54 protein-coding genes and 1 pseudogene are annotated in these 57671 nt (G+C 56.0%); 32 read left to right on the top strand and 23 right to left on the bottom strand.

Features of this window, described 5'->3' with window-relative positions:
- The first annotated feature begins 49 nt into the window (after nt 1–49).
- Entirely contained in the window at nt 50–1249 is a 1200-nt protein-coding gene (locus ABRZ26_RS15345; RefSeq protein ID WP_319605013.1) for an MFS transporter, read from the top strand.
- A 17-nt stretch (nt 1250–1266) separates the two neighbouring features.
- Here ABRZ26_RS15345 and ABRZ26_RS15340 read toward each other — a convergent pair whose 3' ends face one another.
- Complete coding sequence (locus ABRZ26_RS15340) at nt 1267–2313, bottom strand: LacI family DNA-binding transcriptional regulator (protein ID WP_319605012.1); 1047 nt, start codon at nt 2311–2313, stop codon at nt 1267–1269.
- Nucleotides 2314–2613: 300 nt separating this feature from the next.
- On the opposite strand from ABRZ26_RS15340, the gene ABRZ26_RS15335 reads away from it, so the two are divergent.
- From ABRZ26_RS15335 to ABRZ26_RS15315, 5 genes are read left to right on the top strand one after another with little or no spacing between them, the layout of a single operon-like run.
- Entirely contained in the window at nt 2614–3567 is a 954-nt protein-coding gene (locus ABRZ26_RS15335; protein WP_319605011.1) for a methionine ABC transporter ATP-binding protein, read from the top strand.
- Nucleotides 3567–4229, top strand: coding sequence for a methionine ABC transporter permease (locus ABRZ26_RS15330; RefSeq protein ID WP_319605010.1), 663 nt, complete (start codon nt 3567–3569; stop codon nt 4227–4229). The genes ABRZ26_RS15335 and ABRZ26_RS15330 overlap by 1 nt, the downstream gene beginning before the upstream one ends.
- A gap of 25 nt (nt 4230–4254) precedes the next feature.
- Complete coding sequence (locus ABRZ26_RS15325; RefSeq protein ID WP_319605009.1) at nt 4255–5082, top strand: MetQ/NlpA family ABC transporter substrate-binding protein; 828 nt, start codon at nt 4255–4257, stop codon at nt 5080–5082.
- A gap of 24 nt (nt 5083–5106) precedes the next feature.
- The gene (locus ABRZ26_RS15320) at nt 5107–5472 is read left to right on the top strand and encodes a tautomerase family protein (RefSeq protein WP_319605008.1); all 366 of its coding nucleotides are present in this window, start codon (nt 5107–5109) and stop codon (nt 5470–5472) included.
- Nucleotides 5473–5482: 10 nt separating this feature from the next.
- A complete protein-coding gene (locus tag ABRZ26_RS15315) occupies nt 5483–6499 on the top strand; it encodes an aldo/keto reductase (RefSeq protein WP_319605007.1) in 1017 nt (338 codons plus the stop codon).
- Nucleotides 6500–6577: 78 nt separating this feature from the next.
- Here ABRZ26_RS15315 and gyrB read toward each other — a convergent pair whose 3' ends face one another.
- The 4 genes from gyrB to dnaA all read right to left on the bottom strand — a co-directional run bounded on the left by gyrB (nt 6578) and on the right by dnaA (nt 12768).
- Nucleotides 6578–8995 (bottom strand): DNA topoisomerase (ATP-hydrolyzing) subunit B, encoded by a 2418-nt coding sequence (gene gyrB / locus ABRZ26_RS15310; RefSeq protein WP_319605006.1) that lies wholly within the window; start codon nt 8993–8995, stop codon nt 6578–6580.
- 18 nt (nt 8996–9013) lie between these two features.
- Nucleotides 9014–10099, bottom strand: a complete 1086-nt coding sequence (gene recF, locus ABRZ26_RS15305; protein ID WP_319605005.1) for a DNA replication/repair protein RecF — start codon at nt 10097–10099, stop codon at nt 9014–9016.
- 163 nt (nt 10100–10262) lie between these two features.
- Nucleotides 10263–11363, bottom strand: coding sequence for a DNA polymerase III subunit beta (gene dnaN / locus ABRZ26_RS15300; protein WP_319605004.1), 1101 nt, complete (start codon nt 11361–11363; stop codon nt 10263–10265).
- A gap of 4 nt (nt 11364–11367) precedes the next feature.
- On the bottom strand, nt 11368–12768 hold the full coding sequence (dnaA, locus tag ABRZ26_RS15295; RefSeq protein ID WP_319605003.1) for a chromosomal replication initiator protein DnaA: 1401 nt from the start codon (nt 12766–12768) through the stop codon (nt 11368–11370).
- Nucleotides 12769–13402: 634 nt separating this feature from the next.
- On the opposite strand from dnaA, the gene rpmH reads away from it, so the two are divergent.
- From rpmH to mnmE, 5 genes are all read left to right on the top strand, one after another.
- Nucleotides 13403–13543, top strand: coding sequence for a 50S ribosomal protein L34 (gene rpmH / locus ABRZ26_RS15290; RefSeq protein WP_009115147.1), 141 nt, complete (start codon nt 13403–13405; stop codon nt 13541–13543).
- A gap of 18 nt (nt 13544–13561) precedes the next feature.
- Nucleotides 13562–13921 carry a ribonuclease P protein component gene (rnpA, locus tag ABRZ26_RS15285; protein WP_319605002.1) on the top strand — a complete coding sequence of 120 codons (360 nt, stop codon included), beginning with the start codon at nt 13562–13564 and terminating at the stop codon, nt 13919–13921.
- Nucleotides 13885–14142 (top strand): membrane protein insertion efficiency factor YidD, encoded by a 258-nt coding sequence (yidD, locus tag ABRZ26_RS15280; protein WP_009115145.1) that lies wholly within the window; start codon nt 13885–13887, stop codon nt 14140–14142. The genes rnpA and yidD overlap by 37 nt, the downstream gene beginning before the upstream one ends.
- 2 nt (nt 14143–14144) lie before the next feature.
- On the top strand, nt 14145–15779 hold the full coding sequence (gene yidC / locus ABRZ26_RS15275; RefSeq protein WP_319605001.1) for a membrane protein insertase YidC: 1635 nt from the start codon (nt 14145–14147) through the stop codon (nt 15777–15779).
- Nucleotides 15780–15856: 77 nt separating this feature from the next.
- Entirely contained in the window at nt 15857–17221 is a 1365-nt protein-coding gene (gene mnmE / locus ABRZ26_RS15270; protein WP_319605000.1) for a tRNA uridine-5-carboxymethylaminomethyl(34) synthesis GTPase MnmE, read from the top strand.
- A 130-nt stretch (nt 17222–17351) separates the two neighbouring features.
- On the opposite strand, the gene ABRZ26_RS15265 is transcribed toward mnmE, so the two are convergent.
- Nucleotides 17352–18131 carry an NAD(P)H-dependent oxidoreductase gene (locus ABRZ26_RS15265; protein WP_319604999.1) on the bottom strand — a complete coding sequence of 260 codons (780 nt, stop codon included), beginning with the start codon at nt 18129–18131 and terminating at the stop codon, nt 17352–17354.
- A gap of 85 nt (nt 18132–18216) precedes the next feature.
- On the opposite strand from ABRZ26_RS15265, the gene ABRZ26_RS15260 reads away from it, so the two are divergent.
- From ABRZ26_RS15260 to ABRZ26_RS15215, 10 genes are all read left to right on the top strand, one after another.
- Nucleotides 18217–18585, top strand: coding sequence for a winged helix-turn-helix transcriptional regulator (locus ABRZ26_RS15260; RefSeq protein WP_319604998.1), 369 nt, complete (start codon nt 18217–18219; stop codon nt 18583–18585).
- 316 nt (nt 18586–18901) lie between these two features.
- Nucleotides 18902–19429, top strand: coding sequence for a GNAT family N-acetyltransferase (locus tag ABRZ26_RS15255; protein ID WP_319604997.1), 528 nt, complete (start codon nt 18902–18904; stop codon nt 19427–19429).
- A 91-nt stretch (nt 19430–19520) separates the two neighbouring features.
- Nucleotides 19521–19733: a hypothetical protein gene (locus ABRZ26_RS15250; protein ID WP_319604996.1), complete on the top strand. Its 213-nt coding sequence runs from the start codon at nt 19521–19523 to the stop codon at nt 19731–19733.
- A gap of 801 nt (nt 19734–20534) precedes the next feature.
- Complete coding sequence (locus tag ABRZ26_RS15245; RefSeq protein WP_319604995.1) at nt 20535–21422, top strand: glycine betaine ABC transporter substrate-binding protein; 888 nt, start codon at nt 20535–20537, stop codon at nt 21420–21422.
- A 20-nt stretch (nt 21423–21442) separates the two neighbouring features.
- Nucleotides 21443–22990: an HAL/PAL/TAL family ammonia-lyase gene (locus ABRZ26_RS15240; RefSeq protein WP_319604994.1), complete on the top strand. Its 1548-nt coding sequence runs from the start codon at nt 21443–21445 to the stop codon at nt 22988–22990.
- Nucleotides 22990–23637 (top strand): ABC transporter permease, encoded by a 648-nt coding sequence (locus ABRZ26_RS15235; RefSeq protein ID WP_319605108.1) that lies wholly within the window; start codon nt 22990–22992, stop codon nt 23635–23637. Before ABRZ26_RS15240 ends, ABRZ26_RS15235 begins: the two co-directional genes overlap by 1 nt.
- A complete protein-coding gene (locus ABRZ26_RS15230; RefSeq protein ID WP_136164560.1) occupies nt 23634–24278 on the top strand; it encodes an ABC transporter permease in 645 nt (214 codons plus the stop codon). The genes ABRZ26_RS15235 and ABRZ26_RS15230 overlap by 4 nt, the downstream gene beginning before the upstream one ends.
- A 4-nt stretch (nt 24279–24282) precedes the next feature.
- The gene (locus tag ABRZ26_RS15225) at nt 24283–25236 is read left to right on the top strand and encodes an ABC transporter ATP-binding protein (protein ID WP_319604993.1); all 954 of its coding nucleotides are present in this window, start codon (nt 24283–24285) and stop codon (nt 25234–25236) included.
- Between the two features lie 21 nt (nt 25237–25257).
- Nucleotides 25258–26262 (top strand): ornithine cyclodeaminase family protein, encoded by a 1005-nt coding sequence (locus ABRZ26_RS15220; RefSeq protein ID WP_319604992.1) that lies wholly within the window; start codon nt 25258–25260, stop codon nt 26260–26262.
- 98 nt (nt 26263–26360) lie between these two features.
- Entirely contained in the window at nt 26361–27047 is a 687-nt protein-coding gene (locus ABRZ26_RS15215) for a phosphate/phosphite/phosphonate ABC transporter substrate-binding protein (RefSeq protein ID WP_319604991.1), read from the top strand.
- Here the strand turns inward: ABRZ26_RS15215 and ABRZ26_RS15210 are convergent.
- Both ABRZ26_RS15210 and ABRZ26_RS15205 read right to left on the bottom strand, forming a co-directional pair.
- Nucleotides 27032–27997 carry an FAD:protein FMN transferase gene (locus ABRZ26_RS15210; protein ID WP_319604990.1) on the bottom strand — a complete coding sequence of 322 codons (966 nt, stop codon included), beginning with the start codon at nt 27995–27997 and terminating at the stop codon, nt 27032–27034. The genes ABRZ26_RS15215 and ABRZ26_RS15210 overlap by 16 nt on opposite strands.
- A 72-nt stretch (nt 27998–28069) precedes the next feature.
- Nucleotides 28070–30847, bottom strand: coding sequence for a flavocytochrome c (locus ABRZ26_RS15205; protein WP_319604989.1), 2778 nt, complete (start codon nt 30845–30847; stop codon nt 28070–28072).
- A 688-nt stretch (nt 30848–31535) separates the two neighbouring features.
- Between ABRZ26_RS15205 and ABRZ26_RS15200 the strand changes: the two genes are divergently transcribed.
- Both ABRZ26_RS15200 and fumA read left to right on the top strand, forming a co-directional pair.
- Nucleotides 31536–33047, top strand: coding sequence for an anion permease (locus ABRZ26_RS15200; RefSeq protein WP_319604988.1), 1512 nt, complete (start codon nt 31536–31538; stop codon nt 33045–33047).
- Nucleotides 33048–33167: 120 nt separating this feature from the next.
- A complete protein-coding gene (gene fumA / locus ABRZ26_RS15195) occupies nt 33168–34814 on the top strand; it encodes a class I fumarate hydratase FumA (RefSeq protein ID WP_319604987.1) in 1647 nt (548 codons plus the stop codon).
- Between the two features lie 148 nt (nt 34815–34962).
- On the opposite strand, the gene ABRZ26_RS15190 is transcribed toward fumA, so the two are convergent.
- Nucleotides 34963–35877, bottom strand: a complete 915-nt coding sequence (locus ABRZ26_RS15190; RefSeq protein WP_319604985.1) for a delta(1)-pyrroline-2-carboxylate reductase family protein — start codon at nt 35875–35877, stop codon at nt 34963–34965.
- 61 nt (nt 35878–35938) lie between these two features.
- Nucleotides 35939–36709, bottom strand: a complete 771-nt coding sequence (locus ABRZ26_RS15185; protein ID WP_413556269.1) for a GntR family transcriptional regulator — start codon at nt 36707–36709, stop codon at nt 35939–35941.
- A gap of 240 nt (nt 36710–36949) precedes the next feature.
- On the opposite strand from ABRZ26_RS15185, the gene ABRZ26_RS15180 reads away from it, so the two are divergent.
- Genes ABRZ26_RS15180 through ABRZ26_RS15170 form a run of 3 tightly spaced genes read left to right on the top strand, consistent with a single transcriptional unit; the run spans nt 36950 to nt 39533 of the window.
- Nucleotides 36950–37729 carry an ABC transporter substrate-binding protein gene (locus ABRZ26_RS15180; RefSeq protein WP_319604983.1) on the top strand — a complete coding sequence of 260 codons (780 nt, stop codon included), beginning with the start codon at nt 36950–36952 and terminating at the stop codon, nt 37727–37729.
- 3 nt (nt 37730–37732) lie between these two features.
- Complete coding sequence (locus ABRZ26_RS15175; protein ID WP_319604982.1) at nt 37733–38710, top strand: SIS domain-containing protein; 978 nt, start codon at nt 37733–37735, stop codon at nt 38708–38710.
- 10 nt (nt 38711–38720) lie between these two features.
- Nucleotides 38721–39533, top strand: coding sequence for a PfkB family carbohydrate kinase (locus tag ABRZ26_RS15170; RefSeq protein WP_319605107.1), 813 nt, complete (start codon nt 38721–38723; stop codon nt 39531–39533).
- 65 nt (nt 39534–39598) lie between these two features.
- On the opposite strand, the gene ABRZ26_RS15165 is transcribed toward ABRZ26_RS15170, so the two are convergent.
- The 7 genes from ABRZ26_RS15165 to nac form a co-directional block, all read right to left on the bottom strand.
- Nucleotides 39599–40336 (bottom strand): amino acid ABC transporter ATP-binding protein, encoded by a 738-nt coding sequence (locus ABRZ26_RS15165; protein ID WP_319604981.1) that lies wholly within the window; start codon nt 40334–40336, stop codon nt 39599–39601.
- Nucleotides 40333–41103, bottom strand: coding sequence for an amino acid ABC transporter permease (locus ABRZ26_RS15160; RefSeq protein ID WP_319604980.1), 771 nt, complete (start codon nt 41101–41103; stop codon nt 40333–40335). Before ABRZ26_RS15160 ends, ABRZ26_RS15165 begins: the two co-directional genes overlap by 4 nt.
- Before the next feature lie 4 nt (nt 41104–41107).
- Nucleotides 41108–41803 carry an amino acid ABC transporter permease gene (locus ABRZ26_RS15155; protein ID WP_319604979.1) on the bottom strand — a complete coding sequence of 232 codons (696 nt, stop codon included), beginning with the start codon at nt 41801–41803 and terminating at the stop codon, nt 41108–41110.
- A gap of 32 nt (nt 41804–41835) precedes the next feature.
- Entirely contained in the window at nt 41836–42588 is a 753-nt protein-coding gene (locus tag ABRZ26_RS15150) for an SDR family oxidoreductase (RefSeq protein ID WP_319604978.1), read from the bottom strand.
- Nucleotides 42589–42734: 146 nt separating this feature from the next.
- Nucleotides 42735–43505, bottom strand: coding sequence for a LamB/YcsF family protein (locus ABRZ26_RS15145; RefSeq protein WP_319604977.1), 771 nt, complete (start codon nt 43503–43505; stop codon nt 42735–42737).
- A 2-nt stretch (nt 43506–43507) separates the two neighbouring features.
- Nucleotides 43508–43906: an acetyl-CoA carboxylase biotin carboxyl carrier protein gene (locus ABRZ26_RS15140; RefSeq protein WP_319604976.1), complete on the bottom strand. Its 399-nt coding sequence runs from the start codon at nt 43904–43906 to the stop codon at nt 43508–43510.
- Between the two features lie 269 nt (nt 43907–44175).
- Nucleotides 44176–45099: a nitrogen assimilation transcriptional regulator NAC gene (gene nac, locus ABRZ26_RS15135; RefSeq protein ID WP_319605106.1), complete on the bottom strand. Its 924-nt coding sequence runs from the start codon at nt 45097–45099 to the stop codon at nt 44176–44178.
- Between the two features lie 439 nt (nt 45100–45538).
- On the opposite strand from nac, the gene ABRZ26_RS15130 reads away from it, so the two are divergent.
- Complete coding sequence (locus ABRZ26_RS15130; RefSeq protein ID WP_319605105.1) at nt 45539–46741, top strand: pyridoxal phosphate-dependent aminotransferase; 1203 nt, start codon at nt 45539–45541, stop codon at nt 46739–46741.
- A 342-nt stretch (nt 46742–47083) separates the two neighbouring features.
- Here the strand turns inward: ABRZ26_RS15130 and ABRZ26_RS15125 are convergent, their stop codons facing one another.
- The 3 genes from ABRZ26_RS15125 to ABRZ26_RS15115 are packed head-to-tail and all read right to left on the bottom strand — an operon-like array spanning nt 47084 to nt 49617.
- A complete protein-coding gene (locus ABRZ26_RS15125) occupies nt 47084–48070 on the bottom strand; it encodes a 5-oxoprolinase subunit C family protein (RefSeq protein ID WP_319604975.1) in 987 nt (328 codons plus the stop codon).
- A complete protein-coding gene (gene pxpB, locus ABRZ26_RS15120; RefSeq protein WP_319605104.1) occupies nt 48067–48756 on the bottom strand; it encodes a 5-oxoprolinase subunit PxpB in 690 nt (229 codons plus the stop codon). Before pxpB ends, ABRZ26_RS15125 begins: the two co-directional genes overlap by 4 nt.
- 24 nt (nt 48757–48780) lie before the next feature.
- Nucleotides 48781–49617: a transporter substrate-binding domain-containing protein gene (locus tag ABRZ26_RS15115; protein ID WP_319605103.1), complete on the bottom strand. Its 837-nt coding sequence runs from the start codon at nt 49615–49617 to the stop codon at nt 48781–48783.
- A gap of 340 nt (nt 49618–49957) precedes the next feature.
- Between ABRZ26_RS15115 and ABRZ26_RS15110 the strand changes: the two genes are divergently transcribed.
- A complete protein-coding gene (locus ABRZ26_RS15110) occupies nt 49958–50872 on the top strand; it encodes a DMT family transporter (RefSeq protein WP_319604974.1) in 915 nt (304 codons plus the stop codon).
- A 64-nt stretch (nt 50873–50936) separates the two neighbouring features.
- Here the strand turns inward: ABRZ26_RS15110 and ABRZ26_RS15105 are convergent, their stop codons facing one another.
- Nucleotides 50937–51788, bottom strand: a complete 852-nt coding sequence (locus ABRZ26_RS15105; protein ID WP_319605102.1) for an SDR family oxidoreductase — start codon at nt 51786–51788, stop codon at nt 50937–50939.
- Nucleotides 51789–51914: 126 nt separating this feature from the next.
- Between ABRZ26_RS15105 and ABRZ26_RS15100 the strand changes: the two genes are divergently transcribed.
- The gene (locus tag ABRZ26_RS15100) at nt 51915–52274 is read left to right on the top strand and encodes a winged helix-turn-helix transcriptional regulator (RefSeq protein ID WP_319605101.1); all 360 of its coding nucleotides are present in this window, start codon (nt 51915–51917) and stop codon (nt 52272–52274) included.
- Between the two features lie 223 nt (nt 52275–52497).
- Nucleotides 52498–52923, top strand: coding sequence for an organic hydroperoxide resistance protein (locus ABRZ26_RS15095; protein ID WP_319604973.1), 426 nt, complete (start codon nt 52498–52500; stop codon nt 52921–52923).
- A gap of 113 nt (nt 52924–53036) precedes the next feature.
- Here the strand turns inward: ABRZ26_RS15095 and ABRZ26_RS15090 are convergent.
- Nucleotides 53037–53264, bottom strand: a pseudogene (locus tag ABRZ26_RS15090) (GNA1162 family protein); the annotation flags it as partial.
- A gap of 562 nt (nt 53265–53826) precedes the next feature.
- On the opposite strand from ABRZ26_RS15090, the gene ABRZ26_RS15085 reads away from it, so the two are divergent.
- Nucleotides 53827–54576: a 4'-phosphopantetheinyl transferase family protein gene (locus ABRZ26_RS15085; RefSeq protein ID WP_319604972.1), complete on the top strand. Its 750-nt coding sequence runs from the start codon at nt 53827–53829 to the stop codon at nt 54574–54576.
- 95 nt (nt 54577–54671) lie between these two features.
- Here ABRZ26_RS15085 and ABRZ26_RS15080 read toward each other — a convergent pair whose 3' ends face one another.
- Nucleotides 54672–56009 (bottom strand): NCS2 family permease, encoded by a 1338-nt coding sequence (locus ABRZ26_RS15080; RefSeq protein ID WP_319604971.1) that lies wholly within the window; start codon nt 56007–56009, stop codon nt 54672–54674.
- 526 nt (nt 56010–56535) lie between these two features.
- Here ABRZ26_RS15080 and ABRZ26_RS15075 point away from each other — a divergent pair.
- Nucleotides 56536–57087: a hypothetical protein gene (locus tag ABRZ26_RS15075; RefSeq protein ID WP_319604970.1), complete on the top strand. Its 552-nt coding sequence runs from the start codon at nt 56536–56538 to the stop codon at nt 57085–57087.
- Nucleotides 57088–57671 lie beyond the last annotated feature (584 nt).

The following is a 57671-nucleotide window of genomic DNA, read 5'->3' as shown; positions in this document are numbered from 1 at the left end:
CACGAGAAGACAGACTCGTCAATCCACCACCGCCTGCTGACGACAAACAATGAAACGAATCAAGCTGCCCCTGCTGGCTCAAATTTCCGTTGCCCACCTGGTGAGCCATTTTCACATGATGGTGCTGCCCGCCCTTATCCCGCTGCTCTCCGAACAGCGGGATATCAGCTTCGTCGAACTGGGTTTCGCGCTAAGCGTGTTCAACATTGTCTCCGCCTGCGTACAAACGCCCATCGGTTTTATGGTTGACCGCATTGGCGCCCGCCGTACCCTGACCGCCGGACTGACGCTCGGCAGTCTGTGCTTTTTGTCCCTGAGCTTTTCAAGCAGCTACGTCTGGCTGGTGGCGGCGATGGCGCTGGCCGGGGTGGCGAATGCGGTCTATCATCCCGCCGATTACGCGCTGTTGTCGCGTGGAATCGATGAAAAACGCATGGGACGGGCGTTCTCGATTCATACCTTCTCCGGCTTCTTCGGTACCGCCATCGCCCCTGGGATCTTGCTGGCGGTCGCCGCTTTCGCGGGGACCGACAGCGCATTTATCGTGGCCGGCGCGCTCGGGCTGCTGACGGTTCCCCTGCTGTTAACCGGGCGCGACCAACCGCTCCCGCGTCAGACCGGCGCACAGGCTGGCGCGCAATCAGGCAAACAACGCCGCGTCGCGGTTTTTACCCTGCCCATCATGGCGCTGTTGGCGCTATTCCTGCTGCTAAACCTGAGTACCTCGTCGATCCAAAACTTTTCGGTGACGGCGTTTGTGACGGGTTATGACCTGCCGTTGTCGCAGGCCAATATCGTGCTGACATCCTTTCTGTTTTCCAGCGCCTTCGGCGTACTGGCAGGCGGCGCGCTGGCGGACAAGACCCGGCGTCATGGGCTGGTGGCAACCGCGGCATTAGCGATAACCGCGGGATTAATCACCCTGGTCGCCCTCTACCCGCTGCCCGTTGCGGTATTGATTCCACTGCTGGCCGCCGCCGGCTTTCTGTCCGGCATGATTGCGCCTTCGCGCGACATGCTGGTGCGGGCGGCCTCTCCCGCCGGCGCCGAAGGGCGCGTGTTCGGCATTGTCTCCACCGGCTTTAATATCGGCGGCGCGGCAGGCCCGGTGCTGTTCGGTTGGTTACTGGACCACGGCCATCCGCAGGCCATTTTCTGGTCGGCGGTGATTTTTATGCTGATCACCGCGCTGATCACTCTGCGACAGGAACTGCGCAGCGGCAAGCAGCGGGCTATCTCGGCGGCATAACCCTCGTCTGACCGGTATCAGACTTTCATCTCCGGCAGCCCGGTAAAGCTCAGGGACGATTTTCTGACGATAAGTTCGGGGGGAATGATAATTTTCACCGGATCGCCGTGCAGGTTTTCGATTCTGCGCATCATTTGTCCGGCGGCCGCCACGCCCCAGCGATCGTGCGACACCGAAACCGTCGTCAGCCCCGGCTCCGCCGTTTCCGTCTCGCGCACGTTGTCAAAACCGACAATCGCCATATGCTCGCCGGGAATTCGCCCCATAAGCCGCAGGCCGATGGTCACGCCCAGCGCGATAACGTCGTTATGGCAGAAACAGGCCGTGGGAGGCCGCTCCAGCTCCAGCGCCTTGCGGATTGCCTGAATACCGCCTTCGCGATTCAGCGGCGACGGGATGATCAGCTGCGGATCAACGTCTAGTCCCAGCTCGCGCATCGCGCTACAGTAGCCTTGCAGACGCTCCCGGTAAGCCGTATTGCCAGGCGGCGTTCCGCCGATATAGGCAATCCGCCGATGTCCCTGTTCCGCCAGATGACGTATCGCCAGCTGCGAGCCGAGGCGATAGTCCGTGCCGACATAATCGGTTTCGATCCCTTCCACCTCCCGGCCGATAAGCAGCGCCGGTATGCGCAGGGTACGCAGTTTATCGAACAGGGAAGGCGGCGTGCCGAGCACCGGCGTCAGGAAAATACCGCACACGCGGTTCTCCAGCATGGTTTCCAGTACGCGGGTCTGCTTCTCCAGAGACTCGGAAGAGATGCCCAGCAGAAAAGTGTGCTGCCGCTCGTAAAGCATATCGCCGAGTTTGGTTATCATTTGATGATAAAAGGGATTTTCTATATCGGTAATGATAATGCCCAGCGAGGAAGAACTTTGCCGACGAAAACTGGCCGCCATCCTGTCGTACACATAGCCAAGCCTGGCGATCGACTCCATGACTTTTTTGTGCGTGCTGGGCTTGATGGCGTTGCTTCCCCGAACCACCAGCGACGCCGTCGCTCTGGAAACTCCCGCATCATTCGCCACATCCTGAAGCGTCACCCGATTGCCGCGCGCAGCCATGTCACCTTATCTCCCTTCGTTTTCATTGGAACCTGCCGGTTAAACTGAATATTTATCATTAGTTAATGAATAAATCGCATAAGAAAAGCCCTATTAATAACATTATCGACAATATAATATCCTGCTAATAATAAACACGCTAAATGCATCGCTGAATTTATTATTTTCTGGTCGCGGAGAGAAGCGACATTTTTTTCCGCAAAAATTAGATCGATATAATTTTTGCGGAAAGTTTATAACATAAATTTCCGGCTGCTAAAAAAATCATTTTTTTCATTAGGTTAACAAGAAAGGCTTGCCATGATTGAAATCAGGAATCTGTATAAGTCTTACCAGGACAAGCCCGTTCTTTGCGGCATCAACGTCACTATCGCCGATGGGGACATTTACGGCCTGGTTGGCGCCAGCGGCGCCGGAAAATCGACGTTACTGCGCTGCGTTAATGGATTGGAAAGTTTCGAGCGCGGTACGCTGCTGGTGAACGGAACCGATATCAGCCAATTGCGCGGCGGCGAGCTGCGCAAATTTCGCAGCGGCATTGGAATGATTTTTCAGCAATTTTCCCTGCTGGAACGAAAAACGGTTTATGAAAATATCCTGTTTCCCATGAAGTGCTTCCACTATAAAAAAGCGGACGCCGATGCGCGCGTTCATGAGTTGCTGCAACTGGTGGAGCTGACCGATAAGACTCACGCCCGCCCCGACCAGCTTTCCGGCGGGCAGAAACAGCGCGTCGCCATCGCCAGAGCGCTGGCGATGAATCCCGACATCCTGCTGTGCGACGAAGCCACCAGCGCGCTCGACCCTAACATCACCAAGTCAATCCTGGCGCTGTTGAAAAAAATCAACCAGGAGCTGGGTATCACCATCATCGTCGTCACCCACCAGATGGAAGTGGTGAAGCAAATCTGCAACAACATTTCCATTTTGAGCAAAGGGGAACTGAAGGCCTCCGGCTCGGTGCAGGATATTTTCCTTAAGCGCGCGGCGGCGCTGGATGAGCTGCTCGGCATACGCGCGCCGGACGCCGATGACAACAAAGCGCTGATTGAAATCGTCCAGCGTCCGGACCGAACCGGCCTGTTGGCCGACTTCGCCCTGGCGACCGGCATTCGGTTTGAAGTCCTGTGGGGCGGCCTGGATCGCTATGCCGACAATATTGCCGGAACATTCACGGTCGCGATGGACAGGCGAGACTTCGCCAACGCCCAGGCCTATCTGGATGCGATCGGCGCAGAATGGAGAAACCTGTAATGTATCAATATGATTTTCAAACCATACTCGATCGCATCATTCTTCCCGGTTTGCTGGATACGCTGATCATGCTCGGCGGCACGGTGGTGAGCTGCACCTTTTTCGGTTTTGTGCTGGCGCTGATTCTGGTCACCACCGACGTTAAAGGATTGCGGCCCAACCGGGCGGCTTATGAAACCATCAGCGCCATCATCAACGTACTGCGTTCGGTACCCTTCATCATTCTGATCATTACCCTCATCCCGCTGACGCGATTTATGGTGGGGACCACCATCGGCACCACGGCGGCGATTTTCTCCATCACCATCGTCGGCTCCCCGCTGCTCGCCCGGCTGCTGGAAGGCTGTTTCAAAGAGGTCAATCCCAGCCTGATAGAGGCGGCCAAATCGTTCGGCGCATCCGACGGGCAGATCACCTTTCACGTCATTGTCAGCGAGTCGATCCCCTCGGTGGTCTCTCATCTGACCCTGGGATACGTTTCGCTGCTCGGCTTCACGGCGATGGCCGGTACGGTCGGCGCCGGCGGGCTTGGCGCGGTGGCGTTGACCTACGGCTATCAGAACTTCAACGACACCATTATGTACAGCACGGTGATTATCCTGATCGTCATCGTCCAGTTCATTCAGTTCAGCGGCAATCTTCTCTATCGAAAACTCAAGTAATCACCTGAAAACGAGGTATGCAGATATGAAAAAAACGCTTTTGCTCGTCCTCTCCCTGGCTTCCGCGCTCACCTCGCCGGTCTTCGCCAGCCAGCCGCAACACGCCGGGAAACCGCAAAAAATCGTCATCGGCGTCATCGCCCGCGAACAACCCGATATCGACTACGTCGCGCAGAAACTGAAACCCGCGGGGTATGACATCAGGGTGCAGGTGTTCAATGACAATATCGCGCTGAACCACGCCACTGCGGACGGCAGCATCGACGCCAACTATTTCCAAAATGAAAAGTATTTGAACAGCTTTAATCAAAGCAACGGCACCCGGCTGGTCGCCTACGGCCCCAATATCTACACCACGCCCGTCGTTTTTGTGTCCAAAAAGCATAAAGACGTCAACGCGTTTCCCGACGGCGCCAAAATCGGCATCGCCAACGACTCCGCCAACCGCGCCCGCGAACTGGCGCTGCTGGCGGCCAACGGCTTGATCAAGCTACGCCCCGGCGTCGAACTGCCGACGCTGTTGGATATCACCGAAAACCCCAAAAATCTTAAATTCATCGAGATCGACCCGCGCAGCCGGGTAGGCGCGTTCGCCGATCTGGATGCGATGACGGCGCCGTCCATCACCGTATATCAGATGGCCGATCCCGACGTCACCATCGAAACGGCGCTGTTTGAGGAAACGCCGGACGTGTACAAGCAGTACGGCGGCGTGCTGCTGGCCATTCCCGAAGGGTCGGCGGAAAAGAACAAACCCTGGCTGGATAGCGTGGTTGAAGTGCTCTCCTCCAAAGAATACGCGGAATGGCTGCTGAAGACTTATCACGGCGTCAAAAAACCCTACAACCTGTAATCAGCTTATTAAGGAGATTTCATTATGGCAACGGTAATCGTATACGCCAGCACGCCCTTCAGCGAGAGCGACAAGCAACGGTTTATTGACGAAATCGGTCAGGCCGTCACCTCATCGTTCCGGCTGCCGCCGGCATTCAAAACCATCTTGCTGCATGAACTGCCGCGCACAAACAGTACGCCCAAAGAGGACGAAGAGATCACTTTCTTTGTCTATACCGCGCCCGGTAAGCCGCTTGAAACCAAGAGAGCGCTGGTCGGCAATATCCAACTGGCGGCCGAACGTATTTTGACGGGCGTTAAGGTCAAGACCATCGTGATCATCAAAGAGCATGCCGATGAAAACGTGGGCGTCGGCGGCAAGCTGCGGCTGGACCAGAACCAGGGGTGAGAACGACGCCATGAAAACGATGCAAATCGGCAACAGCGGTATCGAGGCGTCGGTGCTGACGCTCGGCGCATTCGGTATGGGAGGCGGTTTTCAGTTTCCGGATACGGACGATGCGGAGTCCATTCGGGCCATTCACGCCGCGCTGGACGCCGGCGTCAATTGTATCGACACCGCGCCGGTGTATGGGTTCGGACACAGCGAGGAGATCATCGGGCGAGCGATCAAAGGCCGCAGAGACCGCGTCGTCCTTTCCACCAAATGCGGTTTGTGGTGGGACGACGATGAGGGCAGCTATCGCTTTACCTGGGAGGGAAAGCGCGTCAAGCGCAACCTCAGCCCCCGCACCATCAGGATCGAAGTGGAACAAAGCCTGAAGCGCCTGGCTACCGACTATATTGATATTTACTATACTCATAACCCTGCGATGCCGCCGTTTCTCACCCCGATAGAGGAAACCATCGACGTGCTGATGCAGTTGAAGCAAGAGGGGAAAATCAGAGCGATTGGCGCATCGAACTGCGAGCCGCACCATATTCAAAGTTATATCGAACATGGCGAGATCGCGATTGTGCAGAAAAAGTACAACATGCTGTTCCGGGAAGCGGAAAACGACATCCTGCCGCTGTGCCGGGATAACGGCATCAGCTTTCATGCCTATACGCCCCTGGCGCAGGGACTGCTCAGCGGCCGTATCGGCGAGGACCACATCCTGCCGCCCGACGATGTACGCCGTAATAACCCCTGGTGGCAAGGCGAAACCTTCCGCAAGGCGGTGGCCTTTAGCCGTGAACTGGGCGAAATCGCACGGCAGTACGGCGTCTCGACCAGTTCGCTGGCCATCGCCTATCTGCGCGCCCGGCATCAACACGTCAACGTGATTCTGGGGATCAGGAAAGAGCGGCATCTGCATGAAAATCTGGCCGGCGCCGATCTGGCCCTCGGCGAGGAGACGCTCGCCGTCATCGATAACCGCCTTGATCGGCTTCATCGCGAGGCCGCGTTGCCGGCGGCGGAAACAAGAGGCTGACGACAAAGCGATTCATGGCGGCTCAACGGTCTGAGCCGGCCATGTTGATTTCCTCCCCGGCAACGGGGAGGTCGCCGATCAGATATCGATATTCATCGCTTTCAACGCGTTCTCTTCGATAAACGCGCGGCGCGGTTCCACCGCATCGCCCATCAGGGTGGTAAACAGCTCGTCGGCCGCAATGGCGTCTTTCACCGTAACGCGCAGCATGCGGCGGCTGGTGGGATCCATGGTGGTTTCCCACAGCTGTTCCGGGTTCATTTCGCCCAGACCTTTGTAGCGTTGAATCGCCAGACCGCGACGGGATTCTTTCACCAGCCATTCCAGCGCCTGCTCGAAACTGGCGACCGGTTGACGGCGCTCGCCGCGTTCAATGTAGGCGTCTTCTTCAATCAGATCGCGCAGTTTTTCACCCAACTGATTGATTTTACGATACTCACCGCCGGTAACGAAGGCGTAGTCCAACGGATAGTCCGTATCGACGCCGTGGGTGCGCACACGCAGAACCGGTTCAAAAATCTGCCGTTCCTGATTATCGTTAATCACAAAGCTGTAGGCGCTGCCGTGCTGTTCCTGGTCATTCAAACGCGTGACCAGCGTTTCAATCCACTGCTGAACGTGCTCGCGATCGCTTAAATCCGCTTCGGCCAGCGTCGGCTGATAGATTAAACTGTTCAGCAATGCCCGCGGGAAACGACGCTCCATACGCCCGATGGTTTTCTGTACCGCGTAATGCTCGGCCACCAGTTTTTCCAGCGGCTCGCCCGCCATCGCCGGCGCAGCGGCGTTGGTGTGCAGCGTCGCCCCGTCCAGCGCCAGCATAATCTGGTACTGATCCATGGCGTCATCATCTTTGATGTACTGCTCCTGCTTGCCTTTTTTCACCTTGTACAGCGGCGGCTGCGCGATATAAACGTGTCCGCGCTCGACGATTTCCGGCATCTGACGGTAGAAGAACGTCAGCAGCAGGGTACGAATGTGCGAACCATCGACGTCGGCATCGGTCATGATGATGATGTTGTGATAACGCAGCTTGTCCGGGTTGTACTCATCGCGGCCGATACCGCAGCCCAGCGCGGTGATCAGCGTCGCCACTTCCTGGGAAGAGAGCATTTTGTCGAAGCGCGCTTTCTCGACGTTAAGGATCTTGCCTTTCAGCGGCAGAATCGCCTGATTCTTGCGGTTACGCCCCTGTTTGGCGGAGCCGCCCGCCGAGTCCCCTTCCACCAGGTACAGTTCGGACAGCGCCGGATCGCGCTCCTGACAGTCCGCCAGCTTGCCCGGCAGACCGGCCAGATCGAGCGCGCCTTTACGGCGGGTCATATCGCGCGCCTTACGGGCGGCTTCACGCGCGCGCGCGGCGTCAATGATTTTACCCACCACGATTTTGGCGTCCGACGGATTTTCCATCAGGTAATCCACCAGCTTCTCGTTCATCAGCGATTCAACGGCGGTTTTCACCTCCGACGACACCAGCTTGTCTTTGGTCTGCGAGGAGAATTTCGGATCGGGTACTTTAACGGAAACCACGGCAATCAGCCCTTCACGCGCATCATCGCCGGTGGCGCTGATTTTGGCTTTCTTGCTGTAGCCCTCTTTATCCATATAGGTGTTCAGGGTACGGGTCATGGCGGCGCGGAAGCCGGCCAGGTGCGTACCGCCGTCGCGCTGCGGGATGTTGTTGGTAAAACAGTAAATATTTTCCTGAAAACCGTCGTTCCACTGCAACGCGACTTCCACGCCGATATCGTCTTTCACGGTGGAGAAATAGAACACCGTCGGGTGAATCGGCGTCTTGTTTCTGTTGAGGTAATCAACAAACGCCTTGATGCCGCCTTCATAGTGGAAGTGGTCGGACTTATCTTTTTCACGCTCATCGATCAGGCGGATAGAAACGCCGGAGTTCAGGAATGACAGCTCACGCAGACGCTTGGCAAGAATTTCATACTCAAACTCCACCACATTGGTGAATGTCTCGTGGCTTGGCCAGAAACGCACGGTGGTACCGGTTCTTTCGGTTTCGCCCGTCACCGCCAGCGGCGCCTGCGCCACGCCGTGGCGATAGGTTTGCTGATGCACCTTGCCTTCGCGGCTAATCACCAACTCCAGCTTTTCCGACAGGGCGTTAACCACCGAAACCCCCACGCCATGCAGGCCGCCGGAAACTTTATACGAGTTGTCATCAAATTTGCCGCCGGCATGCAGCACCGTCATGATCACTTCCGCCGCGGAGATCCCTTCTTCTTCATGCAGACCGGTGGGAATGCCGCGACCGTCATCCTGTACCGAGACTGAGTTATCAGCATGGATAGTGATGACAATGTCTTTACAATAGCCAGCGAGCGCTTCGTCGATAGCGTTGTCCACAACCTCGAATACCATGTGATGCAGACCGGTACCATCATCCGTATCACCGATGTACATACCTGGGCGTTTACGTACCGCATCCAGCCCTTTCAATACCTTGATACTTGAGGAGTCATAAGAATTCGACATCAACGTTTCTCGCTCATTTTAGTCCTGTGATTGAACCGTTATTTTACCCTGTTCCACGCGGAACATCTTGCCATTTTCACCAATCATGTCGGCTATCTGCTCAGCGCCGATGGCGCTGACAAAAACCTGCGCATGGGTTGCTTTTAACCGTTCAGCCAGCAAACGGCGGCGGGTACTATCCAGTTCGGAAGCAAAATCATCGATCAGATACAGACAGCGCAGTCCGTTCTGACGGGTGAGAAACTCACCCTGGGCCAGCCTTAAAGCGCACATCAGCAGCTTTAGCTGACCACGGGACAACATATCCTCGACCGCCACGCCGCTGGCGCGGATGCGAAAGTCGGCTTTATGCGGCCCCAGCGACGTATACCCCAGCATACGGTCGCGTTCAAACTGCCGTTCCAGTAGTTCGGCATAGTCGCTTTCTTTATCCCAGCCGCGCTGGAAAGCGAAGCTAAGAGAAAATTCAGGCAAAAATTGGCGACAGGTGGCGGCAATATCCTCGGCGATCGCCGCGCTGTATTGCGCCCGCCAGTCGCTGATACGTTCAGCCAACGGCACCAGTTCCTGATCCCAGGCCCGCAGTTGCCCATACTGACTCACCTGCCGCAACGCCGCATTACGCTGACGCAACAGGCGTTTCATATTGCTCCAGGCGGAGAAAAAACCAGGTTCATTATGGAAACAGCCCCAGTCGAGAAAGGCGCGGCGATATTTCGGCCCGCCGTTCAGCAACGTGAAGCCTTCGGGGGTGATCAGTTGAATCGGCAGCAGTTGCGCTAGTTCGGCCACCTTATGGCCGTCGCTGCCGTCGATGCGCACTTTACCGTCGCCCTGACGATTTTTACTCAGCCCGACCGAACGTTCCCGTTCGGCGCCGTCGATACGACCGTGCAGGACAAATTCCGGCTGTTCGTGACGAATAACCCGCGCCGCCTGCACGCTGCGAAACGCCCGCCCATGCCCCAGCGTGTAAATCGCCTCCAGCACGCTGGTTTTGCCGCTGCCGTTCGCCCCGACCAGAAAATTAAAGCCGGGCGCCAGCGCCAAATCAGCCGCTTCAATATTACGGAAATCTTTAATAAGAAGACGAGTAAGCGCCATGCGACTATTTCTTGCGATCTAAAATCGTTATCGGCACAGACAGATTGGGCGCGGATGGTCGTCCGGCCCAACGAGCGCACGCAGCAAGCAGCCGAAGCGTACTCGACATGCGTGAGGATGGTGAATGCGCCCCGTCCCGGCAAGTAAATTCGCCCGCCATAGACTAGAGACGCATCGGCATGACGACATAGGCGGCCGCCCGGCTAAGACTATCCTCGATCTGCACGCTGGAAACCGAGTCGGTCAGCAGTAAACGGACATCCTCGCATTTCAGCGCATTCAGCACGTCCAGCACGTAACTGACGTTGAAACCGATCTCCATTTCGGTGCCGTCGTACTGGACATCCAGAATTTCCTCCGCCTCTTCCTGTTCAGGGTTATTGGCGGTGATCTTCAATTGATTCTGGATCAGGTGCAAACGCACGCCGCGGAATTTTTCATTCGACAGAATCGCCGCGCGGGAGAACGCCTGCTTGAGTAAATCACAGCTGGCTTCCAGCGTTTTATCCGGGTTTTTCGGCAATACGCGACGATAATCAGGGAAACGGCCGTCGACCAGCTTGGAAGTAAAGATAAAATCGCCGACGTGGGCGCGGATATTGTTGCTGCCGATTTGCAATTGCAGCGGCGTCTCGCCGCCGTCCAGCAAACGCACCAGCTCCATCACGCCTTTACGCGGCACGATCACCGAATGCGACGGCAGCGTCTGCCCCACCGGCATGGCGCATACCGCCAGACGGTGACCATCGGTCGCCACCGTGCGCAGTTCCTCGCCTTCGGTTTCAAACAGCATGCCGTTGAGGTAATAACGCACGTCCTGATGCGCCATCGAAAACTGCGTGGCTTCAATCAAACGCTTCAGCGTCGCCTGCGGCAGCGAGAATTCAACGTCGCTCTGCCAGTCGTCCAGATTGGGAAAATCGGCGGCCGGCAGGGTCGACAGCGAAAAACGGCTGCGGCCGGAGCGCACCAGCATGCGATCGCCATCCAGCATGATGGTGATTTCCGCGCCATCCGGCAAACCACGGCAGATATCAAACAGTTTACGCGCCGGCACCGTGGTGGCGCCCGGCTCATGCGGTTGCGTCAACGCCACTTTGGCGACCATCTCCATTTCGAGATCGGTACCGGTAAGCGATAGCGCCCCTTCGGTCACCTGCAACAGCAGGTTGCCCAGAATGGGTAAGGTTGGTCGGCCGCCGAGCGGGCTGCTGACCTGTTGCAGCGGTTTTAACAGATGTTCGCGTTCGACAATGAATTTCATAGTGTTATGAAGATAATGTTCTGATTAAATTGGAAAAATCTTCTTTGATGTCGTGACTTTCCTCACGCAGCTGTTCGATCTTACGACAGGCATGCAACACCGTGGTATGGTCGCGACCACCAAACGCATCGCCGATTTCCGGCAGGCTGTGGTTGGTCAGCTCTTTAGCCAGCGCCATCGCCATTTGACGCGGACGGGCCACCGAGCGGGAACGACGTTTGGATAACAAATCAGCGACTTTGATTTTATAGTATTCCGCCACCGTCTTCTGGATATTGTCGATAGTAACCAGTTTTTCCTGCAAAGCCAGCAGATCGCGCAGCGCCTCGCGCACAAAATCGATGGTAATGGAGCGGCCGGTAAAGTTGGCGTTGGCAATCACGCGATTTAACGCCCCTTCCAGTTCACGCACGTTGGAACGCAGACGTTTGGCGATAAAGAAAGCCACTTCGCCCGGCAGGCGAATATCATTTTCATCGGCCTTTTTCATCAGGATCGCCACGCGCGTTTCCAGCTCCGGCGGCTCAATGGCCACCGTCAGCCCCCAGCCGAAGCGGGATTTCAGACGATCCTCCACCCCGTTGATCTCTTTCGGATAACGATCCGAGGTCAAAATGATCTGCTGATTTCCTTCCAGCAACGCATTGAAGGTGTGGAAAAACTCTTCCTGCGAACGTTCTTTGTTGGCAAAAAACTGAATATCATCGATCAGCAAAGCATCGACCGAACGGTAATAGCGTTTGAATTCTTCGATCGCATTATTCTGCAACGCTTTCACCATGTCCTGCACAAAGCGCTCGGAGTGCATGTAAACCACTTTCGCATTGGCTTTACGGGCGATGATGCCGTTGCCCACCGCGTGTAATAAGTGCGTTTTACCCAGGCCGGTGCCGCCATACAGGAACAGGGGATTATAGGCGCCGCCGGGGTTATCGGCCACCTGACGGGCGGCGGCGCGCGCCAGTTGGTTCGATTTACCTTCGACGAAGTTATCAAAGGTGTGCTTGGGGTTTACGTTGGAGCGATAGGTATGCTCCGCCTGCACCGGCGAGTTATCCCAGCTTGGGCGCACCGGCGCAGAGCGTACCTGGACGGCCGCCGCGACGTTGGCATTGCCGTTACTATGATGGCTAACCGGCTGACTGATCGTCTGAACCAACGGTTTGCTGCCCACTTCAAAGCGCAGCAACGGGGCGTCCATCCCACAAAAATCATTTAACAAACCATTGATATTATTTAAATATTTATCACGAACCCAATCCAGAACGAAGCGATTAGGGGCGTAGAGCGCCAGAGTGTTATCACTCAGCTCCGCCTGTAACGGGCGTATCCACATACTGAATTCTGTGGCAGGTAACTCATCCTGCAAACGGGCAAGACACTGCTGCCAAAGCGAAAGTGACACGGCGGACTCCACTCGAACAAGAACGATCAAAAAGAAAAGAATAAGATATTTATGCGACTCATGATTTTGGCACCTGCCCCCGTCCACAAAAGACGACAGATGCACCGCGTAACCGATGCGGTTTTCCGTGACGATCCCGAAGAAGGATCGCTAACGGGACGGCGGATCATAACCTAAACCAGGAAAGAGATCCTCCCCTTCCGCACAGTTTTGATCCTTTTTATCCACAGGCTATTCTTATAACGGTTCCCGTCTCCATCCCAGAAGATCGGAAGAATCTTATTCTTGGCGGGACGACGAAATTCACCCCAGAATAAACCAGACGGCAAACCTGTTACGCTGACATTGATCATGATCTCGCCGCAAGGATCGCAGCAGGATCCTTGCGCTTTATGCCAGAGTCCGTATAATTCTCTGCCCGCGCGTCAATGCCTGTTTCTGTGCTCCGCCAGACAGAAATCCAAAAATAATTGGAATGGCCGGCATGTAAAGTGTGATGTTAATTGACTCAGGACTGTACAATTATTACAATCCCGCCTCTTTGTTATGCGATTGAGGCGTCGGTCATTTTCACGCCGAGTAGCCAAACGCGTTTACTGTGAAGTTAATTATCCAAGTTTAGGTAGAAATCGCCATGAAACGCACTTTCCAACCGTCCGTATTGAAGCGTAACCGTAGCCACGGTTTCCGTGCTCGTATGGCCACTAAAAATGGTCGTCTGGTTCTGGCCCGCCGTCGTGCGAAAGGCCGTACTCGTCTGTCCGTTTCTAAGTAATAAAAGCTAACCCACCGAGTGGTTAAGCTCGCTTTTCCCAGGGAGTTACGTTTGTTAACTCCCAGCCATTTCACTTTCGTCTTCCAGCAGCCGCAACGGGCTGGCACGCCGCAAATTACTATTCTCGGCCGCCTGAACACGCTGGGGCATCCCCGCATCGGTCTTACCGTCGCCAAAAAGCATGTCAAACGTGCTCATGAACGCAATCGGATTAAACGTCTGACGCGCGAAAGCTTTCGCCTGCATCAACATTCATTGCCCGCAATGGATTTTGTGGTGATCGCCAAAAAAGGGGTGTCTGAACTGGATAACCGAACATTGACGGAAGCGTTGGAAAAATTATGGCGTCGGCACTGTCGTTTGGCTCTCGCCTGCTGATCGGGTTGATACGCGGTTATCAACTCGTTATCAGCCCGTTACTGGGACCACATTGCCGGTTTCGGCCAACGTGCTCCCAATACGGTATTGAAGCAATTCGCAGGTTCGGCATGATAAAAGGCAGTTGGTTGACGCTTAAACGCGTATTAAAATGCCACCCTTTGAACCCTGGTGGTGATGATCCCGTACCGCCAAAAACCGACAATAACAGAGAACATTAACGATGGATTCGCAACGCAATCTTTTTCTCATCGCTCTGCTATTCGTAACCTTTATGATCTGGCAGGCCTGGGAAACGGACAAAAATCCGCCAGCGACCACGCAGGCCATACAGCAGGCGACGAATACAGCATCCGGTGATGCCAGTAACCAGGGCGTACCCGCCAGCGGTCAAGGTAAGCTCATCACGGTTAAAACCGATGTCTTGTCTCTGACCATCAATACTCGTGGCGGCGACATCGAGCAGGCTAATCTGTTGGCTTATCCGGATACGCTGGGTTCCGATAAACCCTTCCTGTTGCTGGAAACCACGCCTGAATTCGTTTATCAGGCGCAAAGCGGCCTGACGGGCAAAAACGGTCCGGATAATCCGGCGAATGGCCCGCGTCCATTGTTCACTGCCGAACAGGATCACTTTGAGCTGGCCGACGGTCAAGACGAACTGCGCATTCCGCTGACTTATACCGCGGCCGACGGCGTGACTTACACCAAAACGTTTGTCCTGAAACGCGGCGACTATGCGCTGAGCGTGGATTACAGCGTCAATAACACCAGCGCTCAGCCGCTGGAACTGACGCTGTTCGGTCAGTTGAAACAATCCATCGATTTACCGAAGCACCGCGATACCGGCAGCAGCAACTTTGCGCTGCATACCTATCGCGGCGCGGCGTTCTCTTCCAGCGAAGACAAGTATAAAAAATACAGCTTCGGCGATATGGACGAGAACCTGAATATCACCACCAACGGCGGCTGGGTAGCGATGTTGCAGCAGTATTTCGCAACCGCCTGGATCCCGACCACCGCTGGCGCCAATACCTTCTATACCAGCAATCTGGGTAACGGCCAGGCCGCCATCGGCTTTAAATCCACCCCGACCGTCGTACCGGCCGGCAGCCAGCAAAATCTGAACGCCACCCTGTGGGTCGGCCCGGAAATTCAGGACAAGATGGCCGCGGTCGCGCCGCATCTGGATCTGACCGTTGATTACGGCTGGCTATGGTTTATTTCTCAGCCGCTGTTCAAGCTGTTGAAATTCCTGCACGGCTTTATCGGCAACTGGGGCTTCTCCATTATCGCCATCACCTTTATCGTGCGCGGTATCATGTACCCGCTGACCAAGGCGCAGTACACCTCGATGGCGAAAATGCGCATGTTGCAGCCGAAGCTGACGGCGATGCGCGAGCGCATCGGCGACGACAAACAGCGTATGAGTCAGGAAATGATGGCGCTGTACAAGTCGGAGAAGGTAAACCCGCTGGGCGGCTGCTTCCCGCTGCTGATTCAGATGCCGATCTTCCTGGCGCTGTACTACATGCTGATGGGCTCCGTCGAACTGCGTCATGCGCCGTTCGCCCTGTGGATCCACGACCTGTCGGCGCAAGACCCGTACTACATTCTGCCGATCCTGATGGGCGTCACGATGTTCTTTATCCAGAAGATGTCGCCGACCACCGTCACCGACCCGATGCAGCAGAAGATCATGACTTACATGCCGGTGATTTTCACCGTGTTCTTCCTGTGGTTCCCGTCAGGTCTGGTGCTGTACTATATCGTCAGCAACCTGGTGACCATCATTCAGCAGCAGTTGATTTACCGTGGTCTGGAAAAACGCGGCTTGCACAGCCGCGAGAAAAAATAACCACGCTGATTGACCTATAATCACAACAATAAGGCGGTCGATGACCGCCTTTTTTTATGACGCGCAGAGAGACAGCCATGAGCAATACCGACACCATCGTAGCCCAAGCCACGCCACCGGGACGCGGCGGGGTAGGTATTTTACGCGTATCCGGACGGGCGGCGTCGGCCGTGGCGCAAGCCGTACTGGGCAAAATTCCCCGGCCGCGTCATGCTGACTATCTGCCCTTTCGCGATAGCGACGGCACGCCGCTCGACCAGGGCATCGCCCTGTGGTTTCCCGGCCCCAACTCCTTCACCGGCGAAGACGTGCTGGAGTTGCAAGGCCACAGCGGCCCGGTGATCCTTGATTTGCTGTTGCAACGTATTCTGACCTTGCCCGACGTGCGTATCGCGCGCCCCGGCGAGTTTTCCGAGCGCGCCTTCCTGAACGACAAACTCGATCTGGCGCAGGCGGAAGCCATCGCCGACCTGATCGACGCCAGTTCCGAACAGGCCGCTCGCTCGGCGCTCAATTCATTACAGGGCGCTTTTTCCGCCCGCATCAATCATCTGGTGGAAGCGTTAACGCATCTGCGCATTTACGTTGAAGCCGCGATCGACTTTCCAGATGAGGAGATTGATTTTCTCTCGGACGGGAAAATTGAAGGCCAGCTCAACAATGTGATGGCCGATCTGGACGCGGTGCGCGCCGAAGCCCATCAGGGCAGCCTGCTGCGTGAAGGCATGAAAGTGGTGATCGCCGGACGACCCAACGCCGGAAAATCCAGCCTGCTCAATGCGTTAGCAGGACGGGAAGCGGCGATCGTCACCGACATCGCCGGCACCACCCGCGACGTGCTGCGCGAACATATCCATATCGACGGTATGCCGCTGCATATCATCGATACCGCGGGCCTGCGCGACGCCAATGACGAAGTTGAACGCATCGGCATCGAACGCGCCTGGCAGGAAATAGAACAGGCCGACCGCGTGCTGTTTATGGTCGACGGCACCACGACACAAGCCGTGGAACCCGCGGCCATCTGGCCTGAATTTATGGCCCGGCTGCCGAAAACCTTGCCGATTACCGTGGTGCGTAATAAAGCCGATATCACCGGCGAACCGCTGGGACTGGAAAATGTAAGTAACTACTCACTTATCCGCCTCTCGGCGCGCACCGGCGAAGGCGTTGAAACGCTGCGCGAGCACCTCAAGCAAAGTATGGGATTCACCAGCAGCACCGAAGGCGGCTTCCTGGCGCGCCGTCGCCACCTGCAAGCGCTGGAACAGGCCGCCCAACATCTGATTCAGGGCAAAGAACAGTTAGTGAGCGCTTACGCAGGCGAATTGTTAGCCGAGGAACTGCGCCTGGCGCAGCAATGCTTAAGCGAAATCACCGGCGAATTCACCTCCGACGACCTGTTAGGGCGGATTTTCTCCAGCTTCTGCATCGGCAAGTAACGCTGAGTCTGTAAGCGTCCACTCACTTCCACTCATCCCGCATAGCTGATTGTTATGCGGGATTTTTTGTTCCATTGGCGGCTATTTGACGCTATCGGCCGGCGTTTTCGATGAAACAACACATACCGAATTAATACCCTCTCCAGGCATCGCGATCGTGGCGAACAAAAGGGCTGTATTCCGGCGCTTCCGGCTTCAGGAGGAGATCATAGCCAAAATCCTTTTTACTGTTAAACGGTATCTCCGGCCAGGCGGCCCAGTTGTCGAGTTTCTCCCGATAATCAGCGCTCACCCGCGCTAACCGTTGACGCTGCAATATCTCCTGTTCTTCTTGCAGCCCGCCTCGAATCCCCGCGACTAAAAAGGGTTCAAGCAAGGTATACCCGATATAGTGCAACGCGTGCATGACCGGCCAGAGCATAAACCGCATATCGCCGTCGCGCCCATTATGCGCACAGGCATTTGCAGACGTCCCCGCGGTAACGCTCAGCAAGGCGCGTTTGCCGCGCATAACGCCATTTTCATGCCGGTGACGGCTATCATATAAACCGCCATAGACGAAAACCCGATCCATCCATCCTTTCAGAATAGCGGGCGCGCCAAACCACCAGAAAGGAAACTGCAGTATCAGCAGATCGGCCTCTAGCAGTAAGTCGATATGGCGCTGAACTTCGCCCGGCAGATGCTTGATATTCCAGTGATGTCGCTGTTCCTGCATGGCGTCGAATTTCTGTTCATTCAAACCGTGGAGATAGTGCCGATCACCTTCGCAGGGATCAAAATTATCCTGATACAGATCGATAATCCTGACCTGATGGCCCTGTTGTCGAAAAGTATCGCAAGCCTCGTTCGACAGATGGGCATTGAACGATTGACGCTCGGGATGAGCCAGTATGATCAGTACATTCATCAATGCATCTCCCCAATAGTGATGTACTGCTATGCTGTTTTGTTCCGACATCTTTTGCAATTACGCACTTTGAGGTAACCATGATATGGCTTTTCCTGGCGATGTTTATTCCAGTAAATGTTCGGCGCGTGATGCGCTGGCGTTAATTTCAGGAAAATGGGTTATGCTGATCCTGCCGGCGCTCGCCCACGGCCCCATGCGCAATGGCGAATTGCTGCGGCGCATAGAGGGCATTTCTCAAAAAGTGCTCACGCAGACGCTGCGGCAACTGGAGCGCCACGGATTAATTGAACGACACGACTATCTTGAAAAACCTGCTCATGTGGAGTACCAGCTGACGCCCGTCGCTCATTCACTGGTCGATACCCTGAGCGCGCAGGATCGATGGGCGGAACTTAACTTCCCTGAACTGGATGCCGCCCGCGAACAGTATGACGGCAGACAGAAGCCCTAAAAACGAGACGCTTACCTCACCCCATTTAAATAAAAAATTAAAATTCAATAGGTTATTAACAATACATTTTTTACGCCCATAGCCGATCTTGCATGTTTCATACACTTTCGGTTTACGGCCGGGGAACGACGTTAAGCATAAGCAGATTTTATCGATGCGCAAACGAACATTCCGAATACCACAAGCGCCCATCACGCAACGAGCGGTAATCTCCCCAACAGCACGACCTTCCTTTGTCCATTCCCAGCCTTGACGGGCGCGATGAACTCGCGATAGCGTTTAATCGCGACTTTTTAAACATTATCAGAGGGATACCATGCGACAACCGGACCTGGAAACGCCAAGGCTTATTCTCAGACCGTTCCAATTAGATGATGCAGACCGGGTTCACCAACTGGTTAATGACCCGCTGATTTCGGATGTTACCGCGCATATTCCTCACCCTTACCCGCCGTCGCTCGCGCATAAGTGGATCGCCACCCATGCCGCGGGTTGGGAAAACCGCACGCTGGCTGCTTTTGCCATCACGCTCAAAGCGGATCAGCGTGTTATCGGCGCCGCCTCGCTGATGGGCATGGATGGCGAAAAAGCCGGTATCGGCTACTGGCTGGGGCGGGAGTTCTGGAACCAGGGCTATTGCAGCGAAGCCTGTCGCGCCATTTGCCAGTTTGGATTCGACGCTTTAAAGCTGTCGGTCATCGGCGGCAGTCATCTTCAGCGCAACCCGGCATCGGGACACATATTGATAAAAAACGGCTTTCAGTTTATACGCAGCCGCCTGGTGAATACGGGCAAACGCGAACACGACGAACTTGTTGATTTCTATCAGTTGAGAAAAGGGTAAGCCGCGCGCGCCGCCATTTACGCCGTCCGCTAACTGTTATCCAGCAGGGTGAAAGTGAACTGACGTTGCGACGAGAGAATGACCTGCCCCCATGCCCTACCGCGGCTTAGGCACCGGTATTCCCCATGCATTGCAGGATTGGCCGGCCATCGATCTTATCGACGATGTAGCGGCTAACCAGTTCCGCGTGGTTATCCGGCGACCACTGGCGGAAGCCGTCACCGGGGAAGTGTTGCGGTTACTAATGGTAATGCAAGGGGAAATGAAGCAGTCGGCAAAGATATCGACTTACACCGGCGGGTGAAAGCTGGTTGGCACAGCAGAATGCTGGAGGAGATCGCGCATGAGATGGTCATTTAATTGAACAGATACCCAATGAATGGCCCATCTCTTTACTAAATGATTTCTATTCTGCCTGACGGAATGCTCACTCTGCATGGAGTGAACTTACTCAGAGGAAGATAGTGTAATCAATATTGGTTTAAATATGATTTAATCATAATATTCAACATGTTATACACAAAGCATTTTTGTGTTCATAAACGTACCCATCACCAAAAATGCACCAACAAATATGATTACCAAGCAAATAGATAAACCAAAACTGAAGCGTCTTCATCACTCACTGCCATCGATCCCGCATGACGCCTTGTTATGCGGGATTTTTTGTTTATTCGCCTGCGCTGAGAACCGGGAAAAGCTTCAGATATAAACGGATTTTATCGAAGCGCGAAGTAAACTGGTGAAAGGTGACACCTTGTATTCCATGCGAGGACAGCATCATGTCGACATCAAGCACCACACTCAAAATCGACGACAGCCTTAAAGAACGAGTTAAAAAACTGGCGGCTTCTCGCGATCGTAGCCCGCTGGGCTTATCATCCTTACGATATAACTTATATCCAAAACGAATTTTACCGTCCTGGCTTTTTTGCTCTATTTTCCTACATGAATTAGTTGACCGCTCATGTCGGCACAGCGGCGTCATTTAAATCACTCTGAAATAGTCCGCCTATTGATTTTTAATCGATAATTTTGTTGGCGTCACAGTTGTATATACATATCTATTCACAACATAAATTACATATCCACACAAGGGAAAGTCATGCGCGCAACCATTAAACAGGCACTGTTATTCATCGCCGGATTAAGCGCCGTCGCGCCGGCGGTTCAGGCCGCTGATTTTATCGTCGGCAGCAAGAACTTCACCGAGCAATATATTCTGGCGGAGATCTACGCCTCGGCGCTGGAGCAGGCGGGCATTCCGGTGCAGCGTAAAATCAACCTGGGCGGCACGCTGATTGCCCACGCCGCGTTGCTGAAAGGCGATATCGATATGTACCCCGAGTACACCGGAACGGCGCTCAGCGCGGTGGTTAAAGGGGAGTTGTCCTCCGACGCGGATAACGTCTATCAGCAGGTAAAAAGCACCTACGCCGAAAAATACCAGCTCGCCTGGCTCGCTCCTGCTAAATTGAATAACGGCTATGCGCTGCTGGTCAGCAAGGCCACGGCTGAAAAATATCAGTTGAAAACGCTCTCCGATCTCGCCAAGGCCGCGCCGCAGCTAACCATTGGCGCGGGCGCCGAATTCGGCGATCGGCAGGACGGTCTGAAAGGGCTGGAGCAGGTCTACGGCATTAAATTCAAATCATTCCGCCAGTTCGCCAAAGTCGGCCTGCGTTATGACGCGCTGGCCGCGGGGCAGATTGACGTGGCCAACGGCTTCGCCACCGACTGGCAGATAGCCGAAGGGCAATATGTGCCGCTAACCGACGACCGGCATCTCTTCCCGCCCTATTTCGTCGCCCCGGTGGTGCGCGAGCAGGCGCTCAAAGCCCAGCCGCAGGCGGAAGCGGTACTCAATAAGGTCAGCGCGTTGCTGGATAACGCCACCATGCAGCGACTCAACGCCGCGGTAGAGAAAGACAAAGAAGAACCCGCCGACGTCGCACAGGCGTTCCTGCGGGAAAAAGGCATCATCAAATCTTAAACAACCGGTTAAACGCGGCAATGACAGTTAATCTTGGTGGCGATACGGCATTGACTCTGGCGACGCTGGTCGAAGTCGCCAGAGAAAATCGGCCGGTGGCATTCAGCCCGGCGGCGCAACGGCGTATTGCAGAAGGCTTCGCCTTTCTTTACCGGCGGATTGCCGCCGGCGATCGTATCTACGGCGTGACCACCGGTCTCGGCGCGGGCGTGGATACCGCGGTGCTGAACAGCGCCGACGGCCGGCAGGATATCGCCCGCCTGCATCAGATACAGCGGCGCATCCCGCTGGCCCGGGCGGTGGGGGTCGGCGCGACCGCCGGCCGCGATCAGGTCCGGGCGATGATGCTGGCGCGCCTGGCCGGCATCGCCGCCGGCTATTCCGGCATCTCCCCGCCGAGCGCGCAGGCGTTGCTCAGCCTGTTGAATCTTGGCGTGCATCCGCTGGTGCCGCTGACCGGCTCGATTGGTGAGGCCGATCTGGCGCCGCTGGCGCATATCGGCCGGACGCTGGCGGGCGAGGGTCAGGTCGAGTATCAGGGACAGGTGGCCGACATTCAGGCGCTGGCGGACGACGTGGGGTTCGCGCTGCCCTCGCTGACCGGTAAGGACGGGCTGGCGCTGGTCTCTTCGAACGCCGCCTGCGTCGGCATCGCCGCGCTGGCGCTGGCCGATATCGCCCGGCTGATTAACGCGCAGGCCGGCGCCATCGCGCTGTCGTTCGAAGCGTTTCGCGCCAATGTTTCCCCGCTGTCGCCCTGGGTCAGCCATATCCGCAGGCTGCCGGGCGGCGCGCAGTGCGCCGCGCATCTGCTGTCGCTGCTGGCGGAAGGAAGCTTATTGCAACCCGGCGGCGCCCGTCTGTTGCAGGATCCGCTCAGCTTCCGCTGCGCCGCCTCGGTGCTGGCCAGCGTTCATCAGGCCTTCCACCACGCCAGGCAAGCCACCGAGCTGGAGCTGAATAGCGCCGACGATAATCCGGCGCTGATCGCCGAGGCCGATCTGGTGTTGGCCAACGCCAATTTTGACGCCACCCATCTGACGCAGGCCTTTGACGCGCTGGCGCTGGCGTTGGCGCGCCAGGCCGCCTGCGCGGCCGAACGCATAATGAAGCTGATGTCCGCCGACGCCAGCGGATTGCCGCGCTTCCTCACCGCGCACCGCGGGCAAACCGGCTTTGCCACGCTGCAAAAAACCATTTCCGCGCTGACCAGCGACATTGTCCATCACGCCAGCCCGCTGTCCGCCATTACCGTACCGGTCGCCGACAGGGTGGAGGATTACGCCTCGCAGTCCATGGCGACGGTCAGAAAAATGCTGCGCCTGGTGGAAAGCCTGCGCTATCTGGTGGCCATCGAATTGATGGTGGCGGCGCAGGCGGTCGATTTGCGCGGCGCGACGGAGATAACGCTCGGTCGCGGCAGCGCGGCTATCCATGCCCGGGTGCGCGGTCTGGTCGCCGGACTGGATGAGGATCGCTCCACTGCCGGCGATATCGAAAACCTCGCCGCGGCCGTCAGCGCCTCCGACTGGCTGGCCGAAGGCGAACAGCTGCTGGAGATTGCGTGATGCGCTGGGCGCCCAGACACCTTGACGATATCGGCCTCGCCTTATTGCAGCATCTGTTTCTGGTCGGCGTCTCGATCGGCTGCGCCTTCGTCATCGCCATGATTTTGGGCGTCTGGAGCGCCCGCCGGCCGAAAACCTATGCGCTGGTGCTGACCCTCACCGGCATGCTGTTTTCCATTCCCAGCCTGGCGCTGTTTGCGCTGCTTATTCCGTGGCTGGGGATCGGTACGCTGCCGGCGATTGTCGGCCTTACCGCTTACGCCCTGATGATTCTGGTGCGCAATATCGCCACCGGCTTTCACGCCATCGCCCCCGAGGTGCTGGACGCGGCGCGCGGCATGGGTTACGGCTACCGGCGCATGCTGTGGGAGATCGAACTGCCGCTGGCGCTGCCGTTTATTATCACCGGGCTGCGTATCTCCACCACCACGCTTATCGGTATCGCCACCGTCGCCGCCTATATCAATGCCGGCGGGCTGGGCGCCATTATTTTCGCCGGGCTGGACCAGCGCTACCCGGAAAAAATTCTGATTGGCGGCGCCCTGACCTCGCTGTTGGCCATCGGCGTCGACGCGCTATTTCTGCTGCTGCAACGACGCCTGGCGCGCCGTCGCCGTCTGGCCCCGAGTACGGAAGCGAACGCATGATTTTCTACGACGCCTGGCAATGGATTACGGCGAATCCGGACCCCTTTTTCACCGCGCTGCGCCAGCATTTGCTGATGTGCGGACTGGCGCTGTTTTTTTCGCTGCTGCTGGCCATTCCGATCGGGGTGACGGTGGCCGCTTCGCCGCGCGCCACCTTTATCGCCACCAGTATCGCCAGTACGCTGAGAACCATTCCCAGCCTGGCGATCCTGGCGGCGGCGCTGCCGTTTTTAGGCATCGGCCTGCTGCCGTCGGTGGTGGCGCTGGTGATCCTCGCCCTGCCGCCGATCCTGCTCAATACCTGCACCAGCATTCAGTCGGTGGATAAAGACACCCTTTCCGCGGCGCGGGGGATGGGGCTGACGCCGGCGCAAACCACCCGCCGGGTGATCCTGCCGCTGGCGGCGCCGGGCATTCTGGCCGGCGTGCGCACCGCCGCCGTACAGGTGATCGGCGGCGCGGCGCTGGCTTCCTTTATCGGCGGCGGCGGGCTGGGCGATTTCGTCACCACCGGCATCGCCATTATGGATATGTCGCGGCTGCTGGTCGGCGCGATCCCCATCATTCTGTTGGCCATCGGCGCCGAACTGCTGTTCGCCGCGGTGGAAAAGACCTGGTTCAAACACGTTCCAAGAGGGTAAGCCGATGATTAAGCTTGAAAATATCACCAAGATTTATCCCGGAACAACGCAGAAAGCGCTGGATAATCTGACCCTTGATATCCCGGAAGGCTCAACCACGGCGCTGATCGGCCCGTCGGGCTGCGGAAAAACCACCACCATGCGCCTGATTAACCGTCTGGAAGACGCCACTCAGGGCCGCGTTTGGGTTAACGGCGCGGACATTACCACCGTCGATCCGGTACTGCTGCGCCGCCATATCGGCTATGTCATTCAGAATGTCGGCCTGTTCCCGCATATGAACGTCGCCGACAATATCGCCACGGTGCCGCGGCTGCTCGGCTGGGATCGCCGTAAAACCGACGCCCGCATTGATGAACTGTTGCATCTGGTCGGCCTCAATCCGTCGACCGATCGCGGCCGCTATCCGGCGGAGCTGTCGGGCGGACAACGCCAGCGCGTCGGCGTAGCCCGGGCGCTGGCGGCCGATCCGCCGGTGATGCTGATGGACGAGCCCTTCGGCGCCATCGACCCGCTGATTCGCGGGCGCTTGCAGCAGGAATTCAAGCAGATCCTGCAACGGGTTAAAAAGACCGTGGTGATCGTGACCCACGATCTTGACGAGGCGATAAAAATGGGCGACCGCATCGCCATTATGCGCCACGGCACGCTGTGCCAGTACGATACGCCCGCCGCCATCCTCAGCAACCCGGCCGATGCGTTCGTTACCGCGTTTATCGGCAGCGACGCGGCATTAAAGCTGCTGGCGCTGACGCCGGTGGAGAAGGCGATGACCCCCTGTGAACAGAGCCGCTATCCGCTGTCGGTCGGCATCCGGGCGAATCTGAAAGAGGCGCTGGCGCTGATGCTGGCCCACGACGCGCCAGGGGTGCGGATTAGCGACGACCAGCAGCAGGTGCTGGGGGAGTTAAATCGTCAGCAGCTTTTCACCTATCAGCAAACACTGCTTGCGGCCTGAGCGCCGGATTAAGGGAATTCCATGACCCAGCCTGTCAATATTACCTATCTCAACGGACCGGACATTCAGCAACTGGCGATGACCGACAGCGAAATTCTCGCCGCCGTCGACGCCGGCCTGCTGGCGCAGGGACGGCATCAAACCGTTATCGAACCCCGCGTGCATCTGATCCCCGATCCGGCGTTTAACGGCCACTTCAACGTGCTGCGCGGCTATATTGCGCCGCTCAATCTGGCGGGGGTGAAGGTGGTGGGCGACTACGTGAATAACTACCAATTAGGTCTGCCGTCCGAGATGGCGATGCTTAATTTGTTCAATCCGCGCACCGGTATGCCGGTGGCCATCGTCGATGCCTCGGCCATTACCGATATGCGCACCGGGGCGATCACCGCGCTCGGCGCCCGCCATCTGGCGCGCCGCGACAGCAAGGTACTCGGCCATATCGGCGCGCGCGGCACCGCCTACTGGAACGTACGCCTGCTGGACAGCCTGTACGACTTCGATGAAATCCGCATCCACTCGCGTCGTCCGGAAAGCCGTAACGCCTTTGCTAAACGGCTGGAACAGGATTTGGGCAAAAAGATTATCGTCACCGCCGACTGGGAGAGCTGCGTGCGCGATGCGGATATCGTCGTCGAAGCTTCACGGCTGGAAAAACCGGCGCCCATGCTGAAAACCGCCTGGATCAAGCCCGGCGCGCTGGTGGTGCCTTACGGCACCATGAGCGCGGTGGAGCTCTCGCTGACCGACATCATGGATAAAATGGTGGTCGACGACTGGGGCCAGTGCAAGGGCGGCATGTTTGGTTCTCTGCGCGCCCACGTTGAAGCCGGTAAACTGAGCGCAGAGACGCTGCATGCCGAACTCGGACAGATCGTCGCCGGCGTTAAACCTGGACGCGAAAACGACGATGAAACCATCCTGTTCTGGCATCGCGGCCTGTCGCTGAGCGATATCGCCCTCGGCCATACGATGCTGGAAAAGGCGCGCAAGCTGGGAATCGGCCAGACGTTGCGCTACGCATGATCGCCAACGGACGGATGTACTCGGTGACACCCGCAGCGGCAACCGGCTGGAAAAGGCTGCTACGGGAGGTCTATCGCCGCGCCTCCGTCGAGGGGGAGGTGATTGACTACCCCGCGCCGGCTCCGCTGGAGGGGCTGTGGCAGCGCCCGGATCTGGCGGGCGTATTTATGTGCGGCCTGCCGTTTGCGCTCGGGCTGTTTCCGGTCGTGGCGGTCGCCGTACCGATTCCGCTGCATTCGCTGGCCGACGGCCCCGGCAGCTATCGCAGCCGTTTGATCGTCGCCCGTCACGCGCCCTATCGGCAATTGCCGGAGACCTTCGGCCGGCGGCTGGCCTTTACCAACCGCGAGTCGTACTCCGGCTACCATGCCCTGCGCTTTCACCTGCTGCCCTACCGGCAACCGGGCGGGAAAGGGTTATATCGCCAGACGGTCGGCCCGCTGATTACCCCGCGCCGCGTGGTGGAAGCCATCGCCAACGGCCTGGCCGATATCGGCCCGGTGGACAGCTATGCCTTCGATCTGCTGGCGCACGATGCGCCTGAGCTGATGGAAAAAGTTCGGGTAATCGACCACACCGCTCCCGCCCCGATGCCTTTACTGGTGGCCTCGGCCTCGCTGCCGCCCGCCGCGCTGGCCCGCTTGCAACGCGCCTTCGTCGACTTGTCATCCGACAGCGGAGCCGCCCCGCTGCTTGCCGCGCTGCAGCTGCAAGGCTTCAACGTACCCGACCCGCAGGACTACCAGCTGCTGGCGCAGCGCGCCGCCATTTACGCCGTCAGGTAACTGTTATCCAGCAGGGTGAAAGTGAACTGACGTTGCGACGAGAGAATGACCTGCCGGTCTCGGGTGACGAAAATCGCTTCAATTCCCGGCTTGTCGGACAGGTAAGCGAGACCTTTTTCCACCCCCATGCCGTAGAGCAGCGTGGTATAGATATCGCCGTCGATGGAGTCGTCGGAAATAATGGTGACGCTCAACAGTTCGTTATCCCGCGGGTAGCCGGTTTTCGGATCGAGAATATGGTGGTAACAGCGGCCGTTCAGCTCAAAGTAGCGTTCGTAAATACCGGATGTCACCACCGATTTGTTGTTCACATTGATGACGCCGATCAGATCGTCGGGCGCGGAAAAGGGTTTTTTCAGCCCGACCGACCAGGCATCCAGCCCGCTGTCTTGCGGTACGCCGAGCGTCTGAACGTTACCGCCCAGGTTGATCAAGGCGTGGCGGGTAGCGTGCTGATGCAGCAAATCCCTGACCAGATCGGCAATGTAGCCTTTGGCAATCGCGCCCAGATCGATCTCCATGCCGGCTTTTGCCAGAAAAACGGAATGCTGCTGTTCGTTGAGGATGACGTCGGCGGGATTGGTCAGCGCCAATAGCGCCTGTAGCTCAGCGGCGGGAGGAACGCTGTCGCCGTTGAAGCCGATTTTCCAGCGCTTGACCAGCGGGCCGATAGCCAGGTTAAAGCAGCTGTCGTCCAGCAGGCTTACCGCTTTGGCGCGCTTAATCAGATTGAACACCGAGGGGCTGACCGCTACCGGATGGCTGCCGGCGGCATGGTTGACGTCCATGACGTCGGAATGCGCCCGGTTAACGGTAAGCCGGTTTTCCTGCTGTTTGATCAGTCTGAAGACCAGCGCGGCCAGACTTTCGTTATGCTCAAATAACTTAAGAAGAATGGGAGAACCCATCAAAACAGCGGAATAAGCATAGACGCGATCGTCTGACGGCATAGCGGATTACCTGAAATTATGAAGGCCATGAACCTGTACCCTGGGTAGGCCCAAGGTACAGGCCGACACCGGTTACCGCAAGGCGTGGGATGCCGCGTTGCGGCCAGCCAGAATACCGAAGATGATGATATCGGCGACGGCATTACCGCCAATACGGTTACCGCCGTGGATGCCGCCGACGACTTCACCCGCCGCGTAGGCGCCCGCAATAACCTGCTGCTGGTCGTTCAACACCTCGGTATCGGTGTTGATCGTTACCCCGCCCATGGTGTGGTGAACACCCGGCGCGATGCGAATGGCGTAGAACGGCCCCTGATTGATAGGCTGGCGCAGCGCGGTTTTACGGCCAAAATCTTCATCGTTCTGTTTGTCGACAAAAACATTGTAGCGTTCCAGCGTCGCCAGGAAGGCATGATGATCCATATCCAGCTTGGCGGCCAGCTCGCGCGGAGAGTCAGCGCTGATCACAAATCCGCGAGCGATGTACTCGTCGGCGGCCTTGTTTTGCGTTCTGATCTGCTCGTCGAAAACAACATAGGCATATTTCTCAGGCAGGCTGATGATCTGCGCCGAAACCTTGTCGCGGGTCTCCATTTCATTAAAGAAGCGTTTACCCTCCTGACTCACCAGGATGGCGCCGCCGCCGCGGATGGATTCGGAAACCAGATAGGACGTGGTTTGCTCAACCGTCGGGTGAATCTGAATTTCGCCCATATCAACCGTACCGGCGCCAATCTTCTCCAGAATGGCGATGCCGTCGCCGGTCGCGCCTTTATGGTTGGTGGTGACGAAGCCATCCAGCTCAGCACGATACTGTACGACCATATCGCGGTTGGCGCTGAAGCCGCCGCTGGCGACGATGACGCTTTTCGCCAGGATGGTCAGGGCTTCATCATCCTCGTTCACCGCCTGAACGCCGATAACCGCGTCGGCTTCATAGAGAATATCGGTAACGGCGGTATCCAGCATCACATCGATATTGCGCGTATTGAGGTTCTTCGTCAGCCCGCTGATCAGGAAGCCGCCGACGGCGGAACGGTCCGCCGGACGGTGGGTACGGTCGATGCTCATACCGCCGGTGATGGTGATATCGTTCAGCTCGATGCCGTGATCCGCCAGCCATTCTATGGCCTGCGGCGCGTGTTCGACGAAGCACTTCAGCAGTTCAGGGTTATTTTTGTTTTTACCGCCCTTCATGCTTTCTTCATAGAACAGCTCTTTACTGTCGACAATGCCTTTTATTCTCTGGAAACGGGTTTCCGCCGCGTTCATCCCCACCGATGCCTTGATGGTATTGCCGCCGATGCTCGGCATCTTCTCGATGATCAGCACGCTGGCGCCTTCGTCGCTGGCCTGAATGGCCGCCGCCAGACCGGCGCCGCCGCTGCCGACGACGATAACGTCGTAGCTTTGCGGCGTGGCCGGGTTGCCGCCTTCTTCCAGAATCTGCGCCTTACAGGATTTCGCCAGCGCTTTGGAAACGGCCTTTTTCACCGCTTCACTTTGGGTGGTGGCGCCGGTGACGGCGTCGACGTGCGGGCTGTTGGCATCAAGAATACGCGAGCGGATAACCTCGAAGCTGGTGACGAAAGAGACATCCAGTTCGGAGCCCGCATCCAGTTCGATATCGGCAATGCGATCGGTTTCCAGGCTGACATTGATGATCAGTTCGTTTTCGTCATCCTGCGCTTTTTCCTGAAACACGCCGGGCTTGAATTTTTTCGACGACAGACTCATGTCGCGGATCATCGCGTCAACCAGCGAGAAGCGCCACAGCGGTTCCGGAATGATCAGGTCTTCACGCTTGGTGTGATCGATAAACAGTTCGATCCGCTGATCGTCGGCGATGCGATCGGTCCAGTCCGGATAGGCGATGCAGGCTTTACCTACCGCGACCATGTCATAGCCGTGTTCCAGCGCCAGTTCGACATCTTCTTTGTTAACCACGCCGCCCACGCCCAATACCGGGACTTTCGCCAGGGTTGCGGAACGCATAGCGACGTATTTATCAATCAGCGGCGTTGGATCGGCGGTATCGACGATCGACGGACGCAGGGTATACCCCATGGAGAAGTGCAGATAATCCAGCCCGCGCGCCGCCAGTTTTTCCAGCAGATACAGAGTGTCGGCAAAGCGAATACCGGGTTCTTCAATTTCTTCCGGCGAGAAACGATAGCCGATGATGAAAGACGGGTCGGCATACTCACGCGCCATTTCGTGGGCGATATCCAACACCGCCAGCGGGAATTTGGCCCGGTTGTCGCGGCTGCCGCCCCACTCATCGTCACGCTGGTTGGAGTTCGGCGAGTAGAACTGCTGAATCAGATAGGTGTTCGCGCCGTGGATTTCCACGCCGTCGAATCCGGCCTCAATGGCGCGACGGAAGCCTTCGCCGAATTTCACGATCATGCCTTCCACTTCTTCCGTGGTTAAGGCCGTCGGGGTCGGCGCGCCGTCGCGCGGCGCGGCGAGGGCGCTCGGGCCGACGGGCGACTGACCGCCGATCAGCTTGGGTTCAACCATTCTGCCGCCATGATAAATTTGCAGAATAGCTTTCGAGCCTTTGGATTTGATGGCGTCGGCGACTTTTGCCAGACCGGGAATCTTATTGTCGTGATCAATACCAATGGCGCCGGGGAACGCCAGACCTTTATCATCAATAAAACAACATTCAACAATAACCGTACCGATACTACCGGCGCGCTCCCGATAATATTCCACCAATTCACTGGTTACGGAACCATCATAAAAGCCGGTGCAGGTGGTCATCGGCGCCATTAAAAGACGGTTTTTTACCTCAGTGCCATTTGGGAAGGTAAATGGACTAAGTATGCGATTGTGACTGGTCATAATAATCAACTCCAAAATATAAAAATTTCAAATTCTTTGAATTCGTTATCGGTTATTTTTTCTTGATTTTAATTCGCTACCGATGTCATCTTACTAATATAACTTTATATTTAGTTTAAAAATCATTATTTTTAGTTAATTAATTATTTGCCGGCTGATATTTCACTCGTTTTATTAAAATATCATTACTTTTAAATAAAAAAGATCACATAAAATTAAATTAATACAACTTTTTGTTTACTTCGATAAAAAATAATAAAAATCTCACCCACCTCATCGCTACAAGCCGCGCCACAACTGAGCCCGACAAATCGACAGAATATGTAGCCGATACCGACAATATCCACAAGAAGTCTGATGTCATATTTTCTCTCATGAAAATCATGCCGGGAAAATAAAAAAAACGAACAAATATGGTGAAAATAAAATACAGAAACCACTCTCATTCACATTTCAAAAACCGAAAATATCACGGCGATCTCTTGATCAAGATCAACAGCAATAAATATGAAAAACGCATTATATAAACATTCCCACACCGTAGATCGTATAAATTATCGACTATGACGGACAAATATAACGTACGAAATCTCACCGTTAATTAAGAATATAAAATTAAAAAACTAAATAAACCGGAAAATATTTTCGACGTGCTAAATGAATTCTTAACTACTTATAGACAATCAAAATGAGCGTAATATCAAAAAGCATCAACCCGCCGCAGGTTAAAAAAGCCGCAAGCGGTAAGAAGAGTCACCTGATATATATGTTATTGATGGTGGTGGTTACCGCGGCATTGTTATTAACTCCCGTGCCTGAGGGGCTGCAACCCTATTCATGGCACTTCTTCGCCATCTTTGTCGGCGTTATTGTCGGCTTGATCTTCGAGCCGCTGCCCGGGGCGGTAATCGGCCTGACCGGGCTTATCATCATCGCGCTGGGAGGGGAATGGCTGCTGTTCAGTCCTGAGCAACTGGCCGATCCCAAATTCAAACTCGCTTCCCAATCCTTTAAATGGGCGGTGAGCGGATTCGGCAACTCGACCGTTTGGCTGATTTTCGGCGCGTTCATGTTCGCCGCCGGTTACGATAAAACCCAGTTCGGCCGCCGTCTGGCGCTGATTCTGGTGAAATATCTCGGCCGCCGCAGCCTGACCCTGGGTTACGCCATCACCTTCGCCGACCTGCTGCTGGCGCCGTTCACCCCCTCCAACACGGCGCGAAGCGGCGGAACCATTTATCCGATTATCGCTAACCTGCCGCCGCTGTACGGCTCCAAGCCAAACGACCCCAGCGCCCGCAAGATCGGCTCCTACCTGATGTGGGTCGCGATCACCGCCGCCTGTATCACCAGCTCCATGTTTTTATCCGCGCTGGCGCCGAACCTGCTGGCGCTGGCATTGGTGAAAAGCACCGTGGGCATCAGCATTTCATGGGGTACCTGGTTCCTCGCCTTCCTGCCGCTGGGCATCCTGCTGATCCTGGCCATGCCGCTGCTGGCTTACTGGTTATATCCGCCCGAAGTCAAAATCAACGATGAAGTGCCGCGCTGGGCCAGCCAGGAGCTGGAAAAACTCGGCAAGCTGTCGCGGAATGAAATTCTGCTGCTGCTGTTCGTCTGCTGCGCGCTGGTGATGTGGATTTTCGCCGCCAACTGGATTGAACCGGCGCTGGCCGCCCTGTTGGTTATCGGCCTGATGCTGTGGACCGGCGTACTGGAATGGGGCGATATCACCGGCAACAAAGCCGCATGGAATACCTTTGTCTGGTTCGGCACGCTGGTGGCGCTGGCCGACGGCCTGTCCTCCACCGGCTTTATCGGCTGGCTGGGTCAGGAAGGCGGCATGCTTCTGCACGGCATCTCTCCCGACGTCGCCACCATCGTGCTGCTGGTCGCGTTTTATCTGCTGCACTATCTGTTCGCCAGCACCACCGCGCATACCACCGCATTGTTGCCCGCCATGCTGACCATCGCCTCGACCATCCCCGGCATAAACATGCAGGTATTCTGCCTGCTGATGGTGACGTCATTGGGTATCATGGGGATTATCACGCCTTACGGTACCGGGCCAAGCCCGATCTACTACGGCAGTGGTTACCTGCCGGCGGCGGATTATTGGCGCCTGGGTACGATTTTTGGTGCAATATTCCTGGTCGCCCTGCTGGTTATCGGCTACCCCTGGATGTCGATGATGTTCTGATAATTGCTAGCCAGCCCCTCGTGCCGTCGGGCTGGCAACGGTCACACCGAACAAGATGCCGCCAGTACAGCTACTCATTATCCGAATAACGGCGGCAATAAATTATTAAGTGAGAAAAAAATGTCGAATAAGCCATTCATTTATCAACCCCCCTTCCCCCTCGCCAAAGATGAGACTGAGTATTACCTGCTAAGCAAAGAGTATGTCTCCGTGAGCGAGTTTGAAGGTCAGCCGGTGCTGAAAGTGGAGCCCGAAGCCCTGACGCTGCTGGCGCAGCAGGCCTTTCACGACGCCGCATTTATGCTGCGCCCCGCCCACCAGCAGCAGGTCGCCTCGATTCTTCACGATCCGCAAGCCAGCGAAAACGACAAATACGTTGCGTTGCAGTTCCTGAGAAACTCGGAAATCGCCGCCAAAGGCGTGCTGCCGACCTGTCAGGATACCGGCACGGCCATCATCATGGGTAAAAAAGGCCAGCGCGTCTGGACCGGCGGCGGCGATGAAGAAGCCCTGACCCGCGGCGTGTACAACACCTATACCGAAGACAACCTGCGCTACTCCCAGAATGTGGCGCTGGATATGTACAAAGAAGTGAATACCGGCACCAACCTGCCCGCGCAAATCGACCTCTACAGCGTGGACGGCGATGAATATAAATTCCTGTGCGTCGCCAAAGGCGGCGGCTCCGCCAACAAAACCTATCTCTATCAGGAAACCAAGGCGCTGCTTAACCCCGATAAACTGAAAAACTATCTGGTGGAAAAAATGCGGACGCTCGGCACCGCGGCCTGCCCGCCGTACCATATCGCCTTCGTGATCGGCGGCACTTCGGCGGAAAGCACGCTGAAGACGGTAAAACTGGCGTCGGCCAAATACTATGACGGCCTGCCGACCGAAGGAAATGAACACGGTCAGGCGTTCCGGGATGTGAAACTGGAGCAGGAACTGATGATCGAAGCGCAAAACCTGGGGCTGGGCGCGCAGTTCGGCGGCAAGTATTTTGCGCACGATATCCGGGTGATCCGTCTTCCGCGTCACGGCGCATCCTGCCCGGTCGGCATGGGCGTCTCCTGCTCCGCGGACCGCAACATCAAAGCCAAAATCAACCGCGAAGGCATCTGGATCGAGAAGCTGGAACATAATCCGGCGCGCTATATTCCTGAGTCTCTGCGCCAGCAGGGCGAAGGCGACGTGGTGCATATCGATTTGAATCGCCCGATGAAAGCGATCCTCGCCCAGCTGTCTCAGTATCCGGTCTCGACCCGTCTGTCGCTGACCGGCACCATCATCGTCGGCCGCGATATCGCCCATGCCAAGCTGAAAGAGCGTATCGATAACGGCGAAGACCTGCCGCAGTACGTTAAAGATCACCCGATCTACTACGCCGGCCCGGCCAAAACGCCGGAAGGTTACGCCTCCGGTTCATTGGGCCCGACCACCGCGGGACGTATGGACTCCTATGTCGATCTGCTGCAATCGCACGGCGGCAGCATGATTATGTTGGCCAAGGGCAACCGCAGCCAGCAGGTGACGGATGCCTGCCATAAACATGGCGGATTCTATCTGGGCAGCATCGGCGGCCCGGCCGCCGTCTTGGCGCAGCAGAGCATCAAGAGCCTGGAATGCGTGGAATATCCGGAACTGGGTATGGAAGCCATCTGGAAAATTGAAGTGGAGAACTTCCCGGCGTTTATTCTGGTGGATGATAAAGGCAATGATTTCTTCCAGCAGATTCAGCAGAATCAATGCGCTAACTGCATGAAATAAAGCGGAAATAATCGAAAAAGGGGCTTGCCGTAACGGCTGGCCCCTTTTTTATCGGCGGCGTCCTGTCCGCATCCTTCTTCTTCAAGCGAAAGCTCAATATTCCCGTTGCAGGCATTCCGTATACCTGCAACGGGAAAGGCGTGAGGCATCAAACCAGACCGGCCATCTCCGCCGCCAGTTTGGCGGCGGCCAGATCCCATAGCGCCGAGCCAACGGTTTTAAACATCACCGGGCGACCCTGACGCGGGCGCGGGTTGACGATGTCGCCGATATCCCCGACGTTCCCCCATTCGACCCCGGCCTGTATCAAATCCCCCGCCTCTTCCCGCGCGCCTTCCAGCGTATCGACGAACAGGTCGCAGCGATGCACCACCGCTGGCGCGATCTCCGCCATCTCCGGCTGATAGGCGCCGACGGCGATAATGGTGCTGTCGTCCGGCACCGACGCCGAAAGCACCGGCGTGCGGCTGGAGGTGGTCGAAACGATCAATCCGGCCTGCGCTTCGCGTTCGTCCACCTCCGCGATCGCTTGCGCGTCCAGCCCCAACTGTTGGCGCGCATAGTCGGCCAGAGCCTGAGCGCGCGCGAGGCGCCGCGAGACAATACGCACCCGGCGTAACGGCCAGTGGCCGGCAAAAGCCTGCATATGCTCTTTCGCCTGCACGCCGGCGCCAATCAGCAACAGGGTATCGGCATCCGGATGCGCCAGTTTGCGCGCGCCCAGCAACGAAATCGCCGCCGTGCGCCGTGCGGTGACCGTCGGCGCATCCAGCGACAGCAAACGTTCGCCGGTATCGGCGCGCATCAGCACCAGTTCGCCCTGGATGGCCGGCAGACCGCGAGCGGGATTGCCAGAATGGACGGTGATCAGTTTTACACACAGGTGTTGGGCGTCGGAGGCCGGCATCATCAGCAACACGCCGCCGTCCTGAGCCGGTACGCTCTGGCGCACCGGCGCATACGCCTGCCCGTTCAGGCCTTGCCGGGCCATCTGGTCCAGAGCATCGACCAGGCGGTCGTAAGGAAGTAGTTTGGCCGTCGCTTCGGCATCGAATAATTTCACAAAAAGGCTCCTCAATAAATAACTCGGGCGGACGCAGGCAAGGGTATCATCCCGTCGGCCGCTAGCGAATTTTTGCATTGACATCCGTCTGTCCGACGACATTGTGACTGATGCGAAAAGTCACCCGCTGCGGGTGATTGACCGACACCAGATATTCCACCGGTTGACTCATCCGGTCGGAAATAACCCCACGGTAGATCAGCGCCGGACTGTCCGGCGGCGCGCCCAGAAGCGCCTGTTCTTCTTCGTTCATCACGCCGACCCGAATCGTTCCTTCATCGGCGATCGCCAGAATGTGATAATGCTCGGCCAACAAACGATACAGCGAACCCTTGTCTTCAAGCATCGACGCGCTTAAATCCGGCACACGCCGGCGCGGCAAATAGCTGGTTTCAATGCAGAATGGCAGTCCATCCGCCAGCCGCAGGCGTTTTATCATCAGCAAAGGCGCGCCGCTTTCTATCTGTAATAAGCGGGCGATACGCTCGCTGGCGACCGCATCCTGAAAGTAAATCAAGCGGCTGCTGGGTATCGCGCCGTTATGCTCGATGATTTTGCTGATCCCCTGTTCGATCGCCTGCGTCAGCGGACGCTCGATGGCGGCGGCCGTCAGCCAGGTACCCTGATTGCCGCGCCGTTCCAGCAATCCCTGGTCGATCAGTTCATCAAGGATCTTTCTCAGCGTCATCCGACTGATGTGCAACAGCGCCGCCAGCTCACGTTCGGCGGGAATTTGATCGCCCGGGTTGTATTCCGGCGTAGCCAACAAGGCCAGCAAAGACTGCCGGGCTTGCAGATAGGCTTTGCGTGGACGTCGTTTCATTTCGCTCATGGTCTATTTTTATTCACCCAACGCCGTGAAATTTTACGCCAAGTATACCGACGGATCGCTGATTAATCAGAAAAAAATCCCCGCCGGCAACAGGGGAAGCGAAGATAAAAACCAGACCATAACTACATAATTCATTCTTATATAAAGAAAAAATAAAACAATTCCTTGTTTTTCCCCTGCCCGATGAGTATATCTATTTTTGGTATATTTTATGGTACACATTTTAATGTGGAGCAAACGATGAAAAAAGCACTCCCCCTTTTGTTGCTTGGCCTCGCGTTGCCGTGGCTGCCTTTAAATGTTCATGCCGAACAGGTGATTCGCTTCGGAACAGACCCCACGTTTCCGCCGTTTGAATCAAAAGCGCCGGACGGTTCATTGCAGGGATTCGATATTGATATCGGTAACGCGCTATGCGCCAAACTCAACGCCAAATGCGTATGGGTGGAAAGCAGTTTTGACGGGCTGATCCCTGCCCTGCATGCGCGCAAATTCGACGCCATTCTCTCCTCGCTGTCGATTACCGACGAACGCAAAAAGGCCATCGACTTTACCGACAAGTTATTCAACACGCCCGCGTTTCTCGTCGCCCCGGAATCCAGCGGGTTAAAACCTACCGTCGAATCGCTGAAAGGAAAGCGCCTGGGCGTGCAACAAGGCTCGGTATTTGAGTCTTATGCCAAAAAACATTGGCAAAGCCAGGGCGTGGAAGTGATCGCCTACCCCAGCGCCGACGACGTCTATGCCGATATGGTGGTAGGCCGGATCGACGCCACGCTTGATGATGCGACCGTGGTGACCGAATCCCTGCTCAATAAACCTCATGGCAAAGGCTTTGCGCTGATTGAACCGCAGGTGAAGGATGACGTGATTTTCGGGCCGGGTACGGGCATTGGCGTCAACAAACAGAATGACAAACTGCGTGAGCAACTCAACGGGGCAATCACTGAAATCCGTCGCGACGGCACCTACGAACGTTTGGCAAAAAAATACTTTAATTTCAATGTGTATGGCGAATAATTCATGAATACCGCTGCAATCATCTCTTCGTTAATGGAAAGCCGTTTTCATCCGCAAGGCGGCCTGCGTCAGATATTTCTTGTTGCCTGCGGCGGCTCGCTGGTCGATATGTATCCCGCACACTATTTTCTTAACCGCGAATCCGCCACGCTGCGCAGCTTTATGATGACGGCAAATGAATTCGTCCACGCCGCGCCAAAAACGCTGGGTAAAAACGCCCTGACCATCGTCTGTTCCCACGGAGGCAATACGCCCGAATCCGTCGCGGCGGCGAAATTGGCGCAGCAGCATGGCAGTACGACGATCACCCTGACGCATAACGCCGAAGCAGAGCTGATCGCCTGGTCCGACAGCAATATTCTGTATGCCTGGGGCAATGACAGCCAGGTCGTCGACAACCCGATGGCGCTGATCCTGAATCTGTGCGTCGAAGCCGTAGCGCAAAGCGAGGGATTCGACGGCCATGCGGATTTCCAGAGCGGTATGGCGCAGATCGATAGCGTCATTGCCCGCGCGCGGATGCAAGTCCAGCAGCGCAGCGAGGAATTCGCCGACCGTTATCGCAACGAATCATTGTTCTATGTGCTTTCCAGCGGCGCCTCTTACGGCCATGCCTATGGTTTCGCGATTTGTTCGTTAATGGAAATGCAGTGGCTCAATGCCGCTTCAATTCACAGCGGTGAATTTTTCCACGGCCCATTTGAAGTCACTGACCGAAACACGCCCTGGATTGTGATGGTGAACGAAGGCCGCACACGCCCGCTTGACGAACGCGCCGTCCGCTTTCTAGCCCAATATGGCGAGAAAATGGAAGTCGTGGACGCCAAGGAACTCGGCCTGAGCGTTATTCCGGCGTCAGTGGTGGACTATTTCAACCCGGTGCTGTTCTATAGCGTGATGTGCGAATATCGCGCCGCGCTGGCGCAGGTACGGCAACACCCGCTGGAAACGCGTCGTTATATGGGAAAAGTCGCCTATTGAGGACATCATGATGAAAGTATTGGGTATTGGCGATAACGTCGTCGATCGTTATACGCACACGCACACCCGTTATCCGGGCGGCAATGCGCTTAATTTCAGCGTCTACGCAAAAATGCTTGGCGCCCAGGCGGCCTATCTCGGCGTGTTCGGCGACGACGACAATGGTTCGCATGTGCGACGCGCGCTGGCCGCCCGCAAGATTGATACGTCACGCTGCCGGGTGGCGTCGGGTGAAAACGGCTATGCCGACCTGACCATCAGCCAGGGAGAACGGATCTTTCTCGGCTCCAATGCAGGCGGCATTCGGCAACATACGTCAATGGATTTCGCCGTAACGGATATTGACTGGTTGAGTCAGTTTGCCGTGCTGCATACCAGCGCCTACAGCTATCTGGATAACCAGTTGCCAGCACTGAGCGCGCTGCCGGGCCGGCTATCGTATGACTTTTCCGATGATTTCGATATCGCGGCCGCGCTTGCCTTATGCCGGTGGCTGGATTACGCGTTTTTCTCCTGTGCCGAGCGCAGTCTGGAGGAAACGCGGCAAATTCTGTTTGACGCCCATCGTCAGAGCGGATGTTACGCCATTGCGACCCGTGGCGCGCAAGGCGCGTTGCTATTTGACGGCGAACGCTGGCTGGAGCAACCGCCGCAACCCGTTGCGGCGCAAGACACGCTCGGCGCCGGCGATGCATTTATCACCGCATTTTTACTGGCGCACCTCGCAGGGAAATCGTTATCGGCCAGTCTGCAAGACGGCGCCGCCTTCGCCGCGCAAATTTGTCTGCTGGACGGCGCATTCGGCGAGGGGGAAGGCTATTAGTCGCCGGATTGCCGTCAAACGCCGCGCCGCTTCCCCGGCGCGGCCGTCTATTCAAACGACGCCGCTCAATGCTGATGCAGGTCGCTCAGGAATCGCTGGGCGCGCGGATGCTGCGGCGAGCGGAAGAAATTCTCCGGCGTCGCTTTCTCCAGAATCTGTCCCTGATCCATAAACCAGATGGTGTCCGCCACGTCACGGGCAAAATTCATCTCATGGGTGACGCACATCATCGTCATCCCCTCCTGCGCCAGACCGCGCATGACGTTCAACACTTCCCCCACCATTTCCGGGTCCAGCGCCGAGGTCGGTTCATCAAACAGCATCACCGGCGGCTTCATCGCCAGCGCGCGGGCTATCGCCACGCGCTGCTGCTGACCGCCGGAAAGCTGGGCCGGATACGCATTGGCTTTATGAGACAGCCCGACCCGCTCCAGCAATTCACCGGCGTGCTTACGGGCTTCGCCGCGCTTGACGCCCAACACCTTCACCGGCGACATCATGATATTGTCCAACACCGAAACGTGCGGGAACAGATTGAAGTTCTGAAAGACGAAACCAATGCGGGTGCGTAACTGGTTCAATCGCGTACTGGTGCCGTGAATATCGATGCCGTCGAACAGAATTTGTCCCTGTTCGATCGGCTCAAGTCGATTCACCGTACGAATCAGCGTGGATTTGCCGGAGCCGGACGGGCCGCACACCACCACCACCTCGCCGCTCTTGATCTCGGCGTTTAAATCGGTCAGTGCCTGATAGTCGCCATACCATTTGCTGACCTTGTTGAACATAATCATCGGTCTCATAACTCATTCCTTATTGCGATGGTATTGGGGTCAGTCGCCTGGTTTGGCGCGTCGTCGCCTCTGGTGCGGTTTTCGCTACGGCGCTTGTTGTCGATATGCGCCTCCAGCCGGTTCGCCAGCCAGGTCAGGCTATAGCAGATGATGTAATAGCCCAGCGCGACGATGGCGAACACCTGAAAAGGTTTGGTCAGCAATTGGTTATTGACCTGATTCGCCGCGTAGGTCAGCTCAGGCACGCTGATGACATAACCCAGCGTGCTGTCCTTGATAATCGAGACTAATTGACTTACCAGGCTCGGCAGCGTGTTGTAGAGCGCCTGCGGCAGGATAACCATGCGGAAGGCTTTGATGTGGCCCATCCCCAACGCGCGCGCGGCTTCATACTGGCCCGACGGCAGCGCCTGAATCCCGCCCCGCACGATTTCGGCAATATACGCGCTTTCATAAATCACCAGCGTACACAGCATGGTGGAAAAACCGCTGATATTGCGGCCGATGAGCAGCGGCACGCAGAAATAGGTCCAGAACACCACCATCAACAGCGGGATGCCGCGTAAGATATAGACCCAGCCGGCCGCCGGCCAGCTGATCCAGCGGAACGGGGAGAGGCGCGCCACGCCGAGCAGCACCCCGATGGGAAAGGCGAAGATCACCGCCAGCAGCGAGATCAGCAACGTACAGAGAATGCCGCCCAACGGCCCCTGGGGGTACTGTCCCATCAGAAACAGCATCCCGTTATCGTGCAATATGGTGAAAATTTCCAACACGGGATTACCTCGCATAGACACGCTGGAAATGACGCGCCAACAAAGCGCCGACCCCCATTAACAGCAGAGAAAAAACCAGGTAAGCCACGGAAGCCACCACATAGGTTTCAAAAGTACGGAACGTGCGGTTTTCAATCTCGCGGGTGACGAACGTCAGTTCCGTCACGCCGATCACCATCGCCAGGCTGGTGTTCTTGAACAGCAGTACGGTGTGATTGATCAGCGACGGCAGGGAGTTACGCAGCCCCTGAGGCAAAATCACCAGGCGCATCGCCCGCCCATAGCTCATGCCCAACGCGCGGGCCGCTTCGTTCTGTCCTTCGGGGATGGCGCGTAATCCGCTGCGGATATCTTCGGAAAAATAGGCCGCCTGACATAAGCCCAGCGCGATCATCGAGAAGATGAATTCCGCATTGAAATCGTTAATCCACATTTGCAGCGACTCAGGCAGCAAGGTGGGGATCGCGAAATACCAGATCATCAACTGGATCAGCGTCGGCACGTTGCGATGGTACGAAACGTAAGCCGCCACCAGCATCACCGCCGCCCGCTTGTGGGTTAAGCGGATAACCACCAGCAGCAACGCCAATATCATCGCCAGCGACCAGGAACCCACAGCCAGCTTCAAGGTCAGTATCGAGCCGTCAACGATCATCGACCCGAACTGACCGGTGAAAATTGCGTCAAAATCGAGCGTCATCGTTTATTCCCCCTTCAACTCTTACCGGTCGGTTACTGCGCCGCGTCGCCCGGACGCATGGTCGACAGGCCGCCGGGTACCTGTAGCGTCGGCGTGATCTCGATATTGCCGAAATTGACGGCCACCGGCGCGGCCAGCACGAACGCCACGGTATCCGCAATGTCTTTCGCCTGCGGCAATTCGAAGCCGTCGATAAAGCGACGACGCCCCTCTTCTTGATCGCCCATCACGTTGCCGAAAATATCGGTGGCGACGCGGCCCGGACAGATTTCCGTCACCCGCACGCGCTTGCCGTAGCAGTCCACCCGCAGCTGGCGCGACAGCGCATGAACGCCGGCTTTAGTCGCATGGTAGATGGAGTTGCCGTTGAAATTGTAAATCGCCGCGATCGAGGTGATGTTGATGACGTGTCCGCAGTCGCGCTCGACCATCCCCGGCACCAGCAGGCGGCACAGGTGCAATACCGCGCGCAAATTGACGTCGACCTGGGTATCAATCGCCTCTTCATCCGCGTCCAGGATCGAGCCGGGACGGGAAACGCCCGCGTTATTGACCAGGATATCGACCTGAATTTCACTACACAGCCGCGTCAGCGCATCGGTATCCGCGACGTCGATGGCATGAGGAATGCAGCCGGTGCGCTCCGCCAGCGCGGAGAGTTGATCCTGACGACGCGCCACGGCATGGACAGTGATGCCCTCCTGACACAGACGTTCCACAATCGCTTCCCCCATCCCGGCGGATGCGCCGGTCACCAGCGCGGTTTTATAATCTGAAAATGGCATCTCAATTCTCCTGAACGATTGTCAGCTCACCGTTATTCCAATAAACGTGCCGAGTCATTTGACTCTATCCAGTAAATGAAAACGGGTATAAGACATAAATGATTTGAGGCGATAAGGGAGACTTATAACCTCGGATAAGGGCGCGGCTAACGAACCTGACGCGACGCCGGTTCGATGCGCAGACCCGTTTCTTCAATCACCGCGCGCAATGTTTTCACCATGTCGATCGCTTCCGCCGTATCGCCATGCACCAGAATCGACGACACATCCGCGCGCAGCATTTCGCCGTCGATGCTGCGGATGGTTCCTTCGGTCAGCAACTGACGCACCCGCGCCTTAACCTGCTGTAAATCGTGGATCACCGCGCCCGGCTTGCCGCGGCTGACCAACAACCCGTTGCTTTCATAGGCGCGATCGGCCAGGAAAACGCACGCCACCGGCAATGCCAGCCGCCGCGCCGCGCGCTCAACGGCATTACCGGCCATGGTGCTGACGATCAACGTCGGGTCGAACGCTTGCACGGCGCGCAACAGCGTATCCGCCAGCGCCTCGTCCTCAGAGGCCATGTTGCCGAGCGCGCCGTGAAAACTCATGTGCGTCAGCGGATAGTCCGCGGCGCGGGCAAAGGCGGACAGCGCGCCGAGCTGATACGTCACGTAATGCGCCAGCACCTCGGCTTCTATCTGCATGCGTCGGCGGCCAAACCCCATCAGATCCGGCAATCCCACATGCGCGCCCAGATCGACGCGATGTTTTTTCGCCAACGCCACGGTCTGCGCCATAATCACCGCGTCGCCGGCGTGAAAACCGCAGGCGACGTTGGCGGAGGTAATCAGCGGCATCAGCGCGGCGTCGTCGGCAATGCGATAATCGCCGAAGCCTTCGCCAAGATCGGCATTCAAATCAATCGACTTCATGATCAAACCTCTATTTTTCGTAACGTGAGAATGGCGCTGTCGTACTCCACCGACTCCCCGTGAGCGACCCGCAGCGCGTCGACCGCGCCGTCGGCCGGACTGAGCAGCGGCAGGTAGATCAGCCCCACTTTCAGCAGAGCCAGCACCTCGCCTTGCTTTACCGTCGAACCGGGCGGCGCGAACGGCTGACCGTTGCTCGGGTGCCACAGCCAGACCGTGCCGGGCATGGATGCGCGCAAGATGGCCGTTTGCGCGTCGGGCGGCGCCGCGGCCGGCGACGGCGTTAGCGCCTCCCCGACCGGCAGCGCGCCGCAGGTCGGATCAAACTTGAGCCGAACGCGATAACCGTTGCCGCCGATCTCTATCTGAGATAGCCCCGACCGGCGCATTTTTTGAGCCACATTGCGTAAATCCTTCAGAGCTAATTGGCTTGTGTGCATACTTATCCCGTCAAATCGTCCGCCGTGATTGCTGATTCTTCCCAGGGGCGGCCAAAAGGACAGACGGTGCGGAGGACGCGGCTATACGGCGCGGTTGAAGGCGGCGCCGCATCGGCTTCCTTCCGCCAACCGCCAGTCAGTGCCGGCGCGCTGGGGATAAAAAGCACTGTAACGTAGCCAAACAGCCATTCGGTAAGAGGGTTTCGCTTTACGATGATAAGGGAGACTTATTACCCCACCAGCGCCAGCGGACGGTTATCCGTCGTCCGTTTAGCCATCAGCGCCAACAAGATATCTTTGACCGCCTTCGCGGGTTGCGACAGGGGCAGATGATCAGACATACAAAATGACAGCGACGCCTGTAGATTGGGATTATCGATTTTCGCCATCCAGGCGTTGCTGGCCTTCAGCATCGCGCGCGCGGAAGATTCCGGCATGATGGTGCAGCCTAATCCGGCGCCCACCGCGGCATTCAGCGTCGTTTGCGACTCGATTTCGCAGTTCACCCGGTAGGCGAGTCCCTGAAGGGTAAAGGCATCATCGACCACTTTACGCATGACGTTATAAATGCGCGGCAAAAACAGGTCGTAGCGCGCGACTTCCGCCAGATCGACGCTCACTTTCGGTTTGCCCAACGAGGCCGGGCAGACAAAATAGAGATCTTCTTTCATCAGCGGCATAAAACGTAAGCCGTGGATCTCGCGGATGCCGTAAATCACCGCCATGTCCATGCGGCCATTCATGATCAGTTCGCTTAAGGTGGTGCCGAAATTTTCATTGAAATAGAGCACGATGCCCGGATGCTGACGGCGCACTTCCTCCATCAGCGGCAAGGCCAGTTGCTGAGCCGCCGTCCCCGGCGCCAGCCCGACGGAAACATTGCCGGACAGCGCCAAACCGGCGCCGTCAATGGCGCTCTGGGCCTGATCGCACTGACGCAGGATCACCTGCGCATGGGTGTAGAGAATTTTCCCCGCCTCGGTCGGCGTTACGCCGCGCTTGGTGCGAATGAGCAATTGCTGATTCACTTCCCCTTCCAGAGTGGCTAATTGCTGGCTCAGTGCGGGTTGCGCAATATGAAGAATATCGGCGGCCTGCGTCAGGCTGCCGACGTCAACGATTTTTATGAAGTACTTTAGTCGACGGAGATTCATCATGGTTTCCTCGCAGCGATGTCTTTACATTTGTGTAGCAAGTTCTAAGCCAAATATATTCACCAGGCTGAAATCCTTATCTTTCTTTTATCTATGTACGAATTTCAATCTATTAGCGGCGAAATTCAGCGCCGACAGGCCTACGGGGTCTTTTTCGCCGGCAACCGATACCCGTAATTGCACCATAGCAGTGCAATGGCGGCGGTAATGCAAACCATGACCGGCCGATCGCCGAAGCGCCGCCGGTAACCATCGTTTTGTGTTATGTCACCACAACAAAGCGCTATTAGCCCGCCGCGACGATTCGCTCTTATGCTCTGTCCGACGTAGACCATTTCTTAATGGCCTGATTCTTTGCTCCATGTCATGCCGCCTGCTTTGGCCGATGTTATGCGGTATCGGCATGACGCGACTCTGGACTGACTGGAATCCCCACACCATGCCTGAAATTGCCGATCGCTTAAAAAATGTCACTGTTTCCGCTTCCGTCGCGATGACCCAGAAAGCGCGCGACCTCGCCGCTCAGGGGATCGCCGTCATTGGTTTATCCACCGGCGAACCCGATTTCCCCACGCCGCCGCATGCCATAGAGGCGGCCTACGCCGCCGCGCTGGCCGGCGATACGCGCTACCCGCCGACGGACGGCACGCCGGCGCTGCGCGCCGCCATTCAGCGTAAATTCAAGCGAGATAATCACCTTGATTATGAAATCAGCCAGATTATTACCGCGGGCGGAGCCAAGCAGATTATTTTTAACGCCATGCTGGCGACCATTAACCCCGGCGATGAAGTGCTGATCCCGACGCCATCGTGGATTAGCTATGCCGATATCGTGAAATTCGCCGGCGGCGTGCCGGTGCCGGTGCCTTGCCCGCAGGAAAACGGCTTTAAACCCTATCCCGCGGAGATTGAAAAGGCGATCACGCCGAAAACCAAATGGCTGCTGCTCAACTATCCCAGCAATCCCACGGGTTCGGTCGCCAGCCGTCAAGAGCTACAGGCTATCGCCGACGTCATGTTGCGCCATCCTGACATCTGGATCCTGACCGACGATATCTATGAACATCTGATTTATGACGGCATCACCTTCTATACCATCGCCGAAGTGGAACCCCGACTGATCACGCGCACCCTGACGGTCAACGGCGTATCCAAAGCCTGGTCGATGACCGGCTGGCGCCTCGGTTTTTGCGGCGGCCCCCAAGATCTGATCAAAGCGATGAGCAACGTTAACACCCAGAACAGCGGCGGCGTCGCCACGCTGACGCAGGCCGCCTCGGTTGCGGCGCTGGATGGGCCTCAGGATCTGTTGAAAGAGCGGGCGGAAATCTATCGTCAGCGCCGTGATTATGTTCTGGAACGGCTGGCGTCGATTGACGGACTGCTGTGCCATAAGCCGCAGGGCGCATTTTACCTGTTCGTGAATATCGCCGCGTTTATCGGCAAAACCTCGCGCGAAGGCCATGTCATCAGCAGCGATACCGACTTTGTGCTGGCGCTGATGGAAGAACAGCATGTGGTGACCGTTCAGGGCGCGGCTTACGGTATGAGCCCCTTTTTCCGCCTCTCTTACGCCACCAGCATGGAAATCTTGCAGGAAGGCTGCGACCGCATCGCCGCGTTTTGCGCAGGTATTCGCTAACGCTTCTTCGTTCTTCCTCCACACCGTCGGGAATGTTAACGCCTGTCTGCGGCGGCAGGCGATGCCCGACGGCCGCAAAAACGGCGTATTATACGCAGTCACCCCCTCCGCTATACCATTCCCGCGTCGGCGCAAATCCAGCAATGTCTGTCTCTGTCCAGGGTTGCAGCGGGAGATCCCCGCCTACTGCCGCGGGGATGACGGGAGTGATGGGGTGTTGCGGGGGTGACGGAGCGTTGCCGGGATTGCGGGCTGTTGCCGGAGACGGCGGGTGTTGCCGGAGACGGCGGGTGTTGCCGGAGACGGCGGGTGTTGCCGGAGACGGCGGGATACCGGCTGGCATCACCCCAAAGCGGCGCCGGCCACCTGGCGGCAGCTTCTGGTCAGCGCGGCCAGATAATCATTCACCGCCCGGCTGACCGCTATCGCTTCATCGACATGACTCTCAACCAGTTGAATGCGATCCCCGGCCCGCGCCTGCCCCAGCCGCCAGAGATCGTCCTCAATCAGACCGGCAATCTTCGGATAGCCGCCCGCGGTATTCGCATCGCTCAGTTGGATAATGGGCTCGCCCGCCGGCGGAACCTGCACCACGCCGGGGATCAGCCCGTAAGAGCGCATTTCCACCACGCGGGAAGGGATTATGGGTTCGCCGCTCAGCCGGTAGCCGGTGCGGTTGCTGTGATTGGAGATGGTCCACTGCTGCGACCAAAAGCGCGGGGCGTCGTGGGCGAAAAGCGCATACTCCCCGGACGGGATAGCGCGAAGTTGCAAGGCGCCGCCGCGTCCGAGCGGAAATACGTCGACCAGCGCGACATCCGGCGGCACCACGCCGAGGCCGCCGGGCGGCGGTTCAGCGCCGACGGCCTCGCCTATCGGCAGGCGATCGCCATTGGCCAGCGGCCGTCCTTCCAGTCCGCCGAAGCCGCCGCGTAACGCCGTGCTGCGCGATCCCATCACCACCGGCACGTCAATGCCGCCCGCCACGCAGAGATAGCCCCGCGCACCCTGACGCGGATAGCGCATCTCCAGCGTTTGTCCGGCCCGAACCCGGCAGGCCCACCAGGGCGGCAAGGCCGCGCCGTCAAGCGTGGCCCGGCAATCGGCTCCGGTTAAGGCGATCGCCGTATCGCGCTGGAAACACAGAAGGAAAGGAAATAGCTGAACTTCAATGCCGGCGGCGTTTTGCTCATTGCCGAGCATGATATTGCCCACGCGCAGCGCCAGCGAATCCATCGCGCCGCTGACCGAAACGCCGATATGGCGAAAACCGGTGCGGCCGAGGTCTTGCACCGTGTTCAGCGGGCCGGTTTTGATCACATCTATCACAGTTCAATCCTTTCGGGTAGAAAGCGAATATTGTCGCCCGGCGCCATCAGCGCGGGGGAGTCGGCCATCGGGTCGAACACCGCGATATCGGCAAAACCGATCGCATTCCAGCCGTTCGGCCCGGTCAGGGCCGCAATACCGGTCTGCGCGCCGCCGATGGTTACCGCGCCTCGCGGCATCTGCAACGACGGTACTTTTTTGCGCGGCGTGGCGATCGTCGGATCCAGGCCATGCAGATAACCGAACCCCGGCGCGCTGCCGAGGCAAAATACCGTATAGCGTCCCTGGTAGTGGCGGCGCACCACTTCGGCGGCCGGCAATCCGGTAAACTGACAAACCGCATCCAGATCGCCGGCATGTTCGCCGCCGTAACAGACCGGAATTTCAATCAGCTTCCCTTTCGGGGCGATCGATTGGGCGCTGTCCCACGCCTCCCGTAATAACGCGGCGACCGCCTCGGGATCGGGCGGCGTTTGTTTAAACAACACCAGCAGATTGGTCACGCCGGGAATCAATGACTCGATATCGTCGCGCCGCCGCAATGCGTCCGCCAGCGCCCAGATACGGCGCTGGGCGGGCAAATCAAAATCACCGGGCGCATCGATCAGATAAGCCCGACTGCCGATGGTGGATACCTTCACCTGCTCGCCCAAATTGACAAGCGATAAAGAGATGCGCCCCGGCATCTCTCCAGACAACATGGTCATCACTTATTCCAGAGGTTCAAATTTCAGGCTGGAAAACGGCTGCACTCTTTCTTCGCGCACCATTTTGTATTCGGTATCCGGGCCAATCCAGGTATTCCAGATTTTGTCGATAACGCCCGAATCATCCATCGCTTTCATGCTGCCGTTCACCGCATCCAGCAGAGCGGGCTCATCTTTCTTCATACCGACGCCAATCGGCTCCAGCGCCATCGGCTCTTTGATCATGCCCAGTTCGATACCGTCTTTTTTCGCCTGGGAAATCATTTTGATGCCCGTCATCGTGTTGGTGACGAAACCGACGACTTTATTTTGCTCAAGCGCCAAAAAGGCGGATGCCGCATCCTGGAAGGTCACGGCTTTGGCGCCGGCCAGATAGATTGACTGTTCGGAGGTGGTGCCTTTGGTGGCGCTGATGCGCTTATCTTTAAAATCAGCGCGCGTTTTATTTTCGTTGGGCTTCTTCACCACCAGAACTTCTTTCGCAATATAGTAGGGATCGCTGAACTGAATCTGTTTACCGCGTGATTTCGTATAGGCCAGATTGGCGATCAATACATCGGCGCGGCCGGTGATAATGACGGCGATACGCGCCTCAATCGAGGTCGGCACCAAATTCACGCCGACGCCCATCTGTTTCGCCAGCGCGTGGCAGAGATCGACATCCATTCCCACTAACTGTCGCGTTTTAGGATCGGGAGAAGAAAACGGCGGCACATCGGAATACACCGCGCAATTCAACTGACCACGGGATTGAATATCCGCCAGCGCATCCGCATGCGCGGTTGAGGTCATCATCAAGGGCATCGCCAATACCGCGCCCGCAAGCAATTTCAGTTTCATCATGAGTTCCCCGATATTTTTTAGTTGAGAATAGAAGTTACCCCTGTCTTCTCCTGATTAAGCATTTAAAAACAGCGTGATAGCAATAAAACTTATCTTTTGCCGCTACCGTAATATGACTATAAAAGCAAAGAGGGAAAGATGTATAAGACGGAAAGCCTGTGTGGCGATACGCAATTTGTATGACGGGGAGACAGCAGCCGGGTAAATATAAGGAAAAACTATCCAGGCAGAACGAAATTATCTTAACAGCCTGCATGACGGTCACTCTATGGTAACAACAGCGTCCTTTATATCCGGGACGCACATTCGATTTTTAAGCCAGAGAGTGAAGTTAACAATGAATTCGAGAGTGGGCGTATTACTGAAAATAATGTCGGCCCTGTGTGCAACGTTAATGCTGGCCTGCGTAAAAGGATTGAACGGCGCAATTCCAACCGGCGAGGTGATTTTTTTTCGTTCCTTTGTCGCGCTGATCCCATTGCTGATCTGGCTTAAATTTCAGGGCAATGTTATTGAATTAATAAAAACCAAAAATATACTCGGCCACCTGGTGCGCGGTTTTTCCGGTACCGGAGGCATGTATTTTAATTATCTGGCGCTGGTCTATATTTCGCTGGCGGATATGACCGCGATTAGTTATGCCGCCCCGCTGTTTACCGTGATTATGGCGGCGATACTGTTAAAAGAGAAGGTGCGCTTCTACCGCTGGCTGGCGGTGGTCGTCGGTTTTTCCGGGATTATCGTCATGCTCTGGGCGCATTTAAACGCCAGCGGGTCGGTATTCTCCTCCCATTCGGCCGCGGCCGGCTCCGCCATCGGCGTGCTGTTTGCCCTACTGGCCGCGCTCTGTTCCGCCACCTCATCGGTGCAGATCCGTTTCCTTAATGGTAAAGAAAAGCCGGGCGCCATTGTTTTCTATTTTTCGCTGATGACCATGTTTATTGGTCTGGCCACGGCATGCTTTGGCTGGCTGATGCCTGACGCCAAACAGTTGGCGTTGCTGATCGGCTGCGGTTTTTTCGGCGGCATGGCGCAAATTCTGATCACGCTCAGCCTGCGTTACGCGGACGCCTCGCTGCTGGCTCCCTTCGATTACACCACGATGGTATGGGCGATGCTGATTGGCTACCTTTTTCTCGACAGCATTCCGGAATTCTCCACCATCGCGGGCGCCGCCATTATCGCCTGCGCCGGTATTTTTACCGTCTGGTGCGAACGGCGCCGCGCGCCGGTGCGTCGCTCCGCCATCTAGCCGGCGTCGAAACGAATGCGGCGGGCTACACCGACGCCCGCCGCATTCATTTATGCCGAACTTATTATTGGATGGCCGATTTCACCACGGTCGCCAGCGGCGTGGTAGGACGGCCAATCAACCGGCTCAGTTGATGTTCATCGTCAAATAAACCGCCTTTGGACGCGCCCACATCCGAATCGGCGATGATATCCGCGAACGCCGCCGGTACGCCTGCCGCGGCCAACGCCGCGCTATATTCCGCCTCCGGCAGATTCTGGTAACCAATGGTCTTGCCCGACTGAAGGCTGATTTCGGCCGCCAGCTGCGCCAGCGTGTACGCCTCATCGCCCGCCAGTTCGTAAACCTTACCGGCCTGATTGTCCAGAGTCAGCACCGCGACGGCGGCGGCGGCATAATCAGCGCGGGTGGCCGAGGAAATTTTCCCCTCGCCGGCGCTGCCGATAAACACGCCGTGCTGCAATGCGGCGGGTATGCTGGCCGCGTAGTTTTCGCTATACCAGCCGTTGCGCAGCAGCGTATAAGGCAGGCCGGAGGCTTTGATCAGCTCCTCGGTTTCCCGATGCTCTTTCGCCAGACCCAGCGGCGAGCGATCGGCATGCAGAATGCTGGTGTAGGCCAGCAGCTTGACGTTGGCCTGCTTCGCCGCCTCAATCACATTACGATGTTGCGCCGCGCGTTTTCCCACTTCGCTGGAGGAAATCAGCAAAAGTTTATCCACGCCTTGCAACGCGGCGACCAGAGAATCCGGCTGATTGTAATCCGCCGCCTTTACCTGAACGCCGCGTGCGGCTAAATCAGCGACTTTCGTCACATCCCGCACCAGCGCCAGAATGTCGCCCGCCGGTTGTTTCGCCAGCAGTTGTTCAATTACCAAACGGCCCAACTGGCCCGATGCACCTGTAATAGCAATCATCATGAAGCTCCTTTATTTGACGGTCATTGACAGGCATAATAGTCCACAAGCTAACTTTAAGTAAGTACGTACATAAAGGTAAGTATCGTGTCAGAAAAAGTCGCCGCCGCCGCTTCATCATCCGTTATGCCGTTGCAGGGCAATCTGTTCGCTGAAAAATGCCCTTCCCGGCAGGTTCTCAATCATGTCACCAGCCGCTGGGGCGTGCTGATTTTAGTGGCGTTACTGGATGGAACACACCGTTTCAGTCAGCTACGGCGCAGAATCGACGGGGTCAGCGAGCGCATGCTGGCGCAAACGCTGCAATGGCTGGAAAATGATGGATTCATCCTGCGAACCGCTTACCCGGTGGTACCGCCGCATGTCGAATACAGCCTGACGCCGCTGGGCAAAGAAGCCAGCGAGCGAGTCAAAATTCTGGCCGACTGGATTGAGGATAATATCGCCGCCATATTAGCGGCGCAGACGGCGCATCAGGATCGATAGTCCGCAGGCTGGCCTGCCCCATGAGCCGACGCCGGTTGCCGAACGCGCGAGCGGCTTCGGTTTTTTCTTAAAAAATACGTCGCTGTTTTTAATAAAACACCACAACCCACTGTATCTACAGATTATTTAACTAAATATTGCGTTTAACTCATCATTTCATTCGGTCGTGATGCGCCGGCATGGTCTAAGCTTGGTTATGTACTCGTCAATCACAGGAGAAAATATGTCTATCGAAAAAGTTCTCTATGTTGCTCATGCCAAAGCCACCGGCGGGCGCGACGGTCGCGCGGTTTCCTCGGACAAGCATCTTGATGTCAAACTTGATGTGCCGGAAGAGCTGGGCGGCAAAGGCGGTGAAGGCACCAACCCCGAACAGCTGTTTGCCGCCGGTTACTCCGCCTGTTTTCTGGGCGCGCTGAAGAGCGTCGCCGCAAGCGAGAAAGTCTCGCTGCCATCCGATACGTCCATCGAAGGCAGCGTCGGTATCGGTAAACTTCCTACGGGTTTCGGTATTGAAGTGGCGCTGAAGATCTCGGTTCCGGGCTTTGATAAAGCCAAGGCGGAAGAACTGGTGAAGAAGGCTCACGTGGTTTGCCCGTACTCGAATGCCACCCGAAACAATATTGATGTCACGCTGACGGTTGTCTGATTCGCATCCCCGCACGATTAATCCGAAGTCAGAGAACCGACTCCGGATTATTTCTTCTTGACCGGCGCGCTTAAACGCCCGCCGTTCACGGCAACTTAGTTGATTTCTTTACCCTATTGCAATGAACGCGGGCCATAGAGCATACCGCGGGGCTGACCGGCTGCAAGCAAACGTCCGCCGGCAATTCCGGCGATATCGTGGCCTTTATCCGTCATGGTGCTGGCGATTTGGTTAACCGCCGCCTGCACCAGAATACCGATAATGCCGCCGCCGGCGTTCGACTGCCGCTTGGCGCCGGATGCCGTGGCGCTTCCGCGCCATAATAAAGTGCCGGTTGGTAAAACGATGAAAATCAAAAGGATAACCCGACGAAAAATCCCTGTAACCTGCTGAATAGATTAAATAATTTTATTAATCCTCCCTCTTCTTACCTGTCCTATATCAAGGTTGCCGGTCATTAAAATCATTAGGATGATGGATAGTCACAGGGGGGACAGTTGCATTTTCTTCTGACGAGATGCTGGCCCGCCCCATGCCAAACGCCTTTCAGGTAACCGGAAAGAAATCCCGGTATCCAAAATTAGAAACTCGCGCGTTGATCTGAGCGACGACTTACCGTTTTCTGGTGGGGTGCGCCGCCTCAATGCGCCAGGGAAGAAAGGCGATATTATGTATATGTTATTTTTCGATAAAAAATAGTATTTCGGAAGATAATTGTGATTAATAAACAATAATCGCCGATTTATCCATTTATTTTTCTTTAGATCATATTTTTGTCTGATAATATGCATCTATTCACTTTCAAGGGGCGAACGCGGCGGCAACTTGAAAGAACATGGACACATCCCTTTAAACGTGGCTCAAACGAGACATTCTGTTTTTATCATCATCACGGAGTGAACAATGTCCTGCCATTTCGTCCGGTGGACCAGCACGGAAGCACTGCCCAATCTCCAAAGATTGCCGGATGAGCTTATTTCATCGACAAAAAGTTTTGCGGCCAAACGTCGCGAGCGTTATTTGAAAAGCCGGGCGCTGCTGGCTGAGATGATGTTCTATTTTTTTGGCTATCAGCAACTCCCCAAACTGCTCGTTTCCTCGGACGGGCGCTCCTATTTTGCCGATCCCTGCCTGCCTAATTTCAGCGTGGGATATGCCGGAAATACCATCGCGATTCTGCTCAGCGAAGAGGGCTGCGTCGGCGTGGATATCGAGATCGTTCACATGCGCTCAAACAATCAGACGCCTGCGGCTATGCAGACCCAGACGCCGGCGGAAAAGGCCTGGATCGAGGCGCAACGCGATCCGCTGGAAGCCGCGACGCAGCTGTGTACCATTCGCCATTCCCTGATGAAAATACCGCGTTCGAACGCGTGTCGCGCGGAAAACCTGAGGCTCCATCCGGCCTCCGGACGGCTGAGTTCCAACGCGCTTCCCGCCGTTGAAGTCATGAGCGACATTGATGATTATCTGGCCTGGGCCTGCGCGCACGTCCCCACGCTAAACCGTCTGGTCATGTGGACCTACTCCACCGATGCGGGCATGAATAAAACCGGAGAGATCGTGCAACAGCAGCGCCAGTCCTTACGCTATATGAAACTAACCAGCCACACGGCGGAAAAATCGTCGCCGGAGACGCCTGCGCAATCATGATCGGTCGTCAAAATAAGGCGGGCCATCACGCCTCGGCATAGCGAGGCTGACGACGATGCAGAACCCCGGGAGGAACCCCCCGGAGCATGATAAATTTAATGAGCGTCGATAAAGATGATCTTTAACAAGAACAACAAGGCCACCACCACCACGCAAGGGCTGATCTCGCGCCAGCGTCCCGTCGCCAGTTTCATCACGCAATAAGAGATAAAGCCCAGCGCGATCCCTTCGGTGATCGAGAAACTGAACGGCATCATCACCGCCGTAACAAAGGCGGGGACGGCCTCGGTTAAATCATCCCAATTCACCCGCGCCAGGCTCGATGTCATCAATACGCCCACATAGATCAGCGCGCCCGCCGCGGCATAAGCCGGCACCATCCCTGCCAGCGGCGACAGGAAAATGACCAGCAGGAATAGCAGGCCGACCACCACCGCCGTCAGGCCGGTACGCCCGCCGACGGTCACGCCGGAAGAACTTTCGATATAGGCGGTAACCGAGGAGGTGCCGATAAACGCCCCGGCGGCCGAGCTGATGCTATCCACATATAACGCCTGCTTCATGCGGGGAAACTTACCGCGTTCATCCACCAGACCGGCTTTATCCGTTACCCCAATCAACGTACCGGAAGAGTCGAACAGGTTAACCAGCATAAAGGAGAAAATCACGCCGGACAGCCCCAGATTCAGCGCGCCCGCAATATCCACCTGACCCACGACGGAGGTGACGCTTGGCGGCATCGCGAAAACGCCGTTAAACTTAACATCCCCCAGCAGTAAACCGATGACCGTGGTCACCACGATTGAAATCAGCACCGCCGCATGAATATTCCTCGACGCGAGAGCCGTGATAATGAAAAAGCCGAGCGCGCCCAGCAGCACGCTGTGGGAGGTTAAGTTACCCACCGTAACCAGCGTTTCAGGGTTGGAAACAATAATGCCGGCGTTCTTCAACCCCATCATGGCGATAAACAGACCGATACCGCTGGCGATACCCAGCCGCAAACTCAGCGGTATATTGGCGATCATCCAATAACGGATCTGGAAGATAGTCAGCAGCAGGAAACCGACCGCGCCCCAGAAAACCGCCCCCATCGCCACCTGCCATGACAGCCCCATCGCGCCAACGACGGCAAAAGCGAAAAAGGCGTTCAGACCCATGGCCGGCGCCAGCGCAACGGGCAGATTCGCCAACAGGCCCATAAAGATACTGCCAAACGCGGCAATCAAACAGGTCGTGACGAACACCGCCTGCGTATCCATGCCCGCAACGCCTAAAATCTGCGGGTTAACGAAAACGATATACACCATGGTCAAAAAGGTGGTGAAGCCGGCGATCATTTCCGTCCGTACGGTCGTGCCATGCCGGGTCAGTTTAAACACACGCTCCAGCACGCCTTGCCCGTCAGCGGGAGCCGATTGCAATTTATTCATTGTCAGTGTTCCAAAAAAGAGAGGATAGTTTTGGGCTATCCTATAACAAAATCGCGCGCATTGACGCGCACCCGCCATTTTTTCTTTCCATAAAAATAACTTATACCCATAGAGTTAAAGGGGCGGGAAGGTAGAGGCAGAGTCGCCAACGCGTCGGGATAGAATTGACCGGACAATGTCGAACGCGCCAATCACCGGAGCCGCATCACGTTCAATATCGCCAATAATGACGAATTTGTTATCAAGGGCGACATTCGCCATTAAATTATTAAATTAATTATTCTTATAATAAAAACCAGCAAACAGCCGCTCTACTTTATTAAAGAGAACATTGTGAATAATGTTATTCGCTAATCGATAGAATGATGAGGAAATAAAAATGTTTTTATAAAAATTGTCATTGAAACGTCATCAGCTACATGTATAAAATAGCGCACTTTGTTCGGTGATTATCCGCCAGTTGAATTTGCATTTAACTAAATTGATGGAAATTAATTAGCAAAACAATAAATAGCAGGACACCAAGGTGATTAGCCAAAAACCAAAAATAAAAGTTAGCTCGGTAATTAAATTCATCCTAAAAATATTACTGCTAATGTTTATCACTCTGGTGATTGTTGCGATTATTGAAATGATCTATACCAGTACACGTAACTATCTCGGCTACTGCACCTGGGATAATCAACGAATGGGAAAGCGTTATACCACGCAGGAACGGCTGGATATTGCTATCGCCAAGTATCTGCAATATCAAACAACGGGTGATTATTTTGAAATCGGAAAATCCGAACGCATTATTGGTAGTTCTGATGAACTAGAGCAACATTTTACTTTGATACACTACCGTAACAAAGAGGAATTCATAAAAGAAAATCCGACATGTTGCGAACGTACTTGGGGGTTAGTCGAGGGGCCTGTTTTAGGTTTCTGGGAACGCACGGATGGCATCGGAGATGGTATGTTCGATTTTCGACATAAGATTCGCTATATAGACAATAAAACTGGCACCCATAAATATATTATTTCAAAATATTCATATTATCAGGTTAATAATTGCGGCTATGCTCGCAGTGGTTAGTTCTATAAGTTTCAAACAGAAGGAACCAATGTACGGACCGTTTAATTGGGTTTTAATATTACTAAGCAAACCGCTTCAAGGAGAACGTTTTGGCACTTCCCACCGCAGAGCAAGTCACCAATAAATTGGCCCTCAGAACCAATAATAACTTTAATTCGTTGCAATAATTCTCAATTAACATTCTTACTCGGCAGAAAAAAACAAAAACTGTTCAAAAAAATTCATTGAAGCACATTGAGCTTCAATGTATAAAATAGCTCGTATCGTTTGGCAACTATCCGCCAGTTGAATAGATACCCAACTAATTCAATGTAAATTAATTAGCAAAGCAATAAATAGCAGGGCACCAAGGTGATTAGCCAAAAACCAAAAATAAAAGTTAGCTCGGTAATTAAATTCATCCTAAAAATATTACTGCTAATGTTTATCACTCTGGTGATTGTTGCGATTATTGAAATGATCTATACCAGTACACGTAACTATCTCGGCTACTGCACCTGGGATAATCAACGAATGGGAAAGCGTTATACCACGCAGGAACGGCTGGATATTGCTATCGCCAAGTATCTGCAATATCAAACAAC

Source organism: Brenneria sp. L4-2C (assembly GCF_040240335.1).
Classification (GTDB): domain Bacteria; phylum Pseudomonadota; class Gammaproteobacteria; order Enterobacterales; family Enterobacteriaceae; genus Brenneria.
This window is presented reverse-complemented; position numbering and strand designations above follow the sequence as displayed.

What these genes read in the sequence shown, in the direction of transcription:
- ABRZ26_RS15250 (WP_319604996.1), top strand. Translation starts at nt 19,521, where the DNA reads ATGCCCTACCGCGGCTTAGGCACCGGTATTCCCCATGCATTGCAGGAT.
- recF (WP_319605005.1), bottom strand. Translation starts at nt 10,099, where the DNA reads ATGGCGCTTACTCGTCTTCTTATTAAAGATTTCCGTAATATTGAAGCG.
- ABRZ26_RS15205 (WP_319604989.1), bottom strand. Translation starts at nt 30,847, where the DNA reads ATGACCAGTCACAATCGCATACTTAGTCCATTTACCTTCCCAAATGGC.
- ABRZ26_RS15165 (WP_319604981.1), bottom strand. Translation starts at nt 40,336, where the DNA reads ATGAGACCGATGATTATGTTCAACAAGGTCAGCAAATGGTATGGCGAC.
- ABRZ26_RS15085 (WP_319604972.1), top strand. Translation starts at nt 53,827, where the DNA reads ATGTCCTGCCATTTCGTCCGGTGGACCAGCACGGAAGCACTGCCCAAT.
- ABRZ26_RS15095 (WP_319604973.1), top strand. Translation starts at nt 52,498, where the DNA reads ATGTCTATCGAAAAAGTTCTCTATGTTGCTCATGCCAAAGCCACCGGC.
- nac (WP_319605106.1), bottom strand. Translation starts at nt 45,099, where the DNA reads ATGAATCTCCGTCGACTAAAGTACTTCATAAAAATCGTTGACGTCGGC.
- ABRZ26_RS15240 (WP_319604994.1), top strand. Translation starts at nt 21,443, where the DNA reads ATGACAGTTAATCTTGGTGGCGATACGGCATTGACTCTGGCGACGCTG.
- ABRZ26_RS15175 (WP_319604982.1), top strand. Translation starts at nt 37,733, where the DNA reads ATGAATACCGCTGCAATCATCTCTTCGTTAATGGAAAGCCGTTTTCAT.
- yidD (WP_009115145.1), top strand. Translation starts at nt 13,885, where the DNA reads ATGGCGTCGGCACTGTCGTTTGGCTCTCGCCTGCTGATCGGGTTGATA.
- ABRZ26_RS15315 (WP_319605007.1), top strand. Translation starts at nt 5,483, where the DNA reads ATGAAAACGATGCAAATCGGCAACAGCGGTATCGAGGCGTCGGTGCTG.
- ABRZ26_RS15225 (WP_319604993.1), top strand. Translation starts at nt 24,283, where the DNA reads ATGATTAAGCTTGAAAATATCACCAAGATTTATCCCGGAACAACGCAG.
- ABRZ26_RS15110 (WP_319604974.1), top strand. Translation starts at nt 49,958, where the DNA reads ATGAATTCGAGAGTGGGCGTATTACTGAAAATAATGTCGGCCCTGTGT.
- rpmH (WP_009115147.1), top strand. Translation starts at nt 13,403, where the DNA reads ATGAAACGCACTTTCCAACCGTCCGTATTGAAGCGTAACCGTAGCCAC.
- ABRZ26_RS15080 (WP_319604971.1), bottom strand. Translation starts at nt 56,009, where the DNA reads ATGAATAAATTGCAATCGGCTCCCGCTGACGGGCAAGGCGTGCTGGAG.
- ABRZ26_RS15150 (WP_319604978.1), bottom strand. Translation starts at nt 42,588, where the DNA reads ATGCCATTTTCAGATTATAAAACCGCGCTGGTGACCGGCGCATCCGCC.
- ABRZ26_RS15105 (WP_319605102.1), bottom strand. Translation starts at nt 51,788, where the DNA reads ATGATTGCTATTACAGGTGCATCGGGCCAGTTGGGCCGTTTGGTAATT.
- ABRZ26_RS15145 (WP_319604977.1), bottom strand. Translation starts at nt 43,505, where the DNA reads ATGAAGTCGATTGATTTGAATGCCGATCTTGGCGAAGGCTTCGGCGAT.
- ABRZ26_RS15345 (WP_319605013.1), top strand. Translation starts at nt 50, where the DNA reads ATGAAACGAATCAAGCTGCCCCTGCTGGCTCAAATTTCCGTTGCCCAC.
- ABRZ26_RS15155 (WP_319604979.1), bottom strand. Translation starts at nt 41,803, where the DNA reads ATGACGCTCGATTTTGACGCAATTTTCACCGGTCAGTTCGGGTCGATG.
- ABRZ26_RS15245 (WP_319604995.1), top strand. Translation starts at nt 20,535, where the DNA reads ATGCGCGCAACCATTAAACAGGCACTGTTATTCATCGCCGGATTAAGC.
- ABRZ26_RS15235 (WP_319605108.1), top strand. Translation starts at nt 22,990, where the DNA reads ATGCGCTGGGCGCCCAGACACCTTGACGATATCGGCCTCGCCTTATTG.
- ABRZ26_RS15200 (WP_319604988.1), top strand. Translation starts at nt 31,536, where the DNA reads ATGAGCGTAATATCAAAAAGCATCAACCCGCCGCAGGTTAAAAAAGCC.
- mnmE (WP_319605000.1), top strand. Translation starts at nt 15,857, where the DNA reads ATGAGCAATACCGACACCATCGTAGCCCAAGCCACGCCACCGGGACGC.
- ABRZ26_RS15320 (WP_319605008.1), top strand. Translation starts at nt 5,107, where the DNA reads ATGGCAACGGTAATCGTATACGCCAGCACGCCCTTCAGCGAGAGCGAC.
- ABRZ26_RS15210 (WP_319604990.1), bottom strand. Translation starts at nt 27,997, where the DNA reads ATGCCGTCAGACGATCGCGTCTATGCTTATTCCGCTGTTTTGATGGGT.
- ABRZ26_RS15170 (WP_319605107.1), top strand. Translation starts at nt 38,721, where the DNA reads ATGAAAGTATTGGGTATTGGCGATAACGTCGTCGATCGTTATACGCAC.
- gyrB (WP_319605006.1), bottom strand. Translation starts at nt 8,995, where the DNA reads ATGTCGAATTCTTATGACTCCTCAAGTATCAAGGTATTGAAAGGGCTG.
- ABRZ26_RS15100 (WP_319605101.1), top strand. Translation starts at nt 51,915, where the DNA reads ATGCCGTTGCAGGGCAATCTGTTCGCTGAAAAATGCCCTTCCCGGCAG.
- yidC (WP_319605001.1), top strand. Translation starts at nt 14,145, where the DNA reads ATGGATTCGCAACGCAATCTTTTTCTCATCGCTCTGCTATTCGTAACC.
- ABRZ26_RS15335 (WP_319605011.1), top strand. Translation starts at nt 2,614, where the DNA reads ATGATTGAAATCAGGAATCTGTATAAGTCTTACCAGGACAAGCCCGTT.
- ABRZ26_RS15185 (WP_413556269.1), bottom strand. Translation starts at nt 36,709, where the DNA reads ATGAGCGAAATGAAACGACGTCCACGCAAAGCCTATCTGCAAGCCCGG.
- ABRZ26_RS15265 (WP_319604999.1), bottom strand. Translation starts at nt 18,131, where the DNA reads ATGAATGTACTGATCATACTGGCTCATCCCGAGCGTCAATCGTTCAAT.
- ABRZ26_RS15325 (WP_319605009.1), top strand. Translation starts at nt 4,255, where the DNA reads ATGAAAAAAACGCTTTTGCTCGTCCTCTCCCTGGCTTCCGCGCTCACC.
- ABRZ26_RS15255 (WP_319604997.1), top strand. Translation starts at nt 18,902, where the DNA reads ATGCGACAACCGGACCTGGAAACGCCAAGGCTTATTCTCAGACCGTTC.
- ABRZ26_RS15115 (WP_319605103.1), bottom strand. Translation starts at nt 49,617, where the DNA reads ATGAAACTGAAATTGCTTGCGGGCGCGGTATTGGCGATGCCCTTGATG.
- ABRZ26_RS15340 (WP_319605012.1), bottom strand. Translation starts at nt 2,313, where the DNA reads ATGGCTGCGCGCGGCAATCGGGTGACGCTTCAGGATGTGGCGAATGAT.
- ABRZ26_RS15130 (WP_319605105.1), top strand. Translation starts at nt 45,539, where the DNA reads ATGCCTGAAATTGCCGATCGCTTAAAAAATGTCACTGTTTCCGCTTCC.
- ABRZ26_RS15330 (WP_319605010.1), top strand. Translation starts at nt 3,567, where the DNA reads ATGTATCAATATGATTTTCAAACCATACTCGATCGCATCATTCTTCCC.
- ABRZ26_RS15180 (WP_319604983.1), top strand. Translation starts at nt 36,950, where the DNA reads ATGAAAAAAGCACTCCCCCTTTTGTTGCTTGGCCTCGCGTTGCCGTGG.
- ABRZ26_RS15260 (WP_319604998.1), top strand. Translation starts at nt 18,217, where the DNA reads ATGGCTTTTCCTGGCGATGTTTATTCCAGTAAATGTTCGGCGCGTGAT.
- fumA (WP_319604987.1), top strand. Translation starts at nt 33,168, where the DNA reads ATGTCGAATAAGCCATTCATTTATCAACCCCCCTTCCCCCTCGCCAAA.
- ABRZ26_RS15230 (WP_136164560.1), top strand. Translation starts at nt 23,634, where the DNA reads ATGATTTTCTACGACGCCTGGCAATGGATTACGGCGAATCCGGACCCC.
- dnaN (WP_319605004.1), bottom strand. Translation starts at nt 11,363, where the DNA reads ATGAAATTCATTGTCGAACGCGAACATCTGTTAAAACCGCTGCAACAG.
- ABRZ26_RS15220 (WP_319604992.1), top strand. Translation starts at nt 25,258, where the DNA reads ATGACCCAGCCTGTCAATATTACCTATCTCAACGGACCGGACATTCAG.
- pxpB (WP_319605104.1), bottom strand. Translation starts at nt 48,756, where the DNA reads ATGCCGGGGCGCATCTCTTTATCGCTTGTCAATTTGGGCGAGCAGGTG.